Raw genomic sequence first — 57671 nt, forward strand, 5'->3', positions numbered from 1 at the left:
CGCAGACTCGCAGATCACCCCATCATCCGGTAGGTGGCCGCTGAACAGCGCTTACAGTTCTTCGGCGCCTTGGCCACCTAACATCCCGGTGCTAGGGCCCCATTGCCCAATCTGTGATTGGACATGTAGGTACTGAGGGGCGTGCAGGGAAGTCCAGCGCGCTCACGGCAGCGGTCTACGACCATCTGGTCGTGCCGTTTGGCCTGACAGGCGTTCCATTCGACGAGTTAAAGGCGGATGCCAGCGGCTAGCATCCCTTTACCTCAGTCTATCCGGAATGACAGTTGATCGTCGTCATTGCTTGGGAGGACGACGCGAGATCCATGGCGAATAGGACGAACGAGAGTATGAGCTTGCAGCTTGTGCTCTGTCTCTTCCCGCTTCATTCGCGCAACTGCCCATCTCTCGAACCAGTGTTGCCCAATGGCCGCCGTGCTAGCTTCGGCCTCGACCAGTGAGAAAAGATAGTTTGGGGTTTCATCCAACCGTAGCAGGTAGCGGGAGGGATTAGCGACGAGTGGTACGCCGTAGACGACTTTCTCGATCCCGTGTTGGAGCATTTCCTCCGAATTAAGGCCGAGCGCATTCAAACCATCTCGAAGCGATCGCAACTTTGGGCTCGTTCCTTCGCCGAACACGTTGTTGACGCGACGTCCGTTGGTAATGCTCGAGGTGTATTGCTCGATGGCAGCCTTGGTGTCCCGCCCAAACTGAAACGTTCCCACTCCGGAGGTTCGGCTGCGGTCTCGAGTCGTCAGATAGGCGTAGCGAACTGTCTCCCCGATTGGACCGCCGACGATACCGCACGGATAGGACGTCCTATCGTATTGATTTGGCCGCTCGCCGTAGAGGCTCGTCGTTCCGATAAATACGAGGTTTGCGGAGCGCACAATCGCTCGCCCCGCCATAGACGACGCAATGATACTGGGCATTGACTGGTATCGCCGTCGGTATTCAAGAACGACCTCCGGGCTCGCAGCGAGCATAGCTACCAACTTGCCACCAAGGAGCACGTTGTAAGGAGGCACCGCTCCACAAACGGTAAGATCCGCGATTTCGGTTCCGACCGTCATAGATCGTGCTAAACGCACGACCTTGGTGAAAGCCGCTCGACCGCTGGCGGACTCAAGCAGGGTTTCAACGCGCTTGGCCTTCGGCACACCGTCCCACGCATCGTGAATAGTGTTTCGCGTCTCAAGAAGCACCGCGATCTCACGTGCTCGCTTTGCTGTAAAGAGCGGCGACCGCGCGTATTTATGCCAGTCTGCCGCTGTGACGCCGGTCGCATCCCCTCCCGCCTTGTTAGAGCCGGCAGCGGCTCGAGAGAAGTGATCCTCCCGAGACTTGGCGGCCAGCTTTTGAAGCTTGGCTATCGTCTGCTGCGGGACATGCTTTGGCAGCTTTGCCGGGAGCAGCCCTTTCTCCAGGAAGTCCTGCCTATAGATTGCTTTCAGGGCTTGATCGATTGTTGCCAACGCCCAGTCTGCATATTCGGGATTCGGATCTTTCTTACAGGCTGCGACTATGTCCTCACCTAGCCACCCGATGAAACGATCGCGCGCCTCGAGTTGTACCGCCGCGCTACTGATCGCGCCGATTCCCATCACAGGATGATTAGGAGCCGCACCGTCCCGCACGAGGAACAACATGCTGCGCCCTGGCACGCTCTCGTATGGATTGCTCCAAGTGTGGCGGAAGTACCGCCAAATGTCCTGAAGCGCCAATCCCGTGATTGAGCAGGTGCCGGCAGAGCTTACAAATTGGATGTAGGGTCGAACGAGTTCGGAGAGTGTCTTACCAGAGGACCCCGATAGCGCGCCCGAGATCTCGAATTGTAGATGGCGACCATCTCGCATGAGAGAGAAGATGGAGTGGCGCCCAGTTCTGGTCAGAGCGCCTCGCTCCATCCGCTCGATGAATGCTCGCGTCGCAGGCTGTCTCAATTGCGCATCTCGCGCGGCGTGGTAGCGCCGGCGCTTATGCATCCTGACCTCTTCATCATCGTCAAATGGACGATGTGCGAGTACTCTTTCGTTCCTACCCTTCTTGACGAGCCAGCCTTGCTCGACAAGGTCAGCGATGACAAGCGCGGACGCGATGAGGCCTAGTTTGTCCTTTGTCTTGAGCTTGCCTGCCTCCGCAAGGAAACGGCGCCGCGCACCAAGTCTGATCGACTTGATTTCCTCAAGGTCAGCTTCGAGGACGGAAAGATCTCTTACGAATTCTGCAAGAAGTCGCCTCGACGCGGCCGTCGTGACAGCCTTTGGCGTGATATCGATTGCGCTCACTTCTGCCCTACGAGCGCAATAAAGCGTCTAACACCTCGCTCCACTCCTTACGGAACTTGGCGAGGATCTTTCTCTCATCTTTGCCCGTCATTCGCGCCTCAGCGCGAGTGGCCGCCAACAGCATCAAATTGATCACATGCGAGGCCTTCGCCGGATCTAGTCCATTTTGGCCGACGAGGGGCTCATAGAACTTGCGGAAGAACAGGTGGCTGGAATTGACAACCGCAACGAGCACGCCGTCAGACACGAGCGGCTTGAAGAACGGCCCGCTATCCTGCTCGTCTTGAACAAGCAGATATTTGGTGTTGGGGCCTTTTTCCGCGAGCGCATCCCTTACTCGCATATGGCGACCTGCAAGGTCGGACAGCGCCTTGGTGTCACTGGCCTGGGCCTTCGCCTTCTGAATTGGCCGCAGATGGTTGTGCTTTTTGGCAGCGAGTTTTTCAGCTTCAACGCCAGTCTTTTCTGTTTTCAGATTAAGATGCTTCTGGCGGACACGCGAATTCAACGCCTTCGCGGTATCTTCGATAATCGGCTGGATCGCCTCAACCAGATATTCCTTCGGGCGGATCTGTTGCTTGGTGTGCGTAATGCCGAAGGCGTCGTCGAGTTCGGGGTCGAAACGGATCTCGCAGCGCCACCAATCATCGTAATTTTCTCGGCGCTTGGCGCCCATGAAAAACCAGCCGAAATCAACCTCACGCTTACCTCGAACGATGGACACGCCAGCCCCGTTCGCGATTCCGCGCGCTCGCTTGTCGTCGTTGGAGAGTTCGTGCCACTCTGCGACCGGCAACTCCGTAAAGAGAACCTCTACCTGACCGGCAGGGCTCGCAGGGTTTTCCGGGTCTATCGCGACCTCGATAGTGACCACTTCTTGAAAGGGTTTGGCACTACCATCCTTGAAGGGCACCTGGAGAAAGACAGGGTCGACCGGATCAATCGCCTTGCCGTTCAAGGTGATGATCGTCCCGCCCCAAAGGAAATGGCGAAAGATGCGCCCGAGCCCGGATTGCAAACGACGCTCGATCGTCGAAATACGACGATGATCGAGCCGATCACATCGCGTCCAGACCACCAATGTCCCGGACCGCTTCGGCTTGATCGTAGCCGGCAATACCTGACGCATCGGCTTAGGAATCGCCGAAAGAGCCCCAGATACGATCTGGTCAACATCGAGATAGCTACTGATCGGCGGCTCGCCCTGCTGCCACGTGAAAACGTCGACACGACGCGCCTGGCTCAAGGACGCGTTGGGTAGCCCCATTCCAAATCGCCCCAACCCCTTCCGGCTGTTGAAGCGCGTCGTACCCCCAAAGCGCAAAGCCTCAGTCAGCGTTTCGGCGTCCATCCCCGAACCGTCATCGAGAATCGTCACCTCAAAATCGTCTTCGGCCGTCTTTCGGACGCCAATATCAATTCGCCGGGCCGAGGCCTCGAGCGCGTTATCGACCAGTTCGGCTACGGCGCTGACGGTCCCTTTATAACCAGAATCCCGCGTAGACTGGATGAACCGGTCGAGCGCAATGATCGAGGTGTCTGGTCCGGAACCGGCAGTATCGCCCCTTCGGATCGCGGTGACCTTTGACATCCCTCTTCCCACACTTCAACGAGCCCCAAAGCATACCGATAAAGCAATCCGAGGCCGGCGTCAGCTCATTTCGACGAGCCACCCTTACCAGTAGCGCTCGATCCACCGAAAATCGGGTAAGCGGAGGGCCCGCCCGTGCCTAGCCCCATCAAACCGTTCTCTCGCCGCGCCGACGCCGGGAGATCCTACTGAAAAACTTTGGGCCGATCGCACATTTTCGCGATATCCGGCCCATATGTCATTGTTAGCCACGCTGCCATGTGCAGCCAAGACAATGGAGACTGAGATGAGTTTTGATGCAGAAGCATTGGACGCCGAAGTTGCGCGTCAAGAGAAGTACCTGGCTCAATTGCCCGGAAACTTCGACTTCCCCCTCTTCAATTCCAAACACGCGATCGAATCGCAGCGTCGGAGCGGGTATCGAAATACCTCTTCCGCCGCCCGCGAGATCGTGGACAACGCGATCGAGGCCAAGGCGTCGCAGATCGACGTTTTCTTCGACCAGGCCAAACGCGGCAAGGGCAAGAAGGATGGCGAAGCCGTCTCGTCGGTCGCTTTCTTTGATAACGGGTCGGGCATGTCGCCCAAGATGGTTCGTTACGCGCTGAGTTGGGGCGCGGGCACCCATTTCGATGAATTGGGCACCATCGGCAAGTTCGGCTTCGGCTTGCCGAATGCCTCGATCAATCAGACACGCCGGGTAGAAGTCTATACCAAGCGGCGCCATGACGATGTGATCACCAAGGCCTGGCTCGACATCAACAATGTCCAGTCCCATGGCCTCACGCACATTGAGGAGCCGGTGACTGCTGAACTGCCGGACTTCGTCCAGCGCTATCTCAAGGACAACAAACTGACCTTCGAGCACGGCACCGTGGTCGTATGGGTCACGCCGGACCGCCTGTCCTACCGCAAGGCGTCGACCTTGAAAGAACACCTGCTGGACGACTTCGGTGTCGTCTATCGCTATATGCTCGGAGACGTCACGCTGAAAGTCGGCGGCAAGCAGGTAGAGCCGGTGGATCCGTTGTTCTTGACTCCTGGCGCTCGCTACTACTTGCCAAAGGACAAGGGTGGCGCAATCGAAGTCTATAGTCAGATGATCCCCGTTCGCTACTATCAGGATGAGGAAACGGGCGGTCTCCACCTGGCGTACGTCGAAAAGGCGAGCGAACTCGATCCCGAAAACGAGAGGACGCTTGCAGTTGGCGCGATCGAGGTGCGCATCGTCCGGTTTCCTCCGGGCTTCTCGGTCCATAAGAAGGGCAAAGCCGAATCAGACGCCAATCGCCGCTTCGAAATTAGGAAGGCGCGGCGCGGCATGTCGTTTGTTCGGCATGACCGGGAGATCGAGACGGTGGACGTTTTTCCTCGGTCGATGCGCGATGTGAGCGCCGGACTTGGCGATTGGCCTCTGCTCCAGGGCTATGCCTATCACTGGGGTATCGAAGTGAAGTTCAATCCGCAACTCGACGAGGTCTTCGGCATCGCGAACGACAAGCAGACCGTGCGCCCGATTGAAGACTTCTGGCGTCTGCTCGCTTCTGAGCCGTTCGAGATCGATGCTTTGCTAAAGGCCGAGAACAACTGGCAGTCGAAGCAGCGCAGGGCCGCTGATCCGGTCGTTGAAACCACCGAAGAGCCTTCGCCGGCCGAGAACGCTGCGGCGCTCGCCGACCGGATCGAGGGAGAAATCAACGAGCCGCCGAAGAAGGACAAGGAAAAGGTCGAAAAGGCGACCGAGGAGGAGGCAAACAAGCGTGTTGGCGTCACCGCGGGGACGGTGGAAGAGGCGAAGCAGGCGATCAAAAAGCAGGGCCAGCGGCGCGGCTACAAGATCGAGTACTTCGATGATTCGCACGGCGCGTTCTTCGAGCCCGAGTGGCAACCGGGCAATGTGGTGGTGGCGAAGGTCAACCGCCAGCACCCCTTCTACTCGGCCTTCTATGCTCCGCTGCTGAAGCTAGAGGGGGGAAGTCGGGCTCGCTACGCGCTTGACATCGTCCTTCTGGCTCTGGCGAAGGGCGAACTCCGGATCGACGATCCCGTCACCAAGCTATGGAACGAGAATCTACGCAAGAAGCAGTGGACCCCGTTCCTGTCCAATGCCCTGAAGGTGTTCGAGCAGACGACCCACGCAGACGACTCCCACGAAGAGTCGCAGGGCGACCAGGAGCAAAGCTTCGCCACCGACGCTCCCGCGTAACTCCAATGGCGCGCTTGGGCAATCAAGCGCGCCATTTCGGCGCACCGCTTGCTAATTGCGGCTTGCCGTTTATTCTACCGAATCGCGAAGGCAGAGCAGGCGTGGCCATGTGCCACCAGGTCCCCCGAGGCACTGCATTGACCTACGCATTTGCGGTCAATGCTGTAGCCAACGGAGACTCTTTCTATGTCTACGCCCGATTACTCAAATTTGGACCGAAGTCTAGTTGCTTTCCTCGGCGGCGATGCGCGCGCGGGGAACGTCGTCTATTCTTGCATGAAAGCCAGGATTCTGAGAGCGGTCATCAGCCGCGCCCCCGATCTCTCCAACGATCGCGATGACGTCCTCAACGAGACCTTTGTGCTGATGATGGAGGCGCCAAGCCGCTATGACCCCACGCGGGGGTCGGCGTCGGCCTTCATTACGTCAGCGCTCGTCCCCGAAGCAATTCAGCGCATTCGGGCCAAAGCGATCCGTCCAGGCGTCACTACGCGCAGCCGCAAACGCCTGGATCCATCTTTGCCGGTGACTTTCCCAATGCCGGATCCACCGCAAGCACCGGAGACTATGGCGACTATCGGGTATGGCTCACACATTGCGATGGAAGCCTCATGCGATGCGCGCGGCCTGTTTGCGCGAGCATCCGCTCCACTGCGGATGCTTATGGGTGGGTTGGCCAACGGCGACGCCCAAGCCGAAATCGCTGCTGACCTGGAAACGGATCGCTTCAAGGTCGCGCGAATGATCAGGTCGGTAAGACGCCTCGCCGGGGCCGCCTGACCTCTGGCTGCGGCGAACCTACGCCCTCGTGAGCGAAAGTGTGATACCGCGGCTCGTCGTGCCCAGAAGATTCACCAGAGCCCCAGCAAGTTGCGATCGCAAACCTACTAATGACACTGGCTGTGTAAAAACGCTAAAAGGCCAAAGACAGGTAGAATTGCGTTCCCCAGTTTGACGTCTTAACTCGAAATCACTCGCCCGCCATGAACGTTAGATCGGACTTGCGTGAATTACTTCTTCAATCGCTCTCAACAATCTCGGCGTTCTCACACTGCCAAGACCCACAGCGAACCGCGCAGCGCATCATCCTCCGCGGAGATGATATCCGGGCAGTTCACGGTCCCTCCGGCGAGACTTCCGAGAAGTTAATACTCGTCAGATCACTATAGCCATGGTTCGGCTTGGTGAAACTTGCCTCGATGAACTTCAACCGCCCGCTCTTCAAGTCGGTCTGCACCGCCCAGTATGCAGCCTCGGGCAGGTAAGCGGAAAACAATCCTCCATCCTTGCCGAGTCGCATGTTGAGTAAGAAAGGCCGTTCAGGAACGGTGTGACCCTTGCCAATGCGCGGCCAGCCCTTTTCGTCCGGATCATCGACGCGATTATATTCGCGCGAGCACATGAGCGAGCAAATGACTTCATCGCCTAGATGCTTGGGCATGTTGGGCGTTATCGCAACGATGTCGCAAAGCACATCGGTGATGGCTTCATCCGAGACGCCATGGCCGTGGTTTCGCACGTAGTAACTCACCGTGACCGATTTCACGGTCGCGAGCAGCGTGTGCTCGGGCTCCGGCGGCGGCTTACGCTTGCGTCCTCGTTCACTTTTCGCCACGTCCTCGTCCCTCCAACTCATAGATGATACTGGCCGTCGACGATGGCATAGAAGCCGATGATCGGCACGGAGGATATGAAAGCGGACCGGACCTGGGACGCGCCTAGTCGTCGGGCGCGTTGCCTAAGGCCACCATGACGTCGTTAGTCGCACAGAGTTCGAGAACTCGCGAGCGGAACGAATGCCAAATACTGCACGTCCACTAAGACTTGGGAGCAGTCGTCTCAATGCCGCTGGCTATCTGCTCCCGAAACAGAAACCGAATTCCCGCGCCTTCCAACGTCTGGCGTAAACGCTCCATGGTCGAGGAGTACGGTACCGAATGGCCTTGCTCAAAGCGATTGAGCGTTTCTTTTGAAAGCCCAGCCAGCTTCGCTAGATGCTCCTGATTCCAACTCAGCCAAGCGCGAGCGGCTCTCACTTGAGCAGGCGTGATGTGAGGCGCCTGGTTCGGGTTAACCATAAGTTCCGACCGTAGTTGGAGTCTTGCCTCGCATTTGCTATTATTAAGAGGTCGTTAAGTAGATCCTCGGGTCGGGTGGGGCCGACCGCTCCTTAAAACAGCAATCGAATCCTACAGCGTAATCCTTGCCAGGTCATTGGTCCGGCAAAACGGAACAGTGCGTCCCTAGCTCATCTGGACGAGTACGTAGGAGAGTCCTTGGCGCGACCAAGCGGTGCCTCACAAGGCCTCGCGATGATTTTCGGAATACTCCAATTACCTAGCTTTCCGCTCGATATCAACCACCTTGAAGTTTTGGGGGAACGCATGCGCTCGGCCTGGGGAAACGTCCAAAATTCGTCAAACGTCGCTTATCCGGATACGACCCACCGTACTTCGCTGCCTCCCACCCGTTGGTGGCGCGCGCGGAGCCCTCACGACTTCTCGCGGAAGGACATACGGACGATCCGGGAATTTCTCTTGCGCCACGAACGCGTTGCTGATTGCGATTGGCTCGGCGCAGTCGGCGGCGATCCGGCGACGGCCGTCGGCATTGCCATCAAGGGATTACAACGCCACGGATTGAAGAATCCCATTACGGATGCCGTGATCTCAGCCATCCTGTGCTGTGCTTTGGAGGGAGATCCCACCGCGAAGATGGTCTTGATCTCCGCTCTTCGACGCCGCGCAAAGTTCGACTCGCGTTGTCACATGCTGAGGCTGCACTGGCTTCACATCCAACTCTAAAGACTTCGCTCCCCAAGCCGGAAAACCTACGGCGCGGCCATCGAGGCCGCTCCGCCCCGATACAATACGTCAAGATCCTCAGCTTGAGCATGGAGGTGCCGATGAGCATCCCTGAACGCGACTGGCGCATCGCTATGATCAGCAAGTATTGCAAATTGTTTCATCCTCCTCCGGAAGCTCCAGTGCTCGCCAAAGGATATCCCGACTGCGGCTCTGGCTGGCGTGACATTCTTGAACGAGCTTGCGACCGAATGAACGCTGCGCTCCGAGTAGGTGAGCGGGTCGCACTCACAAAGATCTCGGCAAAGCACGGATCTCTCCGCATCCATTGGAATGGCAGACTTTCACCGTCCTCTCGGCATGACGTTGAAGATGCCATCGCACTGGCAGAGGCTAGATCGACCGTGACTTGCGAACTCTGCGGCGATCGCGGCCTGATCCATCGCTCAAGTGAGAGGCTGATAACCCGTTGCAGGGAGCACGCAGAAGGCGTGCTAGTCCCGACCCCGTCTGGATATGAGAACGTTCATATCGTCCCTCATCGTACGATCGAGGGACAATCGACAGTCGCTTGTCGGCGATACGATCGAGACACCGACGCGTTCACGGACCTTAATCCGCCACCTGCCGAGTGCGGCGATTTGAAGTAAGGCAACGGCCCTCTTCGCGAAGAGATAATACAACTCACTCTTAAAATGCGAGGACTACAACCGTGCTGCTGTGGATCCTGTCAGATTTGCATGTCGAACTCACTCGGGGTTGGGATTTACCGCCAGTCGACGCGCGCCCCGCTTTCGACGTTTTGGTCGTTGCAGGCGACCTAATTCCTCGCATGGAGCGGGGCGTAGAATGGCTGCGGCAAAGAGTAACCGACAAGCCGGTTATTTATGTCGCTGGGAATCACGAAGCGTACGGCTGCGACATCGATCGCACGGTCGAGAAAGCTAAAGAGGCCGCACGCGGTACCAACATATTCGTGCTCGAGTGCGACACCACGACGATCGGAGGCGTCACTTTCGCAGGTGCCACGATGTGGACCGACTTCAATCTGTTCGGTGATCCCTATCGTGCGATGGATGTCGCGGGAACGCGCATGAATGACTTTCGAAAGATCAGGATCTCAAACTATGCGCGGCGGTTTCTTCCGCATCATGCATTGGCTCGACACCTAAGAGCGCGCGCCTTCTTCGAAACGGAACTTCGCAAGCCGAGAAGCGGACCGATGGTCGTAGTTTCCCACCACGCACCTATTCCAGACCCCAACTTCGGTGCGAAGCAGGTTGCCCTGGGGGACGAATTGAGCGCTGAAGAGGTCTTGAGCGCGATATATCGAAGCGATCTAACTGCCCTAATGATCCCAAGCACTCCCGGCTCCGGGGATACGCTTCGACCCGTCGATCTTTGGATTCACGGGCACACCCACGAGTCGGTCGATTTAACGGTCGGGCAGACGCGCGTAATCTCAAACGCGAAGGGCTATGGGCCGTGGATGCCGCGAGAGCCATTTTGGGAGAACCGGACGTTCGACCCACTTCTCACCATCGACGTCTGACTCCAGCCAATCGGCAATATTTATCTCTCGGGACGTCCTGACGTGGCGCCTCAGGCGCGCCTGTTGGCGCGATCAAGACGCCTTGTGCAACGACACGTTTCCCACTGAATCCATTGCAGGAGAGTACTCCGTGGTGAAGTCGCAGTTTGACACATCCGCCGCCAACGCGACACTTTCGACACTCCTGATGCGCGTGGAGCAGCTATCGGACGCAGACTCGCGGGCTCGATGCCGCGTCACGTTCATCGACGCGACGACTTCGTTTATCTTAGCAACGCGCTGCTACGACCAGGCTTTCGTCAAACAGTCCACGATTCGTCAACTGATGAACATTATGGCCGTCGCCTACCGTCACAAATCCCAGGACGTAGAGCAGGCAACCCGCGCATTGCGGCGCGCAACGCGAAGGACTTCTCGGCATCTAACTCACAGCCTCCGCCGCTGACTTCCCGAGTTGCAATTCCACTCTCCAGTCCATTCAATCGCGCCCAAACATGCGAGGTGATTAGTGTGATTACCTTTTGCTCGACGAAAACTTCCAGACCGGTGCCGGCGCAAGACATTACGACGGTCGATGCACTCACCCGTCTCACACTCGATCCTACTGTTATTGCGATCAACTATTTCGACCAGATCGATGCGGCCGGGACACGCCTTCAGACGGACGCCATCTTCGTAAGACGTTCCAATACCTATTCGCTGCTTGAGGTAGTGCCCTCCCGACGAGTATCAAAGTCAATTGTCGAATTGACGCGGAACATGGGTCTTCGGCACTTAATCCTAACAGACGATGAACTCCTGATGCAGCCTCGCCTGCATAGCGAACGAGAGATCTGGCGCCATTCCACGAACGCGGTGGTGCCTGTTCACCTTCGTATGCAGATACTAGCCAGGCTGAATGGTCGCGGCGTGATTAATATGGAAGAGCTTCTCGCGTCGATCAACGGTTTCGGTTTGAAGAGAGAAGCTGTTCTGGCCCTGGCATGCGCGGGGATCGTGGAAATCGATGTCACTACGGTACCTCTCGGGCCAGGCTCGCCGATCCGCGCAGTGGCCTAGGCCCTTTCAAAGCACACGACTGTCGATCCGCCGCGCGGAATTTTGGCGTGGAGCAATAGGATGCGACTTTTGGTCAAGAGCCGCATCAACCTTCACTTTACTAGCAACAGTTACGCTTTCGCTGCATTCGCCCGAGAGTTGATCTTGGGAATGCCGTAAGACTTTCTCATCTATAGGACGCAATCTTGGCTCGTCGACGCTATGAATGGACCGAAAGTCGCATCGCAAAATACGTGCGCGAGGGACGAGGCCGTGGGACGGGCTCGAACTATAAACCCTGGTTGCGTGTCTTCGACGTGCCCTCTCTTGGAAAGAGTCACCGCGTTTTCTGGCCGAAGACCGGCCGCGTCCATCACCTGCTATCTGATCTCGAATACTACGCGTTCTTGCGGCACTGTTTTGACCACAGGACATCGGACATCAGAGAGCAATTTCCTTTGCCGCGTGAAGATACGGTCGAGATCGCGCGACAACTCGGCGTACGACACCCGCGCAGGGAAGTAATCCTAGTTATGACGACCGACCTGCTGGTAACGCAGGTTACTCCGGCGGGACGCCTTGATCGCGCGTTCGCGATTAAGGAAGACAAAGAACTCCGCAAAGAGCGTACACTTCAAAAACTCGAGATTGAGCGGCTCTATTGGGAGAGACGAGGCGTACCTTGGGCGATCATTCCTAGCTCGCGTCTTCGCAACACTCACAGCTACAATCTCGAGTGGCTATTCGGCGGACCGTCGAAGGCAAACGCCAAGCCAGAGATCGACTCTGCCATCCGAGCACACCTGGCAGACGCCATCAAAGACTTTGAACATCTTCCGCTACACGCAGTCTGCGGGGTCGTGGACGGGCGCCTGGCGCTTCGCGCAGGTCGCACCTTGGCAATGGCTCGACGAATGATCTTCGAGAAGGCTCTTCTTGTCGACTTGAGTTTGGGAAAATTACCTGACCAGCCGGCGGCCCGATTCTCCGTCCCGCGATAACGGCAGGCTCATGCAGACCACAATGCCTATTTTGGTTCAACGGATGCTGATCAGAGAGACGGCCAGCGATGGCCGACTCTTTCGCATCGTTCACGCCGACGAAGTCGGTGAAACCCTCTGGCTGTTCGATTTGCACGATAAGACATGGCCAACGCCATACCATCGTGAACAACTTCGGACAGCCTTCCTTTGCGACGCTCCGTCGTTGAAAGTCGAATACGACGAACCATTCCCGGTCCGCCATGCGCTGGATAAGACGGATTCAGCCGCGGATCGTGCGCACGACCGGCAGTGGAAAATCATAACCGAACTGCTCTCCAATAACGGAGCGCAAAAGTTGCTCTACCGGTCTACACGCAAGGCCGCGATTGACAAAACCGCCGAGACGATCGGCGTAACACGTCCCACTGTCGTCGCTGCAATAATGCGCTACTGGCAGCGGGGAATGACCTTTAACGCGGTACGACCCGATTACGCCAAATGCGGCGGCCCCGGCAAATTGAGGAACATCGATCGTGGCGTGAAGGTCGGACGACCGCGCAATATCGCGCCCGGCATCGGCGTCTCGGTCGATGATGCGCTCCGGCGATGGATGCAAATCGGAGCCGACCATTATTTCCGGATGAAACGTCGTTCACTTCCAGGCGCGCTGGAGTATGTCGCGAGAATCAAAGTCCCCGAGAAGCTTGAAGAACTTCTCGCTGGGAAGCGGCAGACGATCGAGGAACTGCCTACCTTGAGGCAGTTCGGATACTTCGTGCGGCAGACTTACCCCTTGAGTCGCCGATATCGAGGCCGGTTCGGCCAGAAGCAGTTCGATCTCACTGCACGGCCAATAACAGGTAAGGCGGAGCAGAATGCGATTGGCCCTGGCGACAGGTTTGAGGTCGATGCCACGGTTGCCGACGTCTATCTTCGCTCACGCTTCGATCGTCGGCGCATCGTTGGCCGTCCCATCATTTACTTTGTAATCGACGCTTGGAGCCGTCTCATCGTGGGCCTTTACATTGGCTTCGAAGGGCCGTCGTGGATAGGAGCAATGATGGCGCTAACGAATATGATTACGCCAAAGGTCGAATTCTGCCGCGAGTTTGGCGTTGACATCGAGCCCCACGAGTGGCCCTCCCATCATGCGCCAAGAACGATTTTGGCCGACCGCGGCGAACTAATGAACGTCCGAACTGGACAGAAAATCGAAGAACTTGGAATCGCGATCGGCAACACTAGCCCAGGTCGCGGTGACCTCAAAAGCATCGTCGAATCGCGTTTTCGCATTGTCCCTTCGATCTTCGGGCCATTCACCCCTGGGTACGTCGAGCCAGATTTCAATACACGAGGCGCTCGCGACTACCGGCTCGAGTCGGCGATGAATTTGGACGAATTCACCAAGATCGTTATCGAGGCAGTTCTGGAGCACAATCAAGAACCGGTTGACGGCATCGAAGCTCCCACCGAGATGACAACCGAGGGCCTCGACCAGACACCGATCAATCGATGGAATTGGGGAATCCCACGCAACAGTGGCAGCCTGAGCGAACTGTCTCTGGATGAGATTGCGTTGGCCGTCATGCCATTGGATAAGGCTCGCGTCACCGAGAAGGGCATTCGCTTCAAGGGCGGATATTATACCTGCGACCTCGCAGAGAGGGACGAATGGTTCCACAAAGCTAGGAGCAACGGGGAGTGGCCGGTCGATGTCTCTTACGACCCCCGCAGCCTAGAGAAGCTCTATATTTGGCAAAAGCAGTTAGCTACGGGGTACGAGGCATGCAAGTTGCTGCGCTCCTCCCTCGACAGGCATGGCATGTCTCTATCCGAAGTCGAGGAAAAGGGGCTGGCGGCGAGAAGGCTGGAAGCATCCGGTGACGCCATACGTCTCGCTAAGCGAGTTCGCACCGACGCAGCGATGGAGCAAATCGAAAAGGCTGCGAAAGCCGAAGCTAAGGCCCTTGACGATCCCAACGCTTCAAACGCGTCACGACTATCGGGGATCCGCGAAAACCGGGCCGAAGAGAAGCAGCGCCAGCGGTCGTTTGAGAAATTCGATCTAGCGCCAGAGATCACTCCACCAACTGCACCTGCTGCGCCACACGCCGACGAAAGCACGGATCGTCATCGCGAGAGATTTCGGGCGCTGCTCAAACAACAAGACGGGGACGATGAATGACCGACGTTGACGATTATGCACATTTCCCGCACCTGCTCCCCGCAACATACAGGCCTGCCGCCTTACTCGAATGTCGCGGAAACCCGCTGATCGAGGCACTTCCCCCTCTTAGGAGCGGCGAAGAGATGGTCCCCGTCTTTGGGCGACGACCGCCGTTCGACAGATCTGAGCGCTCTCTTTCCGCAACGGAAAGAATGTTGTGCGTCAGTCGGCTTAACAATTACCTCTTCATGATGCCTGCGCATGAGACCATCGTCGAGCAACTCGGCCTACTAATTCACGGCGGCTACATGTACCGCAATCCCGCGCAACCTGACTTCAAGAAGGCATTGGTCGAGTTCTATCGCCAAAGTATGGACGGCAAACTTCAGCCGATAGAAACCTCGGGACCATCAACCGCCCCCTCTTTTTCGCTCTTCGGGGTCTCCGGCGCGGGGAAAAGTACCGTACTCGAACGGGCGCTATCATTCTATCCGAGGGCGATTCAGCACCCAGTTCACGGGATCTTGCAGTTGGTCTGGCTGAAAGTGGACTGTCCGCCTGACGGCAGCTTGAAGCAGTTGCTGTTGGCCATAATCGTGCAAATCGATGCAATTCTCGGCACCAGTCATATGGACGAGATCAATCGCAGCGATCCGATCGACAAACTCATCTTCGATGTCGCACGCGTCGCTGCATTACACCATCTTGGTGCTCTGGTCGTCGACGAGATCCAACATCTCCTAGACGCTCCCGGGGTTGGTCCCGCGAAGATGCTCAACTTTTTCGTGACTTTCGCCAATGAAGTGAAGATTCCCTTTGTTGTTCTCGGAACGCCGAAAGCAAAGCGCATGCTCGGCACATTGCTTCGGGAAGCTAGGAGACTGAGCGACCAGGGCTCTTATGAGTGGGATCGCATGAAACAGGATGAAGATTGGGATCTCTTCCTCAACGCACTTTGGAAGTACCAGTGGTTGAAGCAGGCGGGTGCCCTGACGCCTGAAGTATCGGAAGCGATGTACGATCAAACGCAGGGGGTCAGCGCACTCGTCGTTCGGCTTTTCCAACTCAGTCAATGGCACGCAATAAGAAGTAAGAGCGAGTCCATCACCGCGAGCCTCATTAATCACGTCGCAAAGGAGCAATTCAAACTCTTGCAAGACTTTATCACGGCCTTGCGAAGCGGCGACCGAGAAGCAGCGGGTCGATTTGAAGATATTTATCAGGCAGAGATCAAAAAGCTAAACAACGTAACCCATCTCAACTACATCGATCCAAAACTGGAAGAGACAGCAACCAATAAGCTTCGAAAAAGGTTCGTGTCGAATCTTATCTATGGAGGTTGTGAGCCATCTGAAGCAAGTGGGCTCGCTGAGAAGATCTTTTCGAATCCTCGGCTTGAGACAATCCAGACAAAGCAACTCGCGGGCTTGACAAAAAGAGCGCGATCCCTCGAGACGATCGACGGCCTCATCACGACCGTCGCTATCGCGCAGGCGGGGCGCCAAGATCCAATAGAAGCGTTGGAAGCAGCCGGCTATTTTGCGGACATGGAGGACGGAGTCGCATGAATCTAACCCTACCTCGACCGTATCCGGACGAGTTGGTCTATTCTGTCTTCGCTCGGCATTTCGCGCACATCCAGCCAACACGCTTGACGTCGGCCTACAGTTCTATCGACGGCAGTCGTTGGTTTTCGACGCGTTATGTGAGGGGAGCGGCCGAACTTGCGAAAAGGACATCCCTCACTTGGGGCTTATCTGGCATCGAAATCATCGAGCGCCACACGCTTCTTCCGTTCTATGGTGCATTTCTTCAGCCCGACTCTCATCTAGAGTGTACAGCGCAATTTTTGGCAGATCATCCGGGCAGCGCGAGTACGCAGATGGGCTTGAGCAACCCGAGTGTGGCGGCGCCCCGTTTCTTTAGGTTTTGCGCGACCTGTTGGGATGAGGATTTTCGGCGCCTTGGCGAGACCTACTGGCGCAGACAGCACCAGCTTAGCGGCACGACATTCTGCAATCAGCACAATGAGCTATTGCGCAACTCGACTGCGCCGTATTCTCAGCGAAGTTTGCGAACGACGCTAGATGCGACCGCTCACTGCACGGCCACAGCGATTCCCACCGTAGCGCTGACTCAAAATGAAAAGCGGATGGCTCTACAGATCTCGGGACGCGCCGAGGTCGTGTTGAAGGGCGGATTGACACCTTGGATCACCTCCAATCCTGCCTTGAGGTATCAAAATGCTGCCGTGGAGCTTGGATACGGCTCTGGCGCCCATAAGATTGAGGTGGGGCGATTTGCGAACGATCTGGTTGAGAGCTTCGGCGTCCATCTTCTGGAGAAGCTCGGCTGTAGAGTATCAAGTGACTCGATGACGTTACGCCAGATTTTCCGTGGCTCGGGAACGAGTCATCCACTGATCCACATTCTCGTTCAACTATTCTTGGAGAAGTTGCTGGAGGCGTCAAGGTCGGCATTGAAGCACCATGCGTTGGATGGCACCACCCGACAGGAATGGAAGTGTCCGAACGCTTATGCCAACCACGACCCGACCTTTAGGATTTCGAGCGTTGAACTCCGTCGGACAAAGCGTAGGCAAGTGTATTTCCATGCGAAGTGTTCGTGCGGCCTGGCATTCGCCTTCGCTGAGAGCGAAAAGGACGATCCCAACATGCCCCTGGTCAAAAAGATAAGTGGCTATGGTGGTGCCATGGAGGACGAGGCAAGGCGCCTCTACGATCGAAAACGTTCGGTGACCTACGTGGCGTCATCGCTACGCGTATCGCACAAGGCTGCTGGCCGGCTGATTGCGCGTCGGAAAAGCAGGATCGAGCCCGACACGGGCCGTATCCTCCGTCTAAGACAAGAATGGCGCACAACACGCTCAAGAGCCGCCTATCAAACGCTCATGCGGTGGGACCGTCATTGGGTACGTTCAATCGCGGCGAGGACCGAAGTGGCAGGTCTTAAGAATGGCGCGCCGCCGTCCGTGAGAGTGAGAAAGTCGGCGGACCGCGCCAATGGCTAGTCTTGTCCTGCCCCTCCCCTATCCCGACGAACTGATATATTCGGTCTTTGCCAGATATTTTGCCTACGTGAAGCCCAGTGCGAGGGGCAGCGCTTATCGAGCAATCAACAACCGCAAGACTTTCTCAATAAAGTTTATTGCGGACGCTGGCGACCTTGCGAGCAGAACTCGGTTCGTATGGGGAAAGTCGCCAATCGAAATCATAGAGCAGCACACGCTGCTTCCGTACTACGGTAGCTTCCTAGCGCCCCAGCAATATCTGAAGTGCGTCGAGGACTTTACGGCCGGATCGACCTCCCGTGGCAACACACTTATTGGCTCTCGCTCCGGCAGTGTTAGCCAGATCAAGCGATTGCGTTTCTGCAGAACTTGTGCGTCGGAAGACTTTGCGAGGTTCGGCGAAACGTATTGGAGAAGGTCTCATCAAGTGGGTGGGATGTTCGTCTGCACTCGCCATGGCGACATCTTGACAGATACCGATGCGATCGCATCTGCGACGGCAGCACAAGTCTTGCAGGACGCGACCACTTTCATTAAGCGGAGCACCACTGAACCAGTTACGCTAAACGAACGAGAGTTAGGGTTGGCTCGCCTAGTTTCGACCAAGTGCGAGGAAATTCTCAATGGTCAGCTCTCTCGATGGACGAGGCCCAATCCCAGCAAATTGTACGAACGAGCGGCTGTTGACGCGGGCTACCTGATAGGAGAGAGAAAGCTCGCCATCGATCGCCTGGCAGGAAATTTTGTGGCCTTCTTCTTTGAGGAGACGCTTTCCAAGCTTGGGGTCAGGCTGCCACCGCAGGGAGCAGCTCGTACCCGGGTGTTTAGCAAAATGATCAATGGCACGGGAAGCTATCATCCGCTTCTTCATGTTCTGCTTCAAATATTCTTTGAAGAGCATGCGTCTTCTCCATCGCCTAGTCTTTATGCATCACAGATTTCTTGGAAGTGCCCCAACCCTCATGCTGGGCATGACGACGACTTTAGGATTTCTGATATCAGGACGGTTCGTAGATATACGAGAGGCAAGAAGGACGATCATTTTCGCGCAAAGTGCCCCTGCGGATTCCAATTCACATTTGTAAGAGCTCAAGAATCTGACTCGTTGATGCCGCTCGTCAGAAGCATTTCGGCTTACGGGCCAAACTTCATGAAAAGGGCACAGGCTCTCCATCTCGAAGGAAAGAGCACTTCGGATGTGGCAAGAGAGCTCGGAATTACTACGTTTGTCGCGCTCCGCCTCGTCCAAGGACGAGAGAGCACTAGAGAACGAAGAGGAAGAGAGGTATTACGCGGCCTAAAGGACGGATTGCGTATCTTAGAATTACGTAAGACGTGGTCCACGACCCAGTGCGTGAACGCTTATGCTCTTCTGAGAAAAATTGATCGCGACTGGATCATGGACGCTGCCAAGCGGAGAAGAGAAGCAACGCCACGTACGGTGATCCCTATCAGCGACGATTCGAAGCTTGCCGACCGAATTCGCAGAGCGGCAAAGCAGATCCGCAACGAGGAGCCAACGGGGAACGTTACGACCAATCTACTCGCTATCGAACTCGGGATTCGATCATTGCGCACAGTAGTAGCCCGGCTACCGCTCGCTAAAGCCGCTCTCGACGATGTCGTCGGGCCAAGCGGCGGGCGGCGGAAGCAACAGAAGGCTAATTGAGGTTGCGCCGTTCAACTCTCGAGTGAAGCACTATGGGCTCGTCCATGTTGGGCAACGCGCGGGGGTAGCGACGGCCCGATTTTAAGAGGCCTCCGAGGTAAAAAGTTTCCTAGAAATTATTTGGCCTATGTGAGCGATGTGCCCATCTGAGGGTGGCGGCGAAACTGCATTAAATTCAATCCCTTGCACGCTTTATCGCGAGATGCGCTTTGGAAGAACTTTTTTGTAGGGCCGAACCAGCCTTTCGGGGGCTCAATAAAAGAACTTTAGCCCGAGGTCCATTTTGGCGTGTCCCGAAACTCCTCGGCTTTTTCGGAGAACATGGAAGTACTATTTTGTGCGGGGACACGGCCGAGATGGCCGGGGTCTGCTACGGCCGGCGTCAATTTGAGCGGATTTTTCCGCCGCCGCGCGCCGCGCGCGGTTCTTTGGGATTGCAACCTCCGGTTCCGGCTACAAGCCGCTTCCTTCCCGCCGCGAAATTCAAGTAAGCTCTCCGGTGGGGGACCGGAGCGACCGTGCAGGGCGCGCAACGCAATTCGCTGAAATTGCTGCAGTGGATGATGGCTGCATCCCTGGCGCTGCCGATTGCGCTGTTCGCGATCGCCTCCACGATCTCCTACGCCTCGACAAAAGACATCGCCGACCGGGAGATCGAGCGCACCCTCGATGTCGTGCATGAGCACGCGCTCAAGGTGTTCGAGACGATCGACCGCAGCCTCGCCGAGCTCAACGAGGTGGTCCGCGGCCTTCCCGACGACACCATCCGCGCGCGCGAGCCGGTGCTGCACCGGCGCCTGAAGCGGCTCACCGATTCGCTGCCGCAGCTCAAATCGGCCTGGATCTTCGACGCGGACGGAACGTCGCTGGTCAACAGCCTCGCCTCGCCGCCGCCCGCACTGAGCTTTGCGGACCGCGACTATTTCTATGCCCATGCCGACCAGACCATCGGCACATTCATCGGCGCCTCGCTGACGCCGCGCGCGCCTTATCAGGGTGCGCGCTTCTTCGGCGTGAGCCGCCGCCGCGAGACCGACGACGGCCGTTTCATCGGCGTGATCCAGGCCTCGGTGCTGCCGGAATATTTCGAGAGCTTCTATGCCAGGATCGGCACCGAGCCCGGCAGCTTCTTCGCGATGGGACGCGCCGACGGCGTGGTGCTGGCGCATTTTCCGCGGCTCGACGGCGACTTCCGGCTCGACCCGAACGGCCCGGTCGGCCGGAACATCGCCGCTCGCCCCGAGCACGGCCTCATGACCGTCGCATGGCCCTCGGACGGCATCGAGCGGCGCGTCGGCTACCGGCGCATTGCCGAATATCCGATCTATGTCAGCGCGGGGCTCGAGACCTCGGCGATCCGGGCGCGCTGGTTCGCCACCATGGGCCAGCATCTGGTGTTCGGCATTCCCGCCACCGCGCTCCTGTTCCTGCTGCTGGCGCTGGCGATCCGGCGCACGCAGCATCTCCAGGCCGAGGCCGCAGCGCGGCGCGAGGCCGAGGAGGCGCTCAAGCACAGCCAGCGCCTGGAGGCGCTCGGACAGCTCACGGGCGGCGTCGCGCACGACTTCAACAATTTGCTGACCGTGATCCGCGCCTCGGTCGACCTGTTGAATCGGCCGCAACTGAGCGAGGAACGACGCCAGCGCTACATCACCGCCATCGCTGACGCGGTGGCGCGCGCGGCCAGGCTGACCTCGCAGCTGCTCGCCTTTGCGCGGCGCCAGACCCTGAAGCCCGAAGTGTTCGACGTCGGCGCCCGGATCCAGTCGCTGCACGACATGCTGGCGACGCTGCTCGGACCCGCGATCGAAATCGCGATTCGGCTGCCGGCCGAGCCCTGCCTCGTCAATGCCGATGCAAGCCAGTTCGAGACGGCGTTGATCAACATGGCGACCAATGCGCGCGATGCCATGCACGGCAAGGGCCGGATCATCTTCGAGGTCGAGGCCGCGACGACCATTCCCGACACGCTGGCGCCTGTCTCAAGCAGCCGTGACCTTACCGGCAACCATGACCTTGGAAGCAAACATGGCTTCGTCGGCATCGCCGTCAGCGACACCGGCACAGGGATTCCCGCCGCGCGTCTCGGGCGCATCTTCGAGCCGTTCTTCACCACCAAGCAGGTCGGCCACGGCACCGGTCTCGGCCTGTCGCAGGTGTTCGGCTTCGCCCGGCAATCCGGCGGCGAGGTGACGGTCACGAGCGAGGTGGGACACGGCAGCACCTTCTCGCTTTATCTGCCCCGCGTGCCGGCGGATCTGCTGCCGCAGCGGCAGGCGCCGAGCACGGCCCCGGCGGTGGCCGGCAACGGCATGTCGGTGCTCGTGGTCGAGGACAATATCGAGCTTGCGAACTTCGCCGCCGACGGCCTCACCGAGCTCGGCTACAGCATCACGCTGGTCGACAACGCAACCGACGCGCTTGCCGAGCTGGTCATGGACGCAGATCGTTTCGACGTGGTGTTCTCCGACATCGTGATGCCTGATATGACCGGGCTCGATCTGGCGCAGGCGATCCGCGACCGCGGCATCGGCGTGCCGGTCGTGCTGACCACCGGCTACAGCGAGGCGCTGTCCCGGGACGGCAGCCTCGGTCTCGATCTCGTGCAAAAGCCCTACGCGATCGACGAGCTGTCCCGCGTGCTGCACCGGGCAGCGCGGCTGCGGCGCGTCCGGGACGGTGCGGCAGAATGAACCCCGCGCCGGAACTTGCGGGAACCGTTTGATTTTTCTGGCGTTATCCGGCCATGCAAAAGCCGGCCGAAAAGCGCAAACAGGGCAAGACGCCGCCCATTGTCGAGATCAAGGGCGAGAGCGGCGACGAGGTCGCACCGCCGCCGCCGGAGCTGCTCGAGCCCGGTCCCGAGCTGTCGCCCGAGGAGGCCGAGCAGGCCCGCAAGGACTATCTGCTGACGCGGTTCTGGATCAGCGCGCGCGGCTTCTGGGCGCGCAACGGCGACCGGCTGGCATGGCTCTACTCGATCGGCCTCGGCGTGCTGATCGTCCTGACCGTCGGTTTCCAGTACGGCATCAATGTCTGGAATCGCGCGATCTTCGACGCGATCGAGAAACGGGATGCCGCAAGCGTCTTCCATCTCTCCGCGGTGTTCCTTCCGCTCGCGATCGGCAGCATCGTGCTCGGCGTGGCGCAGGTGTTCGCGCGCATGGGCATCCAGCGGCGCTGGCGCGCCTGGCTGACGGCGAGCGTGCTGACGCGCTGGCTCGGCAATGGCCGCTACTATCAGCTCAATCTCGTCGACGGCGACCACAAGAATCCGGAATACCGGATCGCGGAGGATCTGCGCGTCGCGACCGATTCGCCGGTGGATTTCCTCGCCGGCGTGACGTCCGCGCTGCTGTCGGCCGCGACCTTCATCGTCGTGCTCTGGACCATCGGCGGCGCGCTCACGGTCACGCTTGGCGGATCGTCGATTACGATTCCCGGCTTCCTGGTGATCGCCGCGATGCTCTATGCCGCAATCGCATCGGGCTCGATCCTGGCGATCGGCCGCCAATTCGTGCAGGTCTCCGAGGACAAGAACCAGGCCGAAGCCGACTTCCGCTACACGCTGACGCGTGTGCGCGAGAACGGCGAGAGCATCGCGCTGCTCGGCGGCGAGGAAGAAGAGCGTGACGGCATCGACCGCAACTTCACCAACGTCCTGCGGCAATGGGCGCGGCTTGCCGGCCAGCACATGCGCACCACGCTGGTGTCGCAGGGCTCGAGCCTCGTTGCTCCCGTGGTCCCTCTCCTGCTCTGCGCGCCGAAATTCCTCGACGGCAGCATGTCGCTCGGGCAGGTGATGCAGGCGGCCTCCGCCTTCACCATCGTGCAGAGCGCGTTCGGCTGGCTGGTCGACAATTATCCCCGCCTCGCCGACTGGAACGCCTGCGCACGCCGCATCGCCTCGCTGATGATGTCGCTCGATGGCCTGGAACGCGCCGAGCAGGGCGACGGTCTCGGCCGCATCAAGCGCGGCGAAACCAGCAACGAGGCCATGCTGGAGCTGAAGGATCTTTCCGTCACGCTCGACGACGGCACCGCGGTGGTCGGCGAGACCGAGGTGGTGATCGAGCCCGGCGAGCGGCTGCTGGTCGCCGGCGAATCCGGCACCGGCAAGAGCACGCTGGTGCGCGCCATCGCGGGGCTGTGGCCATGGGGCGGCGGCAGCGTCAATTTCCATCCCGACCGGCGGCTGTTCATGCTGCCGCAGCGGCCCTACGTGCCCTCCGGCAGCTTGCGCCGCGCCGTCGCCTATCCCGGCGCGGAGGACGACTGGACCGTCGACGAGATCGGCGAGGCGCTGCACAAGGTCGGCCTCGACCATCTCAAGGAAAAGATCGGGGAAGAGGGCCCATGGGACCAGACGCTGTCCGGCGGCGAGAAGCAGCGCCTCGCCTTTGCACGGCTGTTGCTGCACAACCCCGACATCGTCGTGCTCGATGAAGCGACTTCGGCGCTCGACGAGAAGAGCCAGGACAAGATGATGAAGATGGTCATCGGCGAACTGCCGAAGGCGACCATCGTCAGCGTCGCGCACCGCGTCGAGCTGGAAGCCTTCCACAGCCGCAAGATCGTGCTGGAGCGTCGCAAGGGCGGCGCAAAACTGGTCAGCGACGTCGACCTGATCCCGCGCAAGGGCAAGCGCAAGCTGCTCGGACGTTTCCTGCGCCAGCGCAAGGTCCCGCCGAAAAAGGCGGCGTGACGCGTAGCCCGGATTTCGCTGCGCTCCATCCGGGCTACATTCTTTTTCCCCCACATTGGAGTCCCCGACAAAACCGGCTATGCATGCGCCGCTTGCAACGAGGGCCAGCGCTTGACGACCGACAATGCCCCTTCGTCCGCGCCATTCGGCGCGTTTGCACCTAGCGCAGGGCAGGCCGCGATCCTTCGCCTCGCGGCCCGCTCGGTGCTGAAGCGCGGCGCGTTCCGGCCCTGGATTTCGCGGCTGGTGAACCTGCTGCGCGGCGGTCCGGTCGACGTGCAATATCAGGGCGCATCGTTCCGCTTCTATCATCAGGGCAGCGCCACCGAACGCGGCGCGCTGCTCAATCCCGACTACAATCTCGACGAGCTCGACTTCCTGCGTCAGCACACGCCGGCCGGCGGCGTGTTCGTCGATGTCGGCGCCAATGTCGGCACCTTTGCGCTGGTGATGGCGCGACATGTCGGGCCCTCGGGCAAGGTGGTCGCGATCGAGCCGCATCCGATGACGTTTGAACGGCTGTCGTTCAACCAGGCCGCATCGGAAGCAACGCAGGTCCGCCTGGTGCAGGCCGCCGCCAGCGACAGCGACGGCGAGCTGATGATCGAAACCGGCGGCGGCAATCTCGGCGCCACCCACGTCGTCCCCGGCACGGCCGGTGCCGAGGCCATCAAGGTCCCGTCGCTGCGGCTGACGCGCATTCTGGACGAGGCCGGCGTCACGCAGGTGGACTCCTTGAAGATCGACGTCGAGGGCTTCGAGGACCGCGTGCTGATCGGCTTCTTCCGCGACGCGACGCAATCGCTGTGGCCGCGCGCGGTGGTGATCGAGCACCTGTCACAAAATGAATGGCAGGAAGATTGTATCGCCGACATGGTCGCGCGCGGCTTTGCGGTTGCGCGCAAGACGCGGAGCAATACATTCCTGTCGCGCTGACAACGAACGGCGGAGGTTGCGATGATCGACCATATGGGCTTCCCGGTCTCCGACTATGAGCGCGCCAAGGCGTTCTACGCCAAGGCACTGGCGCCGCTCGGCTACAGCCTGATCATGGAGGTCACGCAGGAGCAGACCGGCCACGATCCGGCCGCGGGCTTCGGCGCCGGCGGCAAGCCGGATTTCTGGATCGGCGGCGAGGGCGCGCTGAACAAGCCTGTGCATGTCGCGATCCTGGCCAGGGACCGCGCAACGGTCGACGCCTTCTACGAGGCGGCCATCGCCGCCGGCGGCCGCGACAACGGGCCGCCCGGCATTCGGGCGCATTATCATCCGACCTATTACGGCGCATTCGTGCTCGATCCTGATGGACACAACATCGAGGCGGTTTGCCACGCCGCGGAATAGACGGGTTCCATCGTTCGGCAGGAACATCGTTCCGCGCGCGCCGTTATCGTCCCTTGCAAGAAGGAGCACGATATGGCCAACGACAATGCCCGCGACATCGACCGCGCCTGGGATCTGATGAAGACGATCGGATTCGCGATGCTGGTGACGCGCGACGGCGACAAGCTCCGCGCGCGGCCGATGAGCGCCTGTCTCGATCGCGACGCGAACACGATCTATTTCCTCACCGATACGCGGCGCCACAAGGACGAGGAAATCGCGCGCAATCCTTCCATCAACCTGTCGTTCGCGGATGCCGGCAGCCAGAAATACGTGTCGCTGACGGGCACCGCCGTCGTCTCCAACGATCGCGCAAAGATCAAGCAGCTGTTCTCGACGCCGGCCAAGGCGTGGTGGGACAGCGCCGAGGATCCCAACATTCGCGTGCTCAAGGTCACGCCGGACGACGCCGAGTTCTGGGATTCGCCGGGAACGGTGATCTCCTATGTGAAGATGGCCGCCGCGGCGGTGACGGGATCGCGCCCCGATATCGGCGAGAACCGCAAGGTCTCGATGTGATGCCGATCGAGCCGCCCGAGATTCCGCCGTCGACGCCGGGCACTCCGAGCGAACCGCCGCCGGGGATTCCACCCGGCAATCCGCAGCCTGAAATCACGCCGCCGGTGCGCGAGCCCGGCTCGCCACCGCGGCCCGACGAATTGCCGGGCCGCATGCCTGAAGAGATTCCATCACGCGGGCCGAACGGCCCGCTCACGCCTAGCCCCGCGACGGACGCAAGTCCGCCGCGTGATCGCATGTGAGGCGAAGCATCACATGCGGGGCAATTGCAACCTGCGTCTGAATGCGCAATGAACGTCACGAGCGTGAGGTGATTTGCGTGCAGAAATAAATCGGGCCGCGACGGCTTCGCCCGCCACATTCCGGCCTAACGCGTAGCTGTTCATCCCAACACTTCGTCAAAGAACCTTCCGGGGAAGTTCACCAACATGACCAACCTTCGTTTCGTGCTGCTTGCCACCACGGCTCTGACCGCGATGCAATTCGCAAGCTCCGCATCGCATGCGCAAGGCGCGCCGCCGCTCGTCGTCGCGCAGGCGCAGCCGCAAGAGACCGGCCCTGACGGAAAACCGAAGCAGCCTCCGAAGGGACCGCCAGCGGCCGCGCCGCCCGCGCGCCCGGCCCCGCCTGCGGCTGCACCGCCGCATCCGCCCGCTGCGCCTCCGCCGGCGGCCGCACCGCCGCGCCCGGCAGCGCCCCCACCACCCCCCGCGGCCCGTCCGGCGCCGCCGCCGCCCCCACCGCCGCCGGCCGCCCCGAAGCCGCCTTCGCCGCCGCCGGCAGCAGCTCCGCAGCAGCGCGCGCCGACACCTCCGCCTCCGGCACCGCCCGCAGCACGCCCGGCTCCCGCACCGCCCGCCGCGGCCCCACAGCAGCACGCGCCCACGCCTCCGCCTCCGGCACCGCCCGCGGCACGCCCGGCTCCCACACCGCCGCCCGCCGCGGCTCCGCAGCAGCATGCGCCCACGCCTCCGCCGCCTCCGGCAGCGGGTCCTTCGGGACGGCCGGCGCCTGCGCCGACGGCAACGCCCACTCCGGCACCTGCTGCTCCCGCAGCGCGCCCGGCGACGCCTGCTGCCCCAACCGCCACGCCTGCGCCGACCGCAACCCCTGCGCCGACCGCAACGCCGGCTCCGGGCAGCACGCCGCCGACTGGCCGCCCCGGTGCACCGCCCCCTGGCGGACGTCCTGGCGCGCCTCCGGCGGCAGGGTCACCTGCTCCAGGCGCAACGCCCGCTCCGACCGCGACGCCGGCCCCTGGTGGCGCTCCGACGCCGCCACCCGGCCGTCCGGGTTCGGCTCCTGCGCCCGGCGCAACCCCGTCCCCGACTGCGACGCCGGCGCCCGGTGGCGCCGTGACACCGCCGCCGGGACGTCAGGGTGGCGTGCCTCCCGCGGGCGCCCCTGCTGCCGGAACCCCGCCAGCCCAGCCGCAGGCAGGCGTCCCGCCCCGGCCGCCGGCTCCTCCCGCCGGCGTCGCAGCCCCGAGCACCGTCTCCGGCTCGGCGGCCGCAACGCCGCCGCCCGGCAGAACGCAAAATGCTCCGCCGACGGTTGCGCCCGCTTTCCGCGCCGCGCCCACGACGACCACGCCCCTGCCGCCGGCGCCGCGTCCGCCGCAGCGTGACCTGACACCGATCGCGATCGGTGCGGGCGTGGTGGCCGGCGCCGTGATCGGCGCCACCATCGCCGACCTCCACAGCCAGCGGCGCGAGGCCGTCGAAGGCGGCCGCACCGTCTACACCGAGCCGGACCGCATCATCATCCGCGATCCGGGCGGGCAGACATACGTCCGCGGCAACGATCTCTATCGCTTCCGCTACGGCGCCCGCGACATCCGCACCGACACCGTCGGCGGCGACACCCGCACCGTCGTGATCCGTCCCGACGGCAGCGAGATCATCACCGTGGTCAGTCCGGACGGTCGGCTGCTGCGGCGAATCCGCAGGGACCCCCGCGGGCGCGAGATCGTCATCATCGACAACAGCTACCGCGATCCGCAGTCGATCGGCGGCTTCTATGTCGACGCGCCGCCTCCGGTGGTCAACATTCCCTACGATCGCTACATCGTCGACGCCCAGGAAGCGTCGCCGGATGTGATCTACCAGACCATGGTGGCACCGCCGGTGCAGCGGATCGACCGTCGCTACACGCTCGACGAAATCCGCTACAGCCCCAATGTTCGCATGCAGATGCCGAGCATCGACGTCAACACGATCAACTTCGAGACGGGATCGTGGACCATCCCGCCGGACCAGGCGGCGAAGCTCCAGTCGATCGCCGATGGTCTCAACCGTGCGATCCAGGCCAACCCGCGCGTGGTGTTCCTGATCGAAGGGCACACCGACGCGGTCGGCAACGACGTCGACAATCTGTCATTGTCGGACCGCCGTGCGCAGTCCGCGGCCGAATTGCTGACCCAGCAGTTCGGTGTGCCGGCTGAGAACCTGACGTCGCAGGGCTATGGCGAGCAGTACCTGAAGGAGCAGACGCAAGGGCCGAGCGTGATCAACCGGCGGGTCACCGTCCGCAACATCACGCCGCTGCTCAACGGCGGCCAGGCCTCGCTGCCGCCGCCCCCGCCCGGCACCGCGCCGCCGCGCTGAGGCGACACCCAAATGCAAAATGGCCGGGAGCGATCCCGGCCATTTTTGTTTTCGTTGCTGCGAGGAGCGAAGCGACGAAGCGATCCAGACTATCGCTGCGGAAAGATTCTGGATTGCTTCGCTTCGCTCGCAATGACGAATGAGGCAACAGTGCCGGCTACGGCTGGCCCTTGTCGTTCTCCAGCCTGAAGATCTGCGAGCCTTCGCTGCCCGAGAGCAGGCCCGTCTCCGTGTACAGCTTCAGCTTCGTGCGCGTGTCGGCGATGTCGAGATTGCGCATGGTGAGCTGGCCGATGCGGTCGGCCGGCGTGAAGGCGGCGTCCTCCACCTTCTCCATGCTGAGCCGCTCGGGCGCATAGGTCAGGTTGGGGCTCTCGGTGTTCAGGATCGAATAGTCGTTGCCGCGGCGCAGCTCGAGCGTCACCTCGCCGGTGACGGCGCGCGCGACCCAGCGCTGTGCGGTCTCCCGCAGCATCAGGGCCTGCGAGTCGAACCAGCGGCCCTGATAGAGCAGGCGTCCGAGGCGCATGCCGCTGATGCGGTACTGTTCGATGGTGTCCTCGTTGTGGATGCCGGTGACGAGGCGCTCATAGGCGATGTGCAACAAGGCCATGCCCGGCGCTTCATAGATGCCGCGGCTCTTGGCTTCGATGATGCGGTTCTCGATCTGGTCGCTCATGCCAAGACCGTGGCGGCCGCCGATGGCGTTGGCTTCGAGGAACAGCGCGACGGGATCAGAGAAAGTCTGGCCGTTCAGCGCGACCGGCTGGCCTTCCTCGAAGCGCACCACGACCTTCTCGGCCTTGACGTTGCAGTCGTCGCGCCAGAACGGCACGCCCATGATCGGGTTGACGATCTTTATGCCGCTGTCGAGGCTTTCGAGATCCTTTGCCTCGTGCGTCGCGCCGAGCAGATTGCTGTCGGTCGAATAGGCCTTCTCGGCGCTCATCTTGTAGGCGAAGCCCTGCGCGGTCATGAACGCCGACATCTCGGCGCGGCCTCCGAGCTCGTCGATGAACTGCTGGTCGAGCCAGGGCTTGTAGATGCGCAGGCCCGGATTGGTCAGCAGGCCGTAGCGATAGAAGCGCTCGATGTCGTTGCCCTTGAAGGTCGAGCCGTCGCCCCAGATGTTGACGCCGTCTTCCTTCATCGCCGCGACCAGCATCGTGCCGGTGACGGCGCGCCCGAGCGGCGTGGTGTTGAAATAGGTGATGCCGCCGGTGGAGATGTGGAAGGCGCCGGACTGGATCGCGGCGATACCTTCGTGGACCAGCTGCGTGCGGCAATCGACCAGCACGGCCTTCTCGGCACCGAACTCCTGCGCCTTGCGCGGGATCTCGTTGTAGTCGGCTTCATCGGGCTGGCCGAGATTGGCGGTATAGGCGTAGCAGCGCGCGCCCTTCTGCTTCATCCAGAGCAGCGCCGCGCTGGTGTCGAGGCCGCCCGAAAACGCGATGCCGACTTTCTCGCCCTTGGGCAGGCTTTTCAGGATCGTGGTCATGGGGCTTCCAATCGGGTCTCAAGGGGGCTGATGTCGTTTGCGAGTTGACCGCGCGAATATCAAATTTCGCACGCCTCGGCACGCATTTAATGGCTCAAATCGACGGCTCGGGGCCCGTCTTGCTGCCGAACAGGCGCTGGCGGAGCCGGTAGGCGGGCATGTTCAGCCGGGTCAGGGCGGCATCGACCGCCTCGTCCGAAAATCGCGTCCGCGGCCAGCGGTAGATCAGCGCGTAGGCGAACCAGATCACGACGAAGGTGACGAGGCCGGCGATCGAGACATCGGTGAAGAAGTGGCCGCCGAAGGCCATGCGGAGCCCGCTGGTGACGGCACCGAAGACAACCGCACCGGCATAGGCGAGCGGCCGCCATGCCGGCGGCGCCAGCGCGGCGGGCGCCAGCGTCCAGAACGCGGTCGCGCCTTCGCCCGAGAAGAACGAGCAGTTGCGCGCGCAGTCGCCGCGCGGATCCCACCACGGCACGAACTGCTGGTCGCCGGCAAACTGCGTCACCACCACCGGACGCGGCCGGCCCCAATAGGTCTTGAAGGTGAGATTGGTCAAAATGCCGGCCGACAGGATGATGGTGACCAGCAGGAACACGATCGCGCGCCCCGACACCATCAAGGGACGATCGGGCCGGATCATCTTGACCACGAGCGCGACCAGCGGCGGCAGCACGAACGCCCAGGCAACCCACATCGCGGCGTCGCGCGCGAAGGCCGCCCAGTCGTTCAGCTTGAGCGGAAACGTCTTCGTCTCAGGGTCGAAAAACAGCGCGGCGAGCTTGAGATCGAGCTCGGGATAGAGGCCGAAGACGACGCCGATCACGAGCCACAGCGCCAGGGCGATGAAGAGTCCAGTCCGGTTCATGGCGCGCGGTTTAGCGGAGTGGGGCGGAGATGAAAACCCCGGGGAAGGTCAAGACAATCAGTGCGCATCCGGCCTTGAATTCGACGGCAGCGGCGGAGGTGGCTTGCGCGGCAGCGGCGGATTGCGCCAGGCGCCGGCGTTGCGGCCGGCGATCAGCCAGTAGACGACGCCCGCGACGATGCCCGCGCCCGTCATGATCTCCAGATGCCGCCGCACGACGCCCTCGAACTGCAAGGTGTCGGAGTGGAAGGGAACGAGGCCGAGATAGCAGGCGAGCCCGACGAGGCCGCCGCCGACGGCATAGGCCAGCGCGCTGCGGATGTAGAGCGCCTCGGTGATCGCGACGATCACCGCCGCCGGCACCAGCGCAAAGCCCGAGACGAAGATGAAGCCGAAACCGAGCAGGACGTCGATCGTGCCCTCATCGACGGGACCGGCGCCCAGATCGGCGAACTCCGGAAACAGCAGCGCGACGACCACGATCATGCCGCCGACGAAACAGGCGGCGAGAAAGCCGATGAAGATGACGACGAGGCGGCCGATCAGGGACATGCTGGGAAAACTCACTGCCCTTCATTGCGAGCGAAGCGAAGCAATCCATCCTGTCTCCGCGGAAAGACTCTGGATTGCTTCGCTTCGCTCGCAATGACGAGGATGCGAGACTGCGTGCATTGTCTATCAGTCCGTCATCGCCATGGCGCGCAGCGTCTGGCGTTCGCGGGCCGAGAGCTTTTCGGTCTCCGACTTGAGCTGGCCGCAGGCGGCGAGGATGTCGCGGCCGCGCGGGGTGCGCACCGGCGAGGAATAGCCGGCGTTGAAGATATATTCGGAGAATTTTTCGATCTGGTCCCAGTCCGAGCATTCATAGGCGGTGCCAGGCCACGGATTGAACGGGATCAGATTGATCTTGGCGTGAATGCCCTTGAGCAGCTTCACCAACAGCTTGGCATCGTCGAGCGAATCATTGACGCCCTTGAGCATCACATATTCGAAGGTGATGCGGCGCGCGTTCGAGGCGCCGGGATAGTCGCGGCAGGCCTGTAGCAACTCCTTGATCGGATATTTGCGGTTGAGCGGCACCAGCTCGTTGCGCAGCTCGTCGCGCACCGCATGCAGCGAGATCGCGAGCATCACGCCGATCTCCTCGCCCGCGCGCACGATGTTCGGCACCACGCCCGAGGTCGACAGCGTGATGCGGCGACGGGAGATGCCGATGCCTTCATTGTCGCCGACGATCAGCAGCGCATCGCGCACCGCATCGAAATTGTAGAGTGGCTCACCCATGCCCATCATCACGATGTTGGTGACGCGGCGGGTGCCGTCCTCGCGATCGGCCCAGTCATTGAGGCGGTCGCGGGCGACCATGATCTGACCGACGATCTCGCCTGCGGTAAGGTTGCGCACCAGGCGCTGCGTGCCGGTGTGGCAGAAGGAGCAGTTCAGCGTGCAGCCGACCTGGGAGGAGACGCAGAGCGTGCCGCGATCGGTCTCGGGGATGTAGACGCACTCGACTTCATGCGCCTTCTCGACATTGTCGCCGCTCGGCAGACGCAGCAGCCATTTGCGGGTGCCGTCGTTGGAGATCTGCTCGGCCACGACTTCGGGCCGGTCGACGGTGAAGTGCTGCGCGAGCTCGGCGCGAATGCCCTTCGAGACCGACGTCATGTCGTCGAAATTCTGGGCGCCGCGGAAATACATCCAGTGCCAGAGCTGCTGCACGCGCATCTTGCGCTGCGCAGGCGCAACGCCGATTTCGTCGAGGCGATCGGCAAGCTCGGTGCGCGACAGGCCGATCAGAGACGGCTTGGCCGGCGGCACATAGGTTTCGAGCGGAGTCTTCTCCACCAGGATTGCGTTGTGCGGCTCGGTCGTCGGTTGCATTGAATGGACCTAATGGCTTGGTCGTTCCGGGATGGTCCTGATGACCAGACCCGGAACTTCGAGATTCCAGGCTCGATGCTGCGCATCGCCCCGGAATGACGGAAGAAATCTGGAACCGGCCTTATATAGCAACCGGAACCGCCGATTGCGACCGTGATACCGCCTGCAGCCTTAACGCCGGCAGTCCTATTGTCGGCAGTCTTACCGTCGGCAGTCCTGCGAGATCCGGTCCAGCGCCTGGGCGAGACCCTTCAGCGAGAAGGTATCGGTCGTCTCGGTCCCCTTGGCCGAGACGCCCTTGACCACGAGATCGGCGGATTTGCGCATGGCTTCGACCATCCGATCCTCCTCGGCCGCGTTCTTGATCCAGAGGCCGTCGCCCTGCGTGTACATGGCGAAGGCGGCGCCGCCGACCTCGGCCGAGGATTCCGAGCCCGGCTTCAGCGCGTAGCCGATCATGACCGAGACCTCGTTGTTGACCTTCTCCGCCGGCCGCGTCGAGACGAAGGCATAGGCGGGATCGCGCGGCCGATTCGGTGGATTGGTCTTCGACGACGAGGGCTTGGCCAGCGCGAAGCAGACCTTCTTGCCATTGGGCGCGGCCGAATAGGCGCCCCAGGTGCCGAACTGGCCGATCAGGGTCGGCTCGGCGCCGCCCGCAACCGCCGCGGGCGGGGCCACCGGCTTGCTCTCGGGCTTTGCGGCCGTCTTTCCGGTCGCATGGGCCGCCGGCGCGGCTGATTTCGGTGCAGGCTCTTTCGGTCCAGGCTTGGGCGCCGGTTGCGCCGTCTGCGCCCGCGCGGAATCGGTGATTCCCAAGGCCGCAACGCCAATCATCAAAGCTAAATTCAGCACCCGCCACATGCTGGAGTGGTTCCCTCAATATTGTGACTGGAAGATGGCCCGGCCGCGCGTTGTCCCCGCGGCAGGGATACCCGGGAAAGTCCAATTTGGGAAGGCAGTTAAGGAGGACGCAGCAGCTAGCTTTTGATGCGCGCAGCGCGCTGTTCGGCCCATTGCGCGTCGGTCCAGCGCAACAGGTCTTCGGCGCCGGAACTGCGCAAATGCGCGCCGCCGTCGATCACCACCATCTCGCCATTGATGTAGCCGGCGCCGTCCGAGACCAGGAAGCTGGCGAGGTCGGCGAGCTCGCCATGCTCGCCGGTGCGCCCCAGCGGGTTGCGCGCGGTCCAGCCCTCGTCACGGCCCTCGGGGCGGAGCTGCCCCGATGCCCCGGCGGTCGGGAACGGTCCCGGCGCGATCGCGACGGTACGGATTCCCTTCGGGCCCCACTCGACCGCGAGACTTTTGGTCATCGCCAGCACCGCCGACTTCGCCATCGCCGACGGCACGGTGAAGGCGCGACCGGTGATGGTCGAGGTCGAGAGGATCGAGAGCACGACGCCGCCATGCCTGGCTTCAGTCCAGCGTTTGCCGGCGGCGAGCGTGCAATACATCGCACCGTGCAGCGTCGGCGCCAGGATCGCATCGGCGGCGCGGAACGACAGATGTTCGCTCTGCGCGATGAAGGTCGCGGCGGCATTGTTGACGAGAATATCCAGCGGTGCCTCGCGCCAGATCGCGTCCATCATCGCATCGACGGCGGCGCCATCGCGAACGTCGCAGGCGATCGCCGTGACCTTGCCGCCGGTCTGCGCGCGCATCTCGCTCGCAGCCGCATCGAGCCGATCGAGCCTGCGGCCGCAGATCACGAGCTCGGCGCCAAGCGTGAGGAAGCGGCGCGCCATCGCAGCACCGAGACCCGAGCCGCCACCGGTGACGAGGATGCGCTTGTCCTTGAGCAGGCCTGTTTCAAACATCGTTTGAATCCTTGTTCTTCTTGTTTCGTCATTGCGAGGATAGGCCCTCGCGCTGCCTGAGACAAAGAAACCGGATTGTCGGCCGTGCCTAAATCCGGCAGAAACGATCCAACTTATAATTCCACCTCGAAACGCCCCAAGGTGCCGCCATGAAAGCCATCCTCTGCTCGCAATATTGCCAGCCCGACGATCTCGTGCTCGCGGACGTACCGGATCCGGTGGCAGGTCCCGGCGAAGCGGTGATCGCGATCAAGTCCGCGGCGCTGAACTTCTTCGACCTGCTGATGATCCAGGGCAAGTACCAGATCAAGCCGCCGTTCCCGTTCTCACCGGCCGCGGAAGTCGCCGGCGTGATCGAGAGCATCGGCCCCGGCGTGACGGATCTGAAGGTCGGCGATCGTGTCGTCGCGTCCTGCGGCCACAACGGCGCGCGCGAAAAGATCGCGCTGCCGGCGGCATCGATCGTGAAGATTCCCGACAATCTCGACTTTGACCGCGCGGCCGGCATCATCATCATCTACGGCACCGCGCTGCATGCGCTGGAAGACCGCGCCAGCCCGAAACCGGGCGAGACGCTCGCGGTGCTGGGCGCCGCCGGCGGCACCGGCCTTGCAGCCTGCGAGCTCGGCAAGCTGATGGGCCTGAAGGTGATCGCCTGCGCCTCGTCGGACGAGAAGCTCGAATTCGCCAAAGCGCATGGCGCCGAGCTGACGCTGAACTACGGCAAGGAAGATTTGAAGGAAGGCTTGCGAAAACTCACCGGCGGCAAGGGCGTCGACATCATCTTCGATCCGGTCGGTGGTGCGTATGCCGAGCAGGCGCTGCGCTCGATCGCCTGGGAAGGCCGTTTCCTCGTGATCGGCTTCGCCGCCGGCGACATTCCGAAGATGCCGCTGAACCTCGCGCTGTTGAAGGGCTGCGACATCCGCGGCGTGTTCTGGGGCGCCTGGACCCGGCTCAATCCGGCCAAGAACCGCGCCAATCTCGAGAAGCTGGTGAAGTGGACGGCGGAAGGAAAGATCTCCTCGCATGTCGACCGCACCTTCCCGCTGGCGCAGACCGCCGACGCCCTGAAGGTGCTGGCGGGACGTCAGGCCATGGGCAAGGTGATCCTGCATCCGTGAGGATGCAGGGCGTATCGCAAACTCCTCTACGGGTCGGCCTGGCTTTCGCCAGGACGACGTTGGAGTGCAAGTAGCGCACTGCTACTGCGCTTCCCCCTCACCCAGCCCACGCTTCAAAACAGCACGCGCAGCCTCACGATGTTCCGTCGTGATATGGCCGGCGACCATGCGGATGGCGGTGGCGAGCACGGCGGCGTCGTCGGTGAAGCCGAGGATCGGCATCACGTCGGGAACGAAGTCGAACGGCAGGATGAAATAGGCGATCGCCCCGAGCAGCGAGGCCTGAACGTGGCGCGGCGTCTGCCGGTCGAACGCGCAGTAATAGGCGGCGAGCAGGTCTTCGGCGAACGGCAGATGCGCGGCAACGCGCTTCAGCTTGCGCCAGAAGCGGCGGCGTACGCCCTCGCGATCTTCCGCGAGCCGGTCGGCCGGCTCGAAACCGACGCTGTATTCGGCAGCCATGTTCGGAAAACTCCCGGTTCAGCAAGGGGAGGCAGATCGCCGCATCCCGTGCTGACCACAAGATAAGGATGCCCCCGGTCGCTGCAAGACGTCAGCCTGGTGTCAGCCTGGCGATCGCGTTCATCGTCTTGGCCAGCTCGATGTCGAGCGCGGTGACGCCGCCGGCATCATGGGTCGACAGCACCACCTCCACCGTCTTGTAGACGTTACGCCATTCGGGGTGGTGGTCCATCTTCTCGGCGACCAGCGCGGCCCTGGTCATGAAGCCGAACGCCTCGTTGAAGTCCTTGAAGACAAAGGTCTTCGCGATCGCGTCGCGACCCTCGATCTCGGTCCAGCCCGATAGTCCTCCGATCGCCTGCCTGCGCGCCTCCGCCGAAAGCCGTTCTGCCATCCTCGCCTCCTTGCTTCAGGGGAACTTTACCCTAACTCCGTGCTGACACCCCGGGTTCATCCGGGATTTGCTCCATCCGCTAACCATGACGGAGATGTAACCCCGCTGGACAAGAAATTTGCTACACTTGCGGGTGTAAATCGCCGGCCAAGATGAAACTGAGCCTCAAGCGACTGTTCGGGAGATCGATGACCGGGGGATTGGACCTGGCCGAAGCGCCCAACCCGCCTTCGCCGCGATCAGCGGCGCGGAAGACGGCGCTCGTGACTCTCGCACTGGTGCTTGCGATCGTCGGAGCGCTGGCCGGCGGCTATTATTTCGCGATGCGTCCGGTGACGCTGAAGATCGCGGTCGGTCCCGCCAACAGCGATGACCTCAAGGTCGTGCAGGCGTTGACGCAGGCCTTCGCGCAGAGCAAGAGCCAGGTGCGGCTGCGCCCGATCCAGACCGACGGCGCCACCGCCAGCGCCGAAGCGCTCGCGGAAGGCAAGGCCGACCTCGCCATCGTGCGCGGCGACGTCGACGTGCCGAAGAACGCGCAAGCGGTCGCAATCCTGCGCAAGAACGTCGTGGTGCTGTGGTCGGTGCCCGGCAAGGGCAAGAAGAAGGGCGCGAAGATCACCAAGATCACGCAGCTCGCCGGCCATCGCGTCGGCGTGGTCGGCCGCACCCAGGCCAACGTCAACCTGCTCAAGGTGATCCTCCAGCAATACGGCGTCGATCCCGCCAAGGTCGAGATCATTCAGTTCCCGGCCAATGAAGCCGCCGAGGCGATCAAGGCCCAGAAGGCCGATGCCTATCTCGCGGCCGGCCCCGTCAACAGCAAGATCACGTCGGATGCGATCGCCGCATCCGCCAAGGATTTCGGCACGCCGGCCTTCCTCGCGATCGATTCGGCGGATGCGATCGCACAGAATCATCCGGTCTATGAAGCATCGGAGATTCCCGCCGGCACCTATGGCGGCTCGCCCTCTCGTCCGGACGACGAGGTCAAGACCATCAGCTTCGCGCACCACATCGTGGCGCGGAAGGCCGTGTCCGAAACCACCATCGCGGCGTTCACGCGCCAGCTTTTCGCGGTCCGCCAGCAATTGGTAACGGAATTCCCGCTGACGGCAAAGATCGAAACGCCCGACACCGACAAGGATGCGGTGATCCCCGCGCATCCGGGCGCGGCCGCCTTCGTCGACGGCGAGGAGAAGACCTTCCTCGACAAATACAGCGATTACATCTGGTGGACCCTGATGGCGCTCTCGGCCATGGGCTCGCTCGGCGCCTGGTTTGCGGGCTATCTGAAGAAGGACGAGCGCGACAACAACAGCCATCTGCGCGAGCGGCTGCTCGACATGATCCCCGCCGCACGGAAGAGCGAGACCACCGAAGATCTCGACCAGATGCAGACCGAGGCCGACGAGATCCTGCGTGACACGCTGCGCTGCTACGACCACGGCGCGATCGAGGAAGGCGCCCTCACTGCCTTCAACATCGCGCTCGACCAGTTCCACGCCGCTGTCGCCGACCGCAAGGCGGTGCTGTACAGCCAGCCGCAGAGCCCGCAACGCGCAGGCCCGCAGTTCAGGGCCGCCGGCAACGGGTAGACGCCTGCGCGCGTAATCGCTGCGTCACATTGCCTCAATATAGCATCGGACTTCACCGTTGCGGCCGCCGGGGCGGCCGTCTCCACGCGATCGAGACCGTCCCATGAACATCAAATTCTCCCGCCGCCGTTTCCTGACGACCAGCGCCGGCGCGCTTGGCGCGGTCGCAATGCCCTATCTCTCCCGCGCGGCCGACCGGCCGGCCGTGACCCACGGCGTGCAGTCGGGCGACGTCACCGTCGACGGCGGCGTGGTCTGGGCGCGCGCCGATCGTCCGTCGCAGATGCTGGTCGAGGTGGCAACGACGGAATCGTTCAAGGACGCCCGCGCGCTGCCGCCGATCGCGGCGCTGCCCGAGAGCGACTTTACCGCAAAGATGCTGATCGAAAACCTGCCGGGCGGACAGGATATCTTTTACCGCGTTCGTTTTCGCGATCTCTCGCACACCGCGGTGGAAGGCGAGCCGGTGATCGGCCGCTTTCGTACCGCGCCGGCCGACCGCCGCGATGTCAGCTTCGTCTGGGGCGGCGACGTCGCCGGCCAGGGTTGGGGCATCAATCCCGATGACGGCGGCATGGTCACCTTCGCCGCGATGCGCAAGCACAAGCCGGATTTCTTCCTGCATTCCGGCGACACCATCTATGCCGACGGTCCGATCCAGTCCGAGGTGAAGCTCGCCGACGGCAAGATCTGGAAGAACGTCACGATTCCGGAAAAGGCCAAGGTTGCAGAGACGCTGGACGAGTACCGCGCCGCGCACAAATACAATCTGATCGACGACAATGTCCGCGCCTTCAATGCCGAAGTGCCGATCTTCGTTCAATGGGACGACCACGAGGTGACCAACAACTGGTCGCTGTCGAAGGAGCTGCCCGCGACCTACAAGGTGCGCGACATCTCGCTGCTGGCGGCCCGCGCGGGCCGCGCCTTCCACGAGATGTATCCGATGCGCGAAAGCATCAATGAGCCGGGCCGGGTCTATCGCCAGATCTCGTACGGCCCGCATCTCGACGTGTTCGTGCTCGACGAGCTCAGCTATCGCGGCCCCAACGGCGCCAATCTCGAAGCCGCTTACGGGCCGGCCAGCTACTTCCTCGGCCCGGACCAGATGGCCTGGCTCAAGCGCGGCCTTTTGAATTCCCGCGCGACCTGGAAGGTGATCGCCTCCGACATGCCGCTCAGCCTCGTCGTCGCGGACACGCCGAAGGGCGGCTCGGAAGCGTTCGCGCAAGGCGACGGCCCGGTGCGCGGCCGCGAGTTCGAGATCGCCGACATCCTGCGCTTCATCAAGATGGCGCCGATCAGCAACACGGTGTGGCTGACTGCGGACGTGCACTACGCCGCCGCGCATTATTACGATCCGAACAAGGCGCAATTCCAGGAGTTCGAGCCGTTCTGGGAATTCGTCTCGGGACCGCTGCATGCGGGCACCTTCGGTCCGAACGCGCTCGACAACACCTTTGGGCCCGAGGTGCGCTTCGTCAAGGCGCCGGACAAGGACAGCCAGAACCTGCCGCCATCGGCCGGCATGCAGTTCTTCGGTCACGTCAAGATCGACGGCGCCTCCGGCCGGATGACGGTGACCTTGCGCGACCGCGCCGACGTCGCGCTGTGGTCGACCACGCTCGATCCGAAGCAGGCCTGACGCCGCATCGCTAATCGGCCGCGCGGACCTGGAGCGCGGCCTCGAGCGCGTCGGTCGAACACGGCTTCTGCAGGCGCGGCTGGCTGACGAATTCCGGCGGAATGCGTGCATCGGCGCCGTAACCGGTGACGAAGACGAACGGAATCTTCAAGGAAGCCAGCCGCTCGGCGATCGCAAAGCTCTTCTCCCGGATCAGTTCGACGTCGAGCAGCGCGAAATCCGGCGCACGCTTCGCGATGGCGTCCAGCGCCTGGCTGACCGAACCGACGGTCCGCACGCCCTTGACCCCGAATCCGAGCAGCCGATCCTCGAAATCGATCGCGATGATCGGATCGTCCTCGACGATCAGGACATCGGCCGGCCAGGCTCGGTCATCGGAAAGTGCGGGTGTCATGATCTCATCTTGAATTTGGAGGTTTTCTGATCGGGACAGCCGCACCACGACGCCTCACCTAGCGCATCGAAGGGTTCCTGGAACGAAACCCACCACATCATAGTTCTCCAGTCTGTCCACTTGTGCACACAAGCGCCGGGCGGAACCCGCTATGTAAGAGGAAGGATGGGGAGTTCACGATGGATGCGCGGATCGGTAGGGCAGCCGAGGTCGAGAGCCGGCCGGCCAACAATCTCCTGAGGCGCCTGAGCCAGGCCGACTACGCCCTGCTCGGGCCTCACGTGGCGGTCGAGGATTCCGCGGCGAGCGAGTTGCTGTACAACCCCGGCGACGACGTCCAGGTGGTTCACTTCCCCTGCGGACCGTCGCTCGCGACCTTTCTCGTCCCCAATGAGGACGGCCGCGACGTCGAGACCATCCTGGTCGGCCGCGAGGGCGCGGTGGGCGGCATCGTCAGCGAGGGGTTTCTGCCGGCCTACACCCGGATCTGCGTGAAGTTCGGCGGGCCGTTTGCGCGCATTCACGTCGGCAAGCTGGAAGCGGCCAAGCTGCGCTCGGCGTCGCTGCGCAATGTCTTTGCCCGCTATGCCGATTGCTTGCTGGCACAGATCTTCCAGTCGACGGCCTGCAACGCCATTCACTCGATCGAGCAACGTACCGCCAAATGGATCCTGGCGGCGATGGAGCGGACCGGCGACGAGAACAGCGTGCCGCTGACGCACGAACAGCTCGCGACGCTGCTCGGCGTCGGCCGCAGCTATGCCAGCCGCGTGCTCCAATCGTTCAAGGCGGAAGGCGTGCTCGACACGCGGCGCGGATCGATCCTGGTCCGCAACCGCGACGGCCTGCGCCTGCGCGCCTGCCTGTGCAACGACGCCGTGAAGATGCACTTCGAGGAGGTGCTGCGCGGGGTCTATCCGACCGAGGAAACGCGCGACGCAGGGTAATCGCTCCACCCTGCTCTCCCGATAGATCCGCCCCCGGGGAGGAGGTCGGCGTGCGACGCCGTGGTCGCCGTGCTATGCTCATCCCGCATGAGCGGGGCTTTCCTTCACACTCTCTTCGATGTCGCGGCGTGGCTTGCCGCCGCCGCGGCGCTCTACTGGCTGGCGCGACGGGGCTTGCGGTTTCCGGCGCAATCCTTCGAGCTGCCCTACGTCGCCGTGCTGGTGTTCGGTGCGGGCCTCGGCGCCTACCTGTTCGGCTCCGCCAATCTGTGGCTGTCGGGCCAGAGCGGCATTGCGCGCTCGGTGGAAGGTGCGCTCGCCGGCGGCATCGTGGCGATCGAACTCTACAAATGGTCCGCGGGGATCACCGTGCGAACCGGCGCGCGGTTTGCGCTGCCGCTGGCGCTCGGCATCGCGATTGGCCGGCTCGGCTGCTATTTCGCCGGCCTCGACGATTTCACCTACGGCACGCAGACGGCATTACCCTGGGGCCATGATTTCGGCGACGGCGTCCCGCGCCATCCCGTGCAACTCTACGAGAGCGCCGCAATGGCCGTATTCGCGCTGCTCTATGTGCTGGCGGTGTTGAACCGGAACGCGTTTGTGATCACCAATGGTTTCTACCTCGTCCTGGCCTATTATGGAGCGCAGCGATTCCTGTGGGAATTCCTCAAGCCCTATGGCCCGCTGATCGGCCCCTTCACGCTGTTTCACCTGCTGTCGATGTCCATCCTGCTCTACGCCGCAATCATGCTGGCGACGGCGCCCAAAGCGAGATCCATGCATGAACGCGCCGTTGCGTAAGTCGCGTCCCTACGTCTTCTGGGGCCAGACGCAGTCACTTTGCGAGACCTGCCTGAAGCTGGTGCCGGCCAAGATCCAGATCCTCGACAACGAGGTCTGGTACGAGAAGCGCTGCAACGAGCATGGCGTCCAGTCGACGCTGGTATCGACGGATGCCGCCTATTGGCGCCTGTGCAAGGAGTTCATCAAGCCGGGCGACCGGCCGCTGCAATTCCAGCAGCGCACGGAATTCGGCTGTCCCTATGATTGCGGGCTGTGTGCCGATCACGAGCAGCATTCCTGCCTGGCGCTGATCGAGATCACCGAGCACTGCAACCTCACCTGCCCGGTCTGCTTCGCGGAATCCTCGCCTGCGCGAACCCAGTTCACCCCGCTCGCCACCGTCGAGACGATGCTGGACGCACTGGTCGCCAGCGAAGGCGAGCCGGATCTGGTGCAGATCTCGGGCGGCGAGCCGACGCTGCATCCGGATTTCTTCGAGATCCTCGATGCCGTCCGTGCCCGCCCGATCCGCCACGTCATGATCAACACCAACGGCCTGCGCATCGCCCGCGAAAAGGATTTCGTGGCGCGGCTCGCCGAGAACAAGCGCGGGCTCGAGGTCTATCTCCAGTTCGATTCGCTCGAACGCGATGCGTTGATCAATCTGCGCGGCGCGGATTTGCGCAAGATCCGCCAGCAGGCGCTGGAAAATCTCGAGCATTTTGGCGTATCGACCACGCTGGTGGCCACCATCAAGCGCGGCGTCAACGATGCCGAGATCGGCGACATCGTTCGTCACGCGCTGACCTGGAAATGCGTGCGCGGCGTAACGTTGCAGCCGGTGCAGGACGCCGGCCGCAACGAGAATTTCGACAAGAACACCGACCGCATCATGCTGTCCGATATCCGCAAGCGCGTGGTCGAAACTGGCGTGTTCGGCGACAAGGACATGATTCCCCTACCCTGCAACCCCGAAAGCATCTCGATCGGCTACGGCCTGCGCAATGGCGAAAAGGTGCTGCCGCTGACCTCGCTGATCCCGCAGGAGCAACTCGTCGCATTGTTGCCCAATACGATCAGCCCGGAGAAGCATCCGGCGCTGCGGGAGAAATTCATCGATCTGTTTTCGCTATCCTCGGGACCGCTGAACACGAGCGAACGCGTCTGCGAATTGCTGTGCTGCCTGCCGAGCTTCGAGGTGCCGGAAGGCCTCACTTACGAGAACGTCTTCCGCGTCACCATTGTGCAGTTTCTCGATCGCTTCAATTTCTGCGTGGGCAACGTCAAGCGCAGCTGCATCCATTTCGTGACGCCGCAGGGCGCGATCATTCCCTTCGACACCTACAATCTGTTCTACCGCAACGGGAAGATCGACAGCATCCGAGCCGCGCTGGCCGGGCAGACTTATCGGGAAGCAAGGCAGAAGGAGGAGGTGCCGCGGTGAGCGACGAGGGACCCATGAGCGATTCCAACCGCATGCCACCGGCACCGCCTCCGCCTCCGACCGCGCCGCGCAGCGGCTGCCTGACCGCGCTGATGGCGATCTTCGGGATCATGCTGCTGCTGCCCGGTGTCTGCGCGCTGTTGTTCGGCGGAATTTCAATATCCGACAGCGGCCGGATCGATTCCGATATCGCGCCCCTGGTCTTCCTGGGCCTGGTCGTGGGGCTGGGCGGGGTCGCCCTGATCTGGGCCGCCATCAAGGGCCGGCGCGTCTGAGCCGGGCTTTTCGCCTAACCCCCGGGAATCCCCGGACAAAATTCAGTCAACCAAGGCCCAAAGAACGCATTGTTTTTTGGCGGTTTTTGCCTATATTGCGCCGCAACGCATAGGGTGCCCGGTCGATATGGCCGGGTTTCCTTTTTGGGCGGAAAGCGCCCCGTTTCCAGTCTTCCAGCGTTGTTTCGAGAAGAGGTCCCGGTCTGACCGGCGAGATCGCGCTTAACCCATTGTCCGACTGCAAAGAAGCCCACTCATGAACCTTCGCAACATCGCCATCATCGCCCACGTCGACCACGGCAAGACGACCCTCGTCGACCGCCTCCTCCAGCAATCCGGCACCTATCGCGAGAACCAGAAGGTGACCGAGCGCGCCATGGACTCCAACGATCTAGAGCGCGAGCGCGGCATCACCATCCTGGCCAAGGCGGCCTCGGTGCAGTGGAAGGACACCCGCATCAACATCGTCGACACCCCCGGCCACGCCGATTTCGGCGGTGAGGTCGAGCGCATCCTGAACATGGTGGACGGCGCGCTGGTGCTGGTGGACGCCGCCGAAGGCCCGCTGCCGCAGACCAAATTCGTGGTCTCCAAGGCGCTCAAGGTCGGTCTGAAGCCGATCGTCGTCATCAACAAGGTCGACCGCCCCGACGCGCGAGCGACCGAAGTCATCAACGAGGTGTTCGACCTGTTCGCGGCGCTCGACGCCAGCGAGGAACAGCTCGACTTCCCGATCCTCTACGGATCGGCCAAGCAGGGCTGGATGGCCGAGAGCCCGGATGGATCTCAGGAAGCCGGCATGCAGCCGCTGTTCGACCTGATCGTGCGCCATGTCGCGCCGCCGACCGTCGAAGAAGGCCCGTTCCGCATGATCGGCACCATTCTGGAAGCCAACCCCTATCTCGGGCGCATCATCACCGGCCGCATCTCCTCAGGCTCGATCAAGCCGAACCAGGCCGTGAAGGTGCTGGGCGCCGACGGCAAGACGATCGAGCAGGGCCGCATCACCAAGATCCTCGCCTTCCGCGGCATCGAGCGCACTCCTCTCGAGGAAGCCGACGCAGGCGACATCGTCGCGATCGCCGGCCTGACCAAGGGCACGGTCGCCGACACCTTCTGCGATCCGTCGGTCGATACGCCGCTCGTGGCGCAGCCGATCGACCCGCCGACCGTGTCGATGTCCTTCATCGTCAACAACTCGCCGCTCGCCGGCACCGAAGGCGACAAGGTGACCAGCCGTATGATCCGCGACCGCCTGCTGCGCGAGTCCGAAGGCAACGTCGCGCTGCGCGTGGTTGAAGCCTCCGACAAGGACGCCATGGAAGTCTCGGGCCGCGGCGAATTGCAGCTCGCGATCCTGATCGAGACCATGCGCCGCGAGGGCTTCGAGCTCTCGGTGTCACGTCCGCGCGTCGTGTTCCAGAAGGACGAGGCCACCGGCGCCACCCTGGAGCCGATTGAGGAGGTCGTCATCGACGTCGACGAGGAGCATTCCGGCGTCGTCGTGCAGAAGATGAGCGAGCGCAAGTCCGAGCTGATCGAGATGAAGCCGTCCGGCGGCAACCGCCTGCGGCTGGTGTTCTACGCGCCGACCCGCGGCTTGATCGGCTACCAGGGCGAACTGCTCACCGACACCCGCGGCACCGCGATCATGAACCGCCTGTTCCACGGCTATGCGCCGTACAAGGGCGAGATCCAGGGCCGCCGCAACGGCGTCTTGATCTCCAACGACCAGGGCGAGGCCGTGGCCTACGCCATGTTCAAGCTGGAAGATCGCGGCCCGATGATGATCGAGCCGGGCTGGAAGGTCTACAAGGGCATGATCGTCGGCGAGCACACCCGCGACAACGACCTCGAGATCAACGTGCTCAAGGGCAAGCAGCTCACCAACATCCGCACGACCTCCAAGGACGAAGCCGTGCGCCTGACCCCGCCGATCCGCATGACGCTGGAAAAGGCGCTGGCCTATATCGAGGACGACGAGTTGGTCGAGATCACGCCGAAGTCGATCCGCCTGCGCAAGCGGCACCTCGACCCGAACGAGCGCAAGCGCGCGGAAAAATCCAAGGAAGCGGTGGCGTAAGCCACTCTTGTGTCCCGGACGCAGCGTAGCGCGTCCGGGACACGATAGCTGCACGCCTCTCCGGCTTCAGCACATCCGGCGAACGTGCTAGAGCCCGGTCATGAGCTCCCTGCCCTCCTCCGTCGATGTCGCGATCATCGGCGCCGGCGCCGCCGGCCTCGGTGCGGCACATGCCCTGCAAAGCTCCGGCCTCTCCGTGGTGGTGCTGGAAGCGCGCAACCGCCTCGGCGGGCGCGCCTGGACGGTGCAGGCCTCGTCCGAGGTGACATTCGACGTCGGCTGCGGCTGGCTGCATTCGGCGGACCGGAACTCCTTCGTCGGAATCGCAAAGCAGCTCGGTTTCGAGGTCAACAAGGACCTGCCGCCCTGGCGCGACCGTGCCTTCGGCAACGCATTTCCGCAAAGCCAGCGCGACGATTTCATGCGCGCCATGGAGGCGTTCTACGAGCGTCTCTGGCAGGCCGCGCAAAACGGCAAGGACGAACCCGCGAGCGTGAGCCTGGAGCCCGGCAATCGCTGGAATCCCATGATCGACGCGGTCTCGACCTACATCAACGGCTGCGAACTGAAGGACATGTCGACGCTCGACTGGGACGCCTATGAGGACAGCGACCTCAATTGGCGCGTCCGCCGCGGCTATGGCGCGTTGATCGCGGCCTATGGCGCCCCCTGCCCGGTGGCGCTGACCTGCGAGGTGACGCTGATCGATCATTCCGGCCGGCGCATCCGCATCGAGACGTCGCGGGGCACGCTGACCGCTGACAAGGTGATCGTCACCGTGCCGACCAATCTCATCGCCGATCAAGCGATCCGCTTCTCGCCCGCCTTGCCCGCCAAGGTCGATGCCGCAGCCGGCCTGCCGCTCGGCGTCGACGACAAGGTGACGCTGGCGCTCGGCGATGCCGAAGCCTTCCCGATTGAAGGCAATCTGCGCGGCGCCACCATGCGCACCGAGATGGGCACCTACCACATCCGCCCGTTCGGACAGCCCTGCATCGAAGGTTTTTTCGGCGGCAGCTTTGCCCGGGCGCTGGAAGACGCCGGCAACGGCGCCATCGCCGCGCAAAGCATCGACGAGATCGCGGGCTTCCTCGGCAACGACATCAGGCGAAAGCTCAAGCCGCTGTACGAATCGCGCTGGGCACATGATCCCTTCGCAAGAGGCTCCTACTCGCACGCGCTGCCAGGCCACGCCGGCGACCGCGCCGTGCTGGCGGCGCCGGTGGACGGGCGGCTGTTCTTTGCCGGAGAAGCAACGTCGCCGAATTTCTTCACGACGGCGCACGGGGCCCGGGACAGCGGCGAGCGGGCTGCGAAGGAAGTGCTGGGGGTTCTGGGCAAGCCGTAACCACGAACTCCATCATTGCGAGCGAGCTACTCGATCACCCGCGCCCGCAAAGCCGCGTCCGGCACGAAGCACGAATCATACTTCCCGAAGATGCGATAGCGATTGCGCGCGACGAGGTTGTAGACCGGGTCCCGCAGCGGCTTTGGCACGGCGAACAACGCTCGCGTCCAGCCCCAGCCGGGAAGCTGCGACAGCACTGTCAGCGCAGCGTCCGACTTCATGAACACCGCGCCGCCATGGACCACGGCATTGGTGTCGGGGTCCTCAGGGTCGATGCCGAATGACCGCGCGAGTTGGATCCCATATTCCGACTGGATCGGCGTGAAGCGAAATCGCCTCGCGGTGTCGCGCGCCGCGACGAAGCGGACCCAGCGCGAGCAAAAGATGCAAACGCCGTCGAACAGGATCACGTCGTCGTCGGGCCATTTTCCCATCAGCGATTATCCAGCATCAGGAGCGCTACAAACATCAGCACGATCGCCGGTCCCGTCTTCACCAGCGCGCCGAGCGGCTCGATCCAGAGGTCGGGCGTTAGGATCGCCGCGCCGAACATATAGCCGAGCGAAGCGAAAATGCCTGCGATCAGGCCGATCGCCGCGGTGCGGCGGAAGGCGATCAGGACGCCGATGCTCATGTCCATGAGGCTGGTACCGATGGTGACGGGATCGACCAGCGCGGATGGAAAATTGTGCGCGATCAGGATGCCGGCGGCGGCGCGGTAAGAAACGAATAGCGCGATGAAGCCGGAGACGAGCCAGAACGTGACCAGGCTCGCGAAGATCAGCGCCTTCACCAAAAACAGCCGCGCGAACCATTTGTCCTGAATGGTTGCCGGATGGCGCCCGACCGTCTCAGCCAGTGTCTTCGGCTTGATGCCCGTGGCGGCAATCCACGCCGAGGGATCACCACGCACGCCGCGGCGCAGCTCGGCGATGGCGGTGGTGCGCATCGGCGCCATCCAGCCGAGATAGCTGGCGAGATCGCCGATTTTGGCGCCGAGATCGAGCATGAACGACGGCATCGCGACGCGCGGCCAGCCGGCGGTACCGAACGCGTGTCGAAACTGCTCGATGACACCAGCCATGGTGACCGGCTCGGCCTGCATCAGGTCCCAGCTCACGGACTTCACCGATGCGTCGTCGATATCGCGCGCAGCAAGCCAGGCGATGGCGGCGACGATATCCTCGATGACGACGGGCTGGAACGGCGTCGCCATCTCCGCACTCGGCAAGTCGATGGGAAAGGCGGCGAGCGCCCGGAGCATCGCGCTGCCGCCATAGGCGGACGGGGCGACCACGAAGCCGGGCCGCAAAATGGTGTGGGGAATGCCGGAGGCCGCGATCAGACGTTCGGCCTCGCGCTTGGTGGTCGCGAAGGCGGTGCGATCCTCGCTCGCGTTTCCGGGAATCGAGATGTGCACCAGCCGGATCGCGCGGCCGCTGTCGCCGATGGACTGGAGCAGGCGCGCGACGAAATCGCTATGCACGGCATTGGTATCGCTGCCGGGACCGTCCTGGAGCACGCCGAGGCAGTTCACGACGACATCGACCGCGTGCTCGCCAAGGAGACGCGTCAGAGCCGCCGCATCGAGCGAGAGGATCGGCAGCTCGATGTCCAGCGCGCTCATTGTCTGCGCGACCGACAGGCGGCGCGCCACACCGGCAACGCGAAAGCCGCGCGCGCGAAGATCGTCGGTGACGAAGCGGCCGATCAGGCCGGAGGCGCCGAGCACGAGAATGGTTCGCCGGCTCATGACCTTCCTCAAAGCGGTTTTGCGATCATCAGCCAGAGGATCAGCATCGTCGCGCCGAAGCCGGGCAAGCCGAATGCGAACCAGCGGCGGAACAGCACGACATAGCGCGCCGGGAGCGCGCAGCGCTGCTCGGCCGCCGTCCGCGCGAGATCGCGCATCTCGATCTGCATGAAGACGACGGGAATCCAGAACAGGCCCGCGATCGCGTACAGCACCAGCGAGGCCAGCAGCCAGCGTTCCGTGATCGAGGTCGCCGAGAGCAGCATCAGCAAGCCGCCCGTGATCGGTTGCAGGATCACGGCCGACAGCGTGAAGATCGCATCCGCGACCACCACGACCGAAGCGGTGCGCGCGATGAACGCCACGTCGTTCGTGCGATGCGCCATCAGCATGAAGAAGGCGATGCCGGTTCCGGTGCCGAGGATGACGATGGCGCCGAGCAGGTGCAGGTATTTGACCAGGAAATACAGCGTCATGGCGTCCTGGTCGCCGCGGGTTTGAGCTGGTTCAGCGCGCGCGCGAGCTCGCCGCTTGCGGCTTTGACGCCCGCCTCGGTCTCGATCATCCAGTGGCCCTCGCTGCCGACGGCCGGCAAGGTGCGGAAGTCGGCCGTGCCGCCGCTGCGGCGAAACGCGTCGACCGACGCTTTCGAAAATGCCGGTGAAAAGTAGCTGTCGTTGGCCGCAACGAGCCAAACGACGGGGATGCGCGCGGCCTTGCCGAATTCAGCCGCCGCCGCAACAAGCGTGTGCGGCGCGCAGATCCGGTTGGGCTCGTCATTGGCATGGCCACCGCGCCCCGGCGCGAAGACGATGATGCTCGATATCGCCTTCGGATCGGCATTGGCGAGCGCCAGCGCGCCCCAACCGCCGGCGGAATGGCCGATCACGATGGCGGCGTCCTTTCGAATGAAATCCTGCATGCGCACATAGTCCAGCGCGCGGAAGATTTCGTCGGCAGTGACGCGGCCGGAGCGCGCATAATCCGCCTCATCGCAGCCGCCCTGGTCCTCGACATAGCCGCCGCCGGTCGCGCCATGGCCGAGCCGTTCCGGCACCAGCACGGCGAAGCCGCGCGCGACGAGGAACGCTGCCAGCGCGCGGTATTCCGGCTGCGGCATTTGCGCTCGACGTAGCCCGTTCTGCGTCGAGGCATGCGCGATCACCGCAAGCCGGAACGGACCGGCGCCCGAGGGGCGAAACAGCAGAGCATGCGCGGCAATGTCGCTGTCCGGCGATGGCACGCGCCACTCTTGCCGGCGAAACGGATCGCCCTCCGCTCCGGACGGACCAAACGTGACCTGGGCGCACACAGGCGGCGCAGTCATCAAGGCCAGCAGAGGCAGAAGCACGAGGGTGTTGAGAAGCCGCATGAATTGCCGGAGGCGGACACGAACAGCGACGGCCACACTAGTAGGAACGAATCAATATCGGCAGACTTTCTGCGCTGCCATTACCGTTCATTCGTTGCCGCAAAGCAGTTTTGCACCGACGCTTGGCATGCCGATGCCGTTCGAATTGGCGTCCTGTCTTTTTTCGGTACAACATGGTTAAATACTGATGCAGAAAGTCCACAGGTTAACCGATAATTAACGATAGGTCTTGCCGCCGGCGCGGCGACTTGGTTTGATTGCGTCCATGAGCACAACCCTGATCGAGGTCCGGCCGGCCAAAGCTGCAGACGCAACTGCGGTCGCGTCCACCCATGACGAAGCCTGGCGCTCGGCCTATCAGGGCATCATTCCCGGCTCCGAACTGGAAAAGCTGATCAACCGCCGCGGTCCGCAATGGTGGGACAGCGCGATCCGCAAGGGCAGCCGCGTCAGCGTGCTCGTGTTCGGCGACAAGATCGCGGGCTATGCGAATTACGGCCGCAACCGCGCCCGAAGCCTGCACTTCGACGGTGAGATCTACGAGCTCTATCTGCGTCCGGAATTCCAGGGCCTTGGCTTCGGCCGCCGCCTGTTCACATCCGCCCGCCGCGACTTGATGCAGAGCGGCCTGAAAAGCATGGTGGTGTGGGCGCTCTCGGACAACGATCCGGCGACCGAGTTTTACCGGGCGCTGGGCGGCCGCATGGTGGCGCGCTCCTCGGAGCGTTTCGGGCCGAAGTCGCTCGACAAGGTTGCCTTCGCTTGGACCAATTGAGCTGCTGAAGTCCGGCCGGCAGCGTTTCCCTTCCATCGATACCGCTGCCGCTTGAGCCGGTGATCGCTGGATTCATTATTTCACAAAAACACGATGGATAGGCGGGCCAAGCCCGCGTATGACAATGCCAAAATCGCTGCCGGGTGCGATTTACCCTCGGCAACAACGGAGCCTTGAATGCGTATCGATGCGGTCTCGATCGGGAAGAACGTACCACACGACGTCAACGTCATCATCGAAGTCCCCGTGGGCGGCGAACCGATCAAATACGAGATGGACAAGGAAGCCGGCACACTGGTCGTCGACCGCTTCCTCTACACGCCGATGCGTTACCCCGGTAACTACGGCTTCATCCCGCACACGCTGTCGGATGACGGCGATCCCTGCGACGTGCTGATCATCAACACCCGCGCCATCATCCCCGGCGCCGTCATGAGCGTGCGCCCGGTCGGCGTGCTGTTCATGGAAGACGAAGCCGGCGGCGACGAGAAGATTCTGGCGGTGCCGTCGTCGAAGCTGACGCAGCGCTACGACAAGGTAAAGTCGTACAGCGATCTGCCAGACATCACGCTGCAGCAGATCCAGCACTTCTTCGAGCACTACAAGGATCTCGAACCAGGCAAGTGGGTGAAGATTTTGCGCTGGGGCGGCCCCGAGGATGCCCACAAGCTGATCCTCGAAGGCATCGATCGCGAAAAGAAGAAGAAGGCGTAAGTCTTGTGTCCCGGACGCGGCGCGGCATGTCCCGGCGATGCGAAGCACCGTCCGGTGTGACGCGACGCTGAGCCGGGGCACGAGCGTCAGTTACACCGCCGGCTTCGGCAGCCCTGCAATCGCGCAGGCCGCGCGCAGCGTGTTCACCAGCAGGCACGCCACCGTCATCTGGCCGACGCCACCCGGCACCGGCGTAATCGCACCGGCGACGTTGAGCGCTTCCTGATAGGCGACATCGCCGACCAGCCGCGTCTTGCCGTCGTCCCTCGGGATCCGGTTGATGCCGACGTCGATCACGGTCGCGCCCGGCTTCAGCCAGTCGCCACGCACCATCTCAGGCCTGCCAACTGCGGCGTAAACGAGATCGGCCTGCTTCACGAGTCCGGGCAGGTCGCGCGAGCGCGAATGCGCGATCGTCACCGTCGCGTTCTCGTTGAGCAGCAATTGCACCAGCGGCCGGCCGACGAGATTGGAACGGCCGATGACGATGGCGTTCATGCCTTCGAGCGACGCATGGACGCTCTTGGTCAGGATGATGCAGCCGAGCGGCGTGCAGGGCGATAGCGCCTCGAAGCCGCCCGCAAGCCGGCCGGCATTGTTCGGATGCAGCCCGTCGACGTCCTTGGCGGGATCGATGGCATTGATCACAGCCTCGGTGTTCAGTCCCTTCGGCAGCGGCAGCTGTATCAGAATGCCGTGCACGGCGGGATCGCGGTTGAGTTTTGCAACGACGGCCAGCAGGTCGGCCTGCGACACGTCGGCCGGCAGCTTGTGCTCGAACGAGGCCATGCCGGCGGCCTGGGTCTGGGTATGCTTCGAGCGGACATAGACTTCGCTGGCGGGGTCGCTGCCGACCAGAACTACCGCAAGCCCCGGCACCAGATCGTGCTCGCGTTTGACGCGGGCGACCTCGTCGGCGACGCGGGCACGGAGTTCCGCGGCAATGACTTTTCCATCGATGATCTCAGCGGTCATGTCAGTTCCCTTGATCTGTGGATTTCGCCGCAGCGAGCTGGCGCAAGGCTTCGCCGAGCCGCGCTGGATCGCCATCGACTGCGATCTGCTTCAGCCGCGAGGTCGCCCCGGACAACAGCCTGACGCTCGCCTTGGGGACCCCAAGCGATTTCGCCAGCAGCACCAGAACGGCCTTGTTGGCCTCGCCGCCATCGGCGATCGCGCGCACCCGCACCTTGAGCACGCTGCGGCCATCGGCCAGCTGCTCGATCCCGTCGATGTCGTCGCGGCCGCCGCGCGGCGTCACCCGCAGCGCGATGCTGATGCCCGCGGTGGAGTAACGCCACGGTTCCTTGAAAGCGTCTTTGGCAACCAAGGCGCTCCCGCCTGCTCAGATCACGTTCGGGTAGATGTAATACAGAATCACCCGCTCGATGAACATGATGAGCAGGATCAGTATGATCGGCGAGATGTCGAGACCGCCGAGACTGGGCAGGAAATTGCGAATCGGCGCCAGCACCGGCTCGGTGATCCGGTACAGGAACTCCGCCACCGCCGACACGAACTGGTTGCGGGTGTTCACCACGTTGAAGGCGATCAGCCAGGACAGGATCGCGGAGGCGATCAGCAGCCAGACGTAGAGGTCGAGCACGATGATGACGATGTCGAGAACGGCACGCATGGCTTTTAAGAACTCTGGCTTTTGAAAACTCTGGCTGCGATCGGGATTGACGCCTGTTGCTAGATATCGGTTCCCCCCGGCGCAAACAAGGGAAGTCGGTGCCCGGATGGCTAAAACCGGGTGACACCCGTCCTTGACTTGACCTTGGCGGGGACTTAAATGGCGCCCGGTTGTCGGCCGCATTGACCAGAGCGGCCAGCAAACGGGGCCATAGCTCAGCTGGGAGAGCGCGTCGTTCGCAATGACGAGGTCGGCGGTTCGATCCCGCCTGGCTCCACCAGCCTTCACTCGCTTCGCGAGCTACGGCTAGGCAAGCCAGCCGAGCACTTTCGTAGCGAAGGAAGCGAAGGCTGTCCCGCCATAGCCCGAAGGGCGACGGCGGACGCTCTCCGAAAAGCCCCTACCTCCCCGTAAACCGCGGCGGCCGTTTCTCCATGAAGCTCGCCACGCCTTCCCGGAAATCGCTGCCGTTCAGCGCCACCATCATCTCGCGATTGGCCTCGATCGTCGCTTCCGCCAGGGTCTGGAACGGCACCTCGTAGAGCTGCCGCTTGATCACGGCCATCGCGCTCGGCGAGACGAAATCGGCGAGGTCGCGCGCATAGGCATAGGTCTCTTCGCGGAGTTTTTCGGGCGAGCAGAGCCGGTTGACCAGCCCGATCCGCAATGCCTCGCCGCTGCCCACACGCCTTGCCGAGAGCAACAGATCCATCGCGTTGGCGTGGCCGACGATGCGCGGCAGCATCCAGCTGATGCCATGCTCGGCGATCAGGCCGCGCCGCGCGAAGGCGGTCGTGAACACCGTGTTGTCGGCGGCAAAGCGCAGGTCGCAATAGAGCGCATGGACGAGGCCGATGCCGGCCGTGGCGCCGTTGAGCATGGCGATAATCGGCTTCTTGATCGACGGATAGAAGCCGTAGCGGGTCTGCCAGTCCGGTCGGCGGTTCATGTCGAAAGGCGGCAGATTCGACGCGCGCCTGACGTCGCTGGGATCGAGCCCTTTCAGCGCATCCATGTCGGCGCCGGCACAAAAGCCGCGGCCCGCACCGGTGAGCACGATGACGCGGACATTGTCATCAGCGCTCGATGCTTCCATCGCATGACGGACGTCGCGCTCCATGACGGGCGTCCACGCGTTCATGCGATCGGGACGGTTGAGCGTGATGGTCGCGACCTTGTCGCTGACGTCGTAGAGAATGTGTTCATAGGCCATGGCGCTCTCCCTTTGTTCGCCGGCACGCGTTCGCGCGCGCTCGTTGGCGGCAAGCCTAGCATATTCGAGGATGAGGCAAGGGCTTGCGCCAAGGACTTAGGCGAAGGATCTGCGGCAAGGACCTTGGCGAAGGCGCGATTACTCGGCGGCTTGCGCCAGCACCGGCCGGCGCGCCAGCCAGCCGTCGATGAAATGATCCAGCCAGGCGCGTTCTGCGGCATCGTACACCGCACGGTCCGCGAAATGATGATGCCGCTGCCGCGCGCCGGGTGCGCTGAAGCCGTCATAGCCGCGCGTGGTCCAGCGATGCATCATCGCGTAGGTCACGTCGGGATGAAACTGCACGCCGAAGGCATTGCCGGTGCGGAACGCCTGCACTGGAAAATCGTCGCCTTCCGCCAGCAATTCCGCGCCAAGCGGTAGCTCGAAGCCTTCGCGATGCCAATGGTAGACCTGTGCCGGCCAGTGCGGGCAGAGCGCGCGTCCCGCGGCGGTCGGACGGATCGGGTAATAGCCGATCTGGGTCAGCGAATCCGCATGCGGCGCGACGCGGGCGCCGAGCTGCATCGCCAGCATCTGCGCACCGAGGCAGATGCCGAGGAACGGCCGCTGCTCGCGGAGCGGAATTTCAATCCAGTCGATCTCACGGCGGATGTAGTCTTCGGGATCATTGGCGCTCATCGGACCGCCGAAGATTACGGCGCCGGCATGCTGCTCGAGCGTATCGGGCAGGGAATCGCCGAAGCGGGGACGGCGGATGTCGAGGCGATGGCCGAGCGCGCGCAGCGCATTGCCGACACGGCCGGGCGTCGAGGATTCCTGATGCAGGACGATCAGCACCGGCAACCGGTCTTCGGAGGCGGCGATGCTCGGCGTCCTTCTGGGGAAGGGCACGACTTCTGCGCCAGCAAACCTGTCCGTCCGGAACGACATCGCCTTTCCAAGTGCTATCGGTTCAGACCGCCAGCATAACTAAGCGATCGTTAATATCGTGTGAGTTTGCGCACACACGCCCGATAGTGAAGCAAGCTCCGGGCCACTACTGACGCTTCAAGCTTTTCTCTAGTGCCGCTGCCTCTGGAACCGGCTGGTGGCAGCCAGGATGAAGCCGCGCGGAAAGAAACGCAGCGCGAACGGCACAATCTTGATGCCGAGACCGGGGAGCACTGCCCGTTTGTTGGCCATCAGGCCGCGATAGGCCTGCTGCGCGACGTCGGCGGCAGGAACATTGAGAAGGGCCGTATCATGTCCGGCCCCGACGCCGGCGCGCGCCTGGAATTCGGTGGGCACCGGACCCGGGCAAAGGACCGTGACGCGAACGCCGTGCGGAGCCAGCTCCGCCCGCAAAGCCTCGGTGAGGGAAATCACATAGGCCTTGGACGCGTAGTAGACGGCCATGCCGGGTCCCGGCAGAAAGCCGGCGACCGATCCGACATTGAGAAGACCGCCCTTGTTCCTGATCAGCTGATCGGCAAAGCGTAGCGACAGATCCGTCAGGGCCCGAACGTTGACGTCGACGATGCCGACCTGCTCGACGCGGTCGCGTTCGATGGCGTCACCGAACACGCCGAAGCCGGCGTTGTTGACGAGGTTATCGAGCTCGACACCTTCGGCTGCGAGCGCGGCGGCGATCTTCTCGCCGGCGTCCGGCTCCTGGAGATTGCAGACGATCACGATCGGCTTCTTGCCGCCCTTGGCGGCGAGCTCGTTCGCGAGTGCCTCAAGCCGGTCCGCGCGCCGCGCCGTCAGCGCAAGGCGGTGTCCATTCGCGGCGAACACACGCGCCAGTTCGGTGCCGATGCCCGCCGAAGCACCGGTGATCAACGTTACCCGCTCAGTCACGATCGAATTCTCTTGAATTGAAGCTTTTTGGCCCCGCAATACCGGAACGAGAGCATAGGCCGTGCGCGACAGGCAAGCGGCGCCAGCAGCATGGGCGCCTGAGCGGGCGGCAGGACGACAGGAAAACCCGGGTATTTACGGGCGAATCCCGGACCCGCGCGGCTGGAAGCTACATTAAAGTTTTGTCATGTGGTTCGGACGACCGGCAATCGGCCGCGTAGAAAAGGGTCAGCCGCCGAGGGCGTTGTCCTTGACCTGACCACCGGCGCGGTCCGCGACCGCGTGCTTCAGGTCGATCCGGTCGCGCTGGGCGATCCCGAGAAGGTCGGAGGCGCGCCAGACCACGTTGTCCTCGAACTCGCTGACCTGGCCGTCGGCATAGACCAGCTCCCACATCATCTGGACGAGGCGCTTGCGGCCTTCTTCGTCGAGCGAGCGCATGATGACGCTGGTGAAATGATAGAGGTCCACCGCCTCGCCCTCGACCTGGGTCGCATCCGCGATCAGGCGGTCGGCCGTGCCGCGATCGAGCCCGAAATGGCTTTCGATCAGGCTGTGCAGCTTGCGCTGTTCGGCCGCCGTCGGCTGACCGTCCAGCGAGACCACGTGAACCAGCAACGCGGTCGCCGCCAGCCGATAATCGCTGTCGTCGAATGCGCGATCTCCGGCATGGGGAGCAACAATGTCGGCGATGAATTGGCGCAGGCCGTCGAGCATAAGGTCCTACCGAAATCGATGACGCCGCGGGGACGCGGCCGCTACCAGCATTATATGAGCGGTAAACTCAACCGGCGCAACGTGCGTCAGTTCCGTGCGCTGCATTACGTTTCGGCAATCTCGATGCCGGGACGCATCTACGGTATCTCGTACACCACCATCTTGTCGGCGATGCCGCGCAGCGCGGCCTGCTTCTGGATCGGCTTGATCGCGCGCTGCTGAAACACCTCGGCGACGGCGGGCGCGTCGAGCACCGGGCCGGTGATGTGGATCTCCTGCGCGGTCGACAGGCTCTGGACGCGGGCGGCGATGTTGACGGTCTGGCCGAAATAATCCTGCCGCTCGTTGAGCATCACCGCAAGGCACGGGCCTTCATGGATGCCGATCTTGACGATGAGATCGTCGGTGCCGCGCTGCTTGTTGAGTTCGTCCATGGCCGCGCGCATCCGCAGGCCGGCGACGATGGCGTGCTCGGGCCGGACGAAGGTCGCCATCACGGCGTCGCCGATGGTCTTCACCACAGCGCCCTTCTCC

Annotated in this window: 53 protein-coding genes and 1 tRNA gene (1 of these 54 running past the window's edge); 29 read left to right on the forward strand and 25 right to left on the reverse strand. The window is 62.5% G+C overall.

The window, feature by feature from the left end:
• Positions 1 to 263: 263 nt before the first annotated feature.
• Together NR187_RS20665 and NR187_RS20670 are read right to left on the reverse strand one after the other, a co-directional pair.
• Positions 264 to 2288, reverse strand: a complete 2025-nt coding sequence (locus tag NR187_RS20665) for a Druantia anti-phage system protein DruA (protein ID WP_256807395.1) — start codon at positions 2286 to 2288, stop codon at positions 264 to 266.
• A 7-nt stretch (positions 2289 to 2295) separates the two neighbouring features.
• Positions 2296 to 3879, reverse strand: coding sequence for an ATP-binding protein (locus tag NR187_RS20670; protein WP_256807397.1), 1584 nt, complete (start codon positions 3877 to 3879; stop codon positions 2296 to 2298).
• 286 nt (positions 3880 to 4165) lie between these two features.
• On the opposite strand from NR187_RS20670, the gene NR187_RS20675 reads away from it, so the two are divergent.
• Positions 4166 to 6085 carry an ATP-binding protein gene (locus NR187_RS20675; protein ID WP_256807398.1) on the forward strand — a complete coding sequence of 640 codons (1920 nt, stop codon included), beginning with the start codon at positions 4166 to 4168 and terminating at the stop codon, positions 6083 to 6085.
• A gap of 186 nt (positions 6086 to 6271) precedes the next feature.
• Positions 6272 to 6865, forward strand: a complete 594-nt coding sequence (locus tag NR187_RS20680; RefSeq protein WP_256807399.1) for a sigma factor — start codon at positions 6272 to 6274, stop codon at positions 6863 to 6865.
• A 334-nt stretch (positions 6866 to 7199) separates the two neighbouring features.
• Here NR187_RS20680 and NR187_RS20685 read toward each other — a convergent pair whose 3' ends face one another.
• Both NR187_RS20685 and NR187_RS20690 read right to left on the reverse strand, forming a co-directional pair.
• Positions 7200 to 7700, reverse strand: coding sequence for a hypothetical protein (locus NR187_RS20685; protein WP_256807400.1), 501 nt, complete (start codon positions 7698 to 7700; stop codon positions 7200 to 7202).
• A 202-nt stretch (positions 7701 to 7902) separates the two neighbouring features.
• Positions 7903 to 8163 carry a helix-turn-helix domain-containing protein gene (locus tag NR187_RS20690; RefSeq protein ID WP_256807401.1) on the reverse strand — a complete coding sequence of 87 codons (261 nt, stop codon included), beginning with the start codon at positions 8161 to 8163 and terminating at the stop codon, positions 7903 to 7905.
• Positions 8164 to 8361: 198 nt separating this feature from the next.
• On the opposite strand from NR187_RS20690, the gene NR187_RS20695 reads away from it, so the two are divergent.
• The 15 genes from NR187_RS20695 (at position 8362) to NR187_RS20765 (ending at position 28542) form a co-directional block, all read left to right on the forward strand.
• The gene (locus NR187_RS20695) at positions 8362 to 8889 is read left to right on the forward strand and encodes a hypothetical protein (protein WP_256807402.1); all 528 of its coding nucleotides are present in this window, start codon (positions 8362 to 8364) and stop codon (positions 8887 to 8889) included.
• 712 nt (positions 8890 to 9601) lie between these two features.
• Positions 9602 to 10441, forward strand: coding sequence for a metallophosphoesterase (locus NR187_RS20700; RefSeq protein ID WP_256807403.1), 840 nt, complete (start codon positions 9602 to 9604; stop codon positions 10439 to 10441).
• A 546-nt stretch (positions 10442 to 10987) separates the two neighbouring features.
• Positions 10988 to 11500: a hypothetical protein gene (locus NR187_RS20705; protein WP_256807404.1), complete on the forward strand. Its 513-nt coding sequence runs from the start codon at positions 10988 to 10990 to the stop codon at positions 11498 to 11500.
• Positions 11501 to 11685: 185 nt separating this feature from the next.
• Complete coding sequence (locus NR187_RS20710; protein ID WP_256807408.1) at positions 11686 to 12480, forward strand: TnsA endonuclease N-terminal domain-containing protein; 795 nt, start codon at positions 11686 to 11688, stop codon at positions 12478 to 12480.
• A 22-nt stretch (positions 12481 to 12502) separates the two neighbouring features.
• Complete coding sequence (locus NR187_RS20715; protein ID WP_256807410.1) at positions 12503 to 14647, forward strand: Mu transposase C-terminal domain-containing protein; 2145 nt, start codon at positions 12503 to 12505, stop codon at positions 14645 to 14647.
• The gene (locus NR187_RS20720; protein ID WP_256807411.1) at positions 14644 to 16197 is read left to right on the forward strand and encodes an AAA family ATPase; all 1554 of its coding nucleotides are present in this window, start codon (positions 14644 to 14646) and stop codon (positions 16195 to 16197) included. The genes NR187_RS20715 and NR187_RS20720 overlap by 4 nt, the downstream gene beginning before the upstream one ends.
• Positions 16194 to 17660 carry a TnsD family Tn7-like transposition protein gene (locus NR187_RS20725; RefSeq protein WP_256807412.1) on the forward strand — a complete coding sequence of 489 codons (1467 nt, stop codon included), beginning with the start codon at positions 16194 to 16196 and terminating at the stop codon, positions 17658 to 17660. Before NR187_RS20720 ends, NR187_RS20725 begins: the two co-directional genes overlap by 4 nt.
• Positions 17653 to 19329, forward strand: coding sequence for a TnsD family Tn7-like transposition protein (locus tag NR187_RS20730; protein WP_256807413.1), 1677 nt, complete (start codon positions 17653 to 17655; stop codon positions 19327 to 19329). The genes NR187_RS20725 and NR187_RS20730 overlap by 8 nt, the downstream gene beginning before the upstream one ends.
• Before the next feature lie 518 nt (positions 19330 to 19847).
• The gene (locus NR187_RS20735; protein ID WP_256807414.1) at positions 19848 to 22022 is read left to right on the forward strand and encodes a hybrid sensor histidine kinase/response regulator; all 2175 of its coding nucleotides are present in this window, start codon (positions 19848 to 19850) and stop codon (positions 22020 to 22022) included.
• A gap of 53 nt (positions 22023 to 22075) precedes the next feature.
• Positions 22076 to 24034 (forward strand): ABC transporter ATP-binding protein/permease, encoded by a 1959-nt coding sequence (locus tag NR187_RS20740; protein ID WP_256807415.1) that lies wholly within the window; start codon positions 22076 to 22078, stop codon positions 24032 to 24034.
• Positions 24035 to 24145: 111 nt separating this feature from the next.
• The gene (locus tag NR187_RS20745) at positions 24146 to 24970 is read left to right on the forward strand and encodes an FkbM family methyltransferase (RefSeq protein ID WP_256807416.1); all 825 of its coding nucleotides are present in this window, start codon (positions 24146 to 24148) and stop codon (positions 24968 to 24970) included.
• Positions 24971 to 24991: 21 nt separating this feature from the next.
• Positions 24992 to 25378, forward strand: coding sequence for a VOC family protein (locus tag NR187_RS20750; protein ID WP_256807417.1), 387 nt, complete (start codon positions 24992 to 24994; stop codon positions 25376 to 25378).
• Positions 25379 to 25450: 72 nt separating this feature from the next.
• A complete protein-coding gene (locus tag NR187_RS20755; protein WP_211383670.1) occupies positions 25451 to 25936 on the forward strand; it encodes a pyridoxamine 5'-phosphate oxidase family protein in 486 nt (161 codons plus the stop codon).
• On the forward strand, positions 25936 to 26178 hold the full coding sequence (locus NR187_RS20760) for a hypothetical protein (protein WP_249129063.1): 243 nt from the start codon (positions 25936 to 25938) through the stop codon (positions 26176 to 26178). Before NR187_RS20755 ends, NR187_RS20760 begins: the two co-directional genes overlap by 1 nt.
• A 186-nt stretch (positions 26179 to 26364) precedes the next feature.
• Positions 26365 to 28542, forward strand: a complete 2178-nt coding sequence (locus tag NR187_RS20765; protein ID WP_211383671.1) for an OmpA family protein — start codon at positions 26365 to 26367, stop codon at positions 28540 to 28542.
• A 157-nt stretch (positions 28543 to 28699) separates the two neighbouring features.
• On the opposite strand, the gene argG is transcribed toward NR187_RS20765, so the two are convergent.
• From argG to NR187_RS20795, 6 genes are all read right to left on the reverse strand, one after another.
• On the reverse strand, positions 28700 to 30043 hold the full coding sequence (argG, locus tag NR187_RS20770; RefSeq protein ID WP_211383672.1) for an argininosuccinate synthase: 1344 nt from the start codon (positions 30041 to 30043) through the stop codon (positions 28700 to 28702).
• A gap of 94 nt (positions 30044 to 30137) precedes the next feature.
• Entirely contained in the window at positions 30138 to 30914 is a 777-nt protein-coding gene (locus NR187_RS20775; protein WP_211383673.1) for a phosphatase PAP2 family protein, read from the reverse strand.
• 57 nt (positions 30915 to 30971) lie between these two features.
• Positions 30972 to 31466, reverse strand: a complete 495-nt coding sequence (locus NR187_RS20780) for a hypothetical protein (protein ID WP_211384207.1) — start codon at positions 31464 to 31466, stop codon at positions 30972 to 30974.
• A gap of 126 nt (positions 31467 to 31592) precedes the next feature.
• Positions 31593 to 32795, reverse strand: a complete 1203-nt coding sequence (rlmN, locus tag NR187_RS20785; protein WP_211383674.1) for a 23S rRNA (adenine(2503)-C(2))-methyltransferase RlmN — start codon at positions 32793 to 32795, stop codon at positions 31593 to 31595.
• Between the two features lie 201 nt (positions 32796 to 32996).
• On the reverse strand, positions 32997 to 33659 hold the full coding sequence (locus tag NR187_RS20790) for an invasion associated locus B family protein (protein ID WP_256807420.1): 663 nt from the start codon (positions 33657 to 33659) through the stop codon (positions 32997 to 32999).
• Positions 33660 to 33775: 116 nt separating this feature from the next.
• The gene (locus tag NR187_RS20795) at positions 33776 to 34615 is read right to left on the reverse strand and encodes an SDR family oxidoreductase (RefSeq protein WP_256807421.1); all 840 of its coding nucleotides are present in this window, start codon (positions 34613 to 34615) and stop codon (positions 33776 to 33778) included.
• Positions 34616 to 34764: 149 nt separating this feature from the next.
• On the opposite strand from NR187_RS20795, the gene NR187_RS20800 reads away from it, so the two are divergent.
• Positions 34765 to 35739, forward strand: coding sequence for an NADPH:quinone oxidoreductase family protein (locus NR187_RS20800; protein WP_211383677.1), 975 nt, complete (start codon positions 34765 to 34767; stop codon positions 35737 to 35739).
• Between the two features lie 81 nt (positions 35740 to 35820).
• Here NR187_RS20800 and NR187_RS20805 read toward each other — a convergent pair whose 3' ends face one another.
• Together NR187_RS20805 and NR187_RS20810 are read right to left on the reverse strand one after the other, a co-directional pair.
• On the reverse strand, positions 35821 to 36201 hold the full coding sequence (locus NR187_RS20805) for a YkvA family protein (RefSeq protein ID WP_256807422.1): 381 nt from the start codon (positions 36199 to 36201) through the stop codon (positions 35821 to 35823).
• Between the two features lie 91 nt (positions 36202 to 36292).
• Complete coding sequence (locus NR187_RS20810) at positions 36293 to 36595, reverse strand: 4a-hydroxytetrahydrobiopterin dehydratase (RefSeq protein WP_211383679.1); 303 nt, start codon at positions 36593 to 36595, stop codon at positions 36293 to 36295.
• A gap of 152 nt (positions 36596 to 36747) precedes the next feature.
• Between NR187_RS20810 and NR187_RS20815 the strand changes: the two genes are divergently transcribed.
• Positions 36748 to 38193, forward strand: coding sequence for a TAXI family TRAP transporter solute-binding subunit (locus NR187_RS20815; protein ID WP_211383680.1), 1446 nt, complete (start codon positions 36748 to 36750; stop codon positions 38191 to 38193).
• Positions 38194 to 38296: 103 nt separating this feature from the next.
• Entirely contained in the window at positions 38297 to 39838 is a 1542-nt protein-coding gene (locus NR187_RS20820; protein ID WP_256807423.1) for an alkaline phosphatase, read from the forward strand.
• A gap of 10 nt (positions 39839 to 39848) precedes the next feature.
• On the opposite strand, the gene NR187_RS20825 is transcribed toward NR187_RS20820, so the two are convergent.
• Entirely contained in the window at positions 39849 to 40232 is a 384-nt protein-coding gene (locus NR187_RS20825) for a response regulator (RefSeq protein WP_211383682.1), read from the reverse strand.
• Positions 40233 to 40411: 179 nt separating this feature from the next.
• On the opposite strand from NR187_RS20825, the gene NR187_RS20830 reads away from it, so the two are divergent.
• The 6 genes from NR187_RS20830 to NR187_RS20855 all read left to right on the forward strand — a co-directional run bounded on the left by NR187_RS20830 (position 40412) and on the right by NR187_RS20855 (position 47115).
• Positions 40412 to 41179, forward strand: a complete 768-nt coding sequence (locus NR187_RS20830; RefSeq protein ID WP_211383683.1) for a Crp/Fnr family transcriptional regulator — start codon at positions 40412 to 40414, stop codon at positions 41177 to 41179.
• An 87-nt stretch (positions 41180 to 41266) separates the two neighbouring features.
• Positions 41267 to 41983 carry a prolipoprotein diacylglyceryl transferase gene (locus NR187_RS20835; protein ID WP_256807424.1) on the forward strand — a complete coding sequence of 239 codons (717 nt, stop codon included), beginning with the start codon at positions 41267 to 41269 and terminating at the stop codon, positions 41981 to 41983.
• On the forward strand, positions 41964 to 43409 hold the full coding sequence (locus NR187_RS20840; RefSeq protein ID WP_256807425.1) for a radical SAM protein: 1446 nt from the start codon (positions 41964 to 41966) through the stop codon (positions 43407 to 43409). The genes NR187_RS20835 and NR187_RS20840 overlap by 20 nt, the downstream gene beginning before the upstream one ends.
• A 14-nt stretch (positions 43410 to 43423) precedes the next feature.
• Positions 43424 to 43684: a hypothetical protein gene (locus NR187_RS20845; protein ID WP_211383686.1), complete on the forward strand. Its 261-nt coding sequence runs from the start codon at positions 43424 to 43426 to the stop codon at positions 43682 to 43684.
• A gap of 256 nt (positions 43685 to 43940) precedes the next feature.
• On the forward strand, positions 43941 to 45767 hold the full coding sequence (gene typA / locus NR187_RS20850; RefSeq protein WP_211383687.1) for a translational GTPase TypA: 1827 nt from the start codon (positions 43941 to 43943) through the stop codon (positions 45765 to 45767).
• A 100-nt stretch (positions 45768 to 45867) separates the two neighbouring features.
• Complete coding sequence (locus NR187_RS20855) at positions 45868 to 47115, forward strand: NAD(P)/FAD-dependent oxidoreductase (RefSeq protein WP_256807426.1); 1248 nt, start codon at positions 45868 to 45870, stop codon at positions 47113 to 47115.
• A gap of 26 nt (positions 47116 to 47141) precedes the next feature.
• On the opposite strand, the gene NR187_RS20860 is transcribed toward NR187_RS20855, so the two are convergent.
• The 4 genes from NR187_RS20860 to NR187_RS20875 are packed head-to-tail and all read right to left on the reverse strand — an operon-like array spanning position 47142 to position 50240.
• The gene (locus NR187_RS20860; protein ID WP_211383689.1) at positions 47142 to 47549 is read right to left on the reverse strand and encodes a thiol-disulfide oxidoreductase DCC family protein; all 408 of its coding nucleotides are present in this window, start codon (positions 47547 to 47549) and stop codon (positions 47142 to 47144) included.
• Positions 47549 to 48868 carry an SDR family oxidoreductase gene (locus NR187_RS20865; protein ID WP_256807427.1) on the reverse strand — a complete coding sequence of 440 codons (1320 nt, stop codon included), beginning with the start codon at positions 48866 to 48868 and terminating at the stop codon, positions 47549 to 47551. The genes NR187_RS20860 and NR187_RS20865 overlap by 1 nt, the downstream gene beginning before the upstream one ends.
• A gap of 8 nt (positions 48869 to 48876) precedes the next feature.
• Positions 48877 to 49344, reverse strand: coding sequence for a DUF2269 domain-containing protein (locus NR187_RS20870; RefSeq protein ID WP_256807428.1), 468 nt, complete (start codon positions 49342 to 49344; stop codon positions 48877 to 48879).
• Positions 49341 to 50240 carry a dienelactone hydrolase family protein gene (locus tag NR187_RS20875; protein ID WP_256807429.1) on the reverse strand — a complete coding sequence of 300 codons (900 nt, stop codon included), beginning with the start codon at positions 50238 to 50240 and terminating at the stop codon, positions 49341 to 49343. Before NR187_RS20875 ends, NR187_RS20870 begins: the two co-directional genes overlap by 4 nt.
• A gap of 265 nt (positions 50241 to 50505) precedes the next feature.
• Here NR187_RS20875 and NR187_RS20880 point away from each other — a divergent pair, with 265 nt between their 5' ends.
• A complete protein-coding gene (locus NR187_RS20880; RefSeq protein ID WP_211383693.1) occupies positions 50506 to 51015 on the forward strand; it encodes a GNAT family N-acetyltransferase in 510 nt (169 codons plus the stop codon).
• A gap of 177 nt (positions 51016 to 51192) precedes the next feature.
• Positions 51193 to 51729 (forward strand): inorganic diphosphatase, encoded by a 537-nt coding sequence (gene ppa, locus NR187_RS20885; RefSeq protein WP_007604168.1) that lies wholly within the window; start codon positions 51193 to 51195, stop codon positions 51727 to 51729.
• A gap of 90 nt (positions 51730 to 51819) precedes the next feature.
• Here ppa and folD read toward each other — a convergent pair whose 3' ends face one another.
• From folD to NR187_RS20900, 3 genes are read right to left on the reverse strand one after another with little or no spacing between them, the layout of a single operon-like run.
• Positions 51820 to 52704: a bifunctional methylenetetrahydrofolate dehydrogenase/methenyltetrahydrofolate cyclohydrolase FolD gene (gene folD / locus NR187_RS20890; RefSeq protein WP_211383694.1), complete on the reverse strand. Its 885-nt coding sequence runs from the start codon at positions 52702 to 52704 to the stop codon at positions 51820 to 51822.
• A gap of 1 nt (position 52705) precedes the next feature.
• Entirely contained in the window at positions 52706 to 53059 is a 354-nt protein-coding gene (locus NR187_RS20895; RefSeq protein ID WP_211383695.1) for a DUF167 domain-containing protein, read from the reverse strand.
• Between the two features lie 15 nt (positions 53060 to 53074).
• The gene (locus tag NR187_RS20900; RefSeq protein WP_007598721.1) at positions 53075 to 53365 is read right to left on the reverse strand and encodes a YggT family protein; all 291 of its coding nucleotides are present in this window, start codon (positions 53363 to 53365) and stop codon (positions 53075 to 53077) included.
• 204 nt (positions 53366 to 53569) lie between these two features.
• On the opposite strand from NR187_RS20900, the gene NR187_RS20905 reads away from it, so the two are divergent.
• A tRNA-Ala gene (locus tag NR187_RS20905) sits at positions 53570 to 53645 on the forward strand.
• Between the two features lie 120 nt (positions 53646 to 53765).
• On the opposite strand, the gene NR187_RS20910 is transcribed toward NR187_RS20905, so the two are convergent.
• The 5 genes from NR187_RS20910 to NR187_RS20930 all read right to left on the reverse strand — a co-directional run.
• Entirely contained in the window at positions 53766 to 54578 is an 813-nt protein-coding gene (locus NR187_RS20910) for an enoyl-CoA hydratase (RefSeq protein ID WP_256807436.1), read from the reverse strand.
• Between the two features lie 138 nt (positions 54579 to 54716).
• On the reverse strand, positions 54717 to 55511 hold the full coding sequence (locus NR187_RS20915; RefSeq protein ID WP_211383697.1) for a glutamine amidotransferase: 795 nt from the start codon (positions 55509 to 55511) through the stop codon (positions 54717 to 54719).
• A 129-nt stretch (positions 55512 to 55640) separates the two neighbouring features.
• Positions 55641 to 56420: an SDR family oxidoreductase gene (locus NR187_RS20920; RefSeq protein WP_211383698.1), complete on the reverse strand. Its 780-nt coding sequence runs from the start codon at positions 56418 to 56420 to the stop codon at positions 55641 to 55643.
• Between the two features lie 228 nt (positions 56421 to 56648).
• The gene (locus NR187_RS20925; RefSeq protein ID WP_211383699.1) at positions 56649 to 57137 is read right to left on the reverse strand and encodes a TerB family tellurite resistance protein; all 489 of its coding nucleotides are present in this window, start codon (positions 57135 to 57137) and stop codon (positions 56649 to 56651) included.
• 137 nt (positions 57138 to 57274) lie between these two features.
• Positions 57275 to 57671, reverse strand: partial view of an adenylate/guanylate cyclase domain-containing protein gene (locus NR187_RS20930; protein ID WP_256807437.1) — the end only. It continues 1013 nt past the right edge of the window; the window shows 397 of its 1410 coding nt (coding positions 1014-1410); its start codon lies beyond the right edge, outside the window; it ends in the stop codon at positions 57275 to 57277.

The sequence above is a fragment of the Bradyrhizobium sp. Bra64 genome, assembly GCF_024519875.1.
Taxonomy (GTDB): Bacteria; Pseudomonadota; Alphaproteobacteria; order Rhizobiales; family Xanthobacteraceae; genus Bradyrhizobium; species Bradyrhizobium japonicum_G.

Excerpts from the sequence above, each read along its gene's own strand:
- NR187_RS20915 (WP_211383697.1), bottom strand. The coding sequence starts at position 55,511 with ATGTCGTTCCGGACGGACAGGTTTGCTGGCGCAGAAGTCGTGCCCTTC.
- NR187_RS20720 (WP_256807411.1), top strand. The coding sequence starts at position 14,644 with ATGACCGACGTTGACGATTATGCACATTTCCCGCACCTGCTCCCCGCA.
- NR187_RS20740 (WP_256807415.1), top strand. The coding sequence starts at position 22,076 with ATGCAAAAGCCGGCCGAAAAGCGCAAACAGGGCAAGACGCCGCCCATT.
- NR187_RS20840 (WP_256807425.1), top strand. The coding sequence starts at position 41,964 with ATGAACGCGCCGTTGCGTAAGTCGCGTCCCTACGTCTTCTGGGGCCAG.
- NR187_RS20900 (WP_007598721.1), bottom strand. The coding sequence starts at position 53,365 with ATGCGTGCCGTTCTCGACATCGTCATCATCGTGCTCGACCTCTACGTC.
- NR187_RS20680 (WP_256807399.1), top strand. The coding sequence starts at position 6,272 with ATGTCTACGCCCGATTACTCAAATTTGGACCGAAGTCTAGTTGCTTTC.
- NR187_RS20725 (WP_256807412.1), top strand. The coding sequence starts at position 16,194 with ATGAATCTAACCCTACCTCGACCGTATCCGGACGAGTTGGTCTATTCT.
- NR187_RS20810 (WP_211383679.1), bottom strand. The coding sequence starts at position 36,595 with ATGGCAGAACGGCTTTCGGCGGAGGCGCGCAGGCAGGCGATCGGAGGA.
- NR187_RS20690 (WP_256807401.1), bottom strand. The coding sequence starts at position 8,163 with ATGGTTAACCCGAACCAGGCGCCTCACATCACGCCTGCTCAAGTGAGA.
- ppa (WP_007604168.1), top strand. The coding sequence starts at position 51,193 with ATGCGTATCGATGCGGTCTCGATCGGGAAGAACGTACCACACGACGTC.
- NR187_RS20865 (WP_256807427.1), bottom strand. The coding sequence starts at position 48,868 with ATGAGCCGGCGAACCATTCTCGTGCTCGGCGCCTCCGGCCTGATCGGC.
- NR187_RS20910 (WP_256807436.1), bottom strand. The coding sequence starts at position 54,578 with ATGGCCTATGAACACATTCTCTACGACGTCAGCGACAAGGTCGCGACC.
- NR187_RS20795 (WP_256807421.1), bottom strand. The coding sequence starts at position 34,615 with ATGTTTGAAACAGGCCTGCTCAAGGACAAGCGCATCCTCGTCACCGGT.
- NR187_RS20860 (WP_211383689.1), bottom strand. The coding sequence starts at position 47,549 with ATGGGAAAATGGCCCGACGACGACGTGATCCTGTTCGACGGCGTTTGC.
- NR187_RS20870 (WP_256807428.1), bottom strand. The coding sequence starts at position 49,344 with ATGACGCTGTATTTCCTGGTCAAATACCTGCACCTGCTCGGCGCCATC.
- argG (WP_211383672.1), bottom strand. The coding sequence starts at position 30,043 with ATGACCACGATCCTGAAAAGCCTGCCCAAGGGCGAGAAAGTCGGCATC.
- NR187_RS20800 (WP_211383677.1), top strand. The coding sequence starts at position 34,765 with ATGAAAGCCATCCTCTGCTCGCAATATTGCCAGCCCGACGATCTCGTG.
- NR187_RS20815 (WP_211383680.1), top strand. The coding sequence starts at position 36,748 with ATGAAACTGAGCCTCAAGCGACTGTTCGGGAGATCGATGACCGGGGGA.
- NR187_RS20765 (WP_211383671.1), top strand. The coding sequence starts at position 26,365 with ATGACCAACCTTCGTTTCGTGCTGCTTGCCACCACGGCTCTGACCGCG.
- NR187_RS20825 (WP_211383682.1), bottom strand. The coding sequence starts at position 40,232 with ATGACACCCGCACTTTCCGATGACCGAGCCTGGCCGGCCGATGTCCTG.
- NR187_RS20875 (WP_256807429.1), bottom strand. The coding sequence starts at position 50,240 with ATGCGGCTTCTCAACACCCTCGTGCTTCTGCCTCTGCTGGCCTTGATG.
- NR187_RS20750 (WP_256807417.1), top strand. The coding sequence starts at position 24,992 with ATGATCGACCATATGGGCTTCCCGGTCTCCGACTATGAGCGCGCCAAG.
- NR187_RS20835 (WP_256807424.1), top strand. The coding sequence starts at position 41,267 with ATGAGCGGGGCTTTCCTTCACACTCTCTTCGATGTCGCGGCGTGGCTT.
- NR187_RS20845 (WP_211383686.1), top strand. The coding sequence starts at position 43,424 with ATGAGCGATTCCAACCGCATGCCACCGGCACCGCCTCCGCCTCCGACC.
- NR187_RS20755 (WP_211383670.1), top strand. The coding sequence starts at position 25,451 with ATGGCCAACGACAATGCCCGCGACATCGACCGCGCCTGGGATCTGATG.
- NR187_RS20830 (WP_211383683.1), top strand. The coding sequence starts at position 40,412 with ATGGATGCGCGGATCGGTAGGGCAGCCGAGGTCGAGAGCCGGCCGGCC.
- NR187_RS20805 (WP_256807422.1), bottom strand. The coding sequence starts at position 36,201 with ATGGCTGCCGAATACAGCGTCGGTTTCGAGCCGGCCGACCGGCTCGCG.
- NR187_RS20775 (WP_211383673.1), bottom strand. The coding sequence starts at position 30,914 with ATGAACCGGACTGGACTCTTCATCGCCCTGGCGCTGTGGCTCGTGATC.
- folD (WP_211383694.1), bottom strand. The coding sequence starts at position 52,704 with ATGACCGCTGAGATCATCGATGGAAAAGTCATTGCCGCGGAACTCCGT.
- NR187_RS20925 (WP_211383699.1), bottom strand. The coding sequence starts at position 57,137 with ATGCTCGACGGCCTGCGCCAATTCATCGCCGACATTGTTGCTCCCCAT.
- NR187_RS20855 (WP_256807426.1), top strand. The coding sequence starts at position 45,868 with ATGAGCTCCCTGCCCTCCTCCGTCGATGTCGCGATCATCGGCGCCGGC.
- NR187_RS20760 (WP_249129063.1), top strand. The coding sequence starts at position 25,936 with ATGCCGATCGAGCCGCCCGAGATTCCGCCGTCGACGCCGGGCACTCCG.
- NR187_RS20880 (WP_211383693.1), top strand. The coding sequence starts at position 50,506 with ATGAGCACAACCCTGATCGAGGTCCGGCCGGCCAAAGCTGCAGACGCA.
- NR187_RS20670 (WP_256807397.1), bottom strand. The coding sequence starts at position 3,879 with ATGTCAAAGGTCACCGCGATCCGAAGGGGCGATACTGCCGGTTCCGGA.
- NR187_RS20790 (WP_256807420.1), bottom strand. The coding sequence starts at position 33,659 with ATGTGGCGGGTGCTGAATTTAGCTTTGATGATTGGCGTTGCGGCCTTG.
- NR187_RS20715 (WP_256807410.1), top strand. The coding sequence starts at position 12,503 with ATGCCTATTTTGGTTCAACGGATGCTGATCAGAGAGACGGCCAGCGAT.
- rlmN (WP_211383674.1), bottom strand. The coding sequence starts at position 32,795 with ATGCAACCGACGACCGAGCCGCACAACGCAATCCTGGTGGAGAAGACT.
- NR187_RS20820 (WP_256807423.1), top strand. The coding sequence starts at position 38,297 with ATGAACATCAAATTCTCCCGCCGCCGTTTCCTGACGACCAGCGCCGGC.
- NR187_RS20730 (WP_256807413.1), top strand. The coding sequence starts at position 17,653 with ATGGCTAGTCTTGTCCTGCCCCTCCCCTATCCCGACGAACTGATATAT.
- NR187_RS20675 (WP_256807398.1), top strand. The coding sequence starts at position 4,166 with ATGAGTTTTGATGCAGAAGCATTGGACGCCGAAGTTGCGCGTCAAGAG.
- NR187_RS20780 (WP_211384207.1), bottom strand. The coding sequence starts at position 31,466 with ATGTCCCTGATCGGCCGCCTCGTCGTCATCTTCATCGGCTTTCTCGCC.
- typA (WP_211383687.1), top strand. The coding sequence starts at position 43,941 with ATGAACCTTCGCAACATCGCCATCATCGCCCACGTCGACCACGGCAAG.